The organism is Paraburkholderia caffeinitolerans (assembly GCF_902859945.1).
Classification (GTDB): Bacteria; Pseudomonadota; Gammaproteobacteria; order Burkholderiales; family Burkholderiaceae; genus Paraburkholderia; species Paraburkholderia caffeinitolerans.
In genome coordinates, this window is record NZ_CADIKL010000041.1 from 1 (window position 1) to 57,671 (window position 57,671).

Genomic DNA, 57,671 nt, shown 5'->3' on the forward strand with positions numbered 1-57,671 from the left:
CTGCATCGCCGGCAGAAGCAGCCTCATGTTATCCGCAACCTGTTTCAGGAGAAGCATGTTCGCTACGCAGCTTGATCCAATATACGCACTATTTATTGAACTGGTCAGTAATTACCGGGATACATCGGGCGAGCTGAAGGGCTTTGAGATCGACATCGCGCGCGAGATCGGGCGGCGCATGAACGCCAACGTGCAGTTCGTCTGCCTGGGGTTCGACGGCCTGATTCCCGCGCTGCTCTCCAATAAGATCGACATCATCACTTCGAGCCTGTCAATCACCGAGGCGCGCAAGAAGAGCATCGACTTTTCCATTCCCTATCGGATTTCGACCGCACGTTTCGTTGGTCGCAAGGGCGCGGGTCTGCATCCGATGAATGCGGACAACACGCCGAATGCGAGCTCGCTCAAGGGCAAGGTGGTGGGCGTGCAACGGGCCACCACGAACGACAATTATCTCGCCGGTGAGTTTCCCGGCGTCGAGATCGCCCGCTATGACACGTCGGAGAACATGCTGCTGGACCTCGTTGACGGCCGCATCGACCTCGCGCTCGTGAGCCCGATGAAGGTGCGGACGGACTTTCTCGACAAGCCGGAGGGGCGCGACTTCGAGTTCGTCAGTCCCGAGATCGAGGCGCCCAGGTACCTGGGCGACGGCGTAGCCGTGGGGCTGCCCAAGGGGGAAACGGCGCGGCGCGACGAGATCAATGCGGCGCTGCGGGGCATGTTCGCCGACGGGACCTTCAAGGCGATTAACCAGAAGTACTGGGCCTTCAGTGTGCTGCCCGCGGTCTGGCACTGACGCGAGTGCGCCCATGAATTCGCCAACCGATCGCAGATGACAACATGAACTTGTTCAACGGCTGGGGGCCGACCATCGCAAGCGGCGCGTGGACGGCCGTGGAGGTTGCAGGGCTGTCGACGGCATTCGGTATTGCGTTTGGCCTGCTCGGCGCGGCAGCGTGCCTGTCGCGCTTCAAGGCTGTGCGCTGGCTGGCCGATGCCTACATCACGACGATACGGGGCATCCCGGAGCTGCTCCTGATCCTGATGGTCTACTTTGGCAGCACGGTGGCCTTGAGCCGGCTGCTCTCGCTGATCAAGCCCGACGCCGGGGTGGTCGAGATTCCGCCCTTTCCGGCAGGCATCTTTGCGCTTGCGCTGATCTTCGGCGGCTACGCGTCGGAGGTGTTCCGCGGCGCGCTCACCGCCATTCCCCGCGGACAGGTTGAGGCGGGCATGGCCGCGGGCATGAGCACCTTGCAGATCTTTTTCGTGATCCAGTGTCCCCAGATGCTACGGCTGGCGCTGCCGGGGCTGGAGAACATCTGGGTTTCGACGCTCAAGGACACCTCATTAATTTCCATCGTGGGACTGAGCGAGTTGATGAAGGCCGCCGAGCTGGCCATCAGTGACACGCGCCGGGCCTTGTTCTTCTACCTGTGCGCGGGCGCCATCTACCTGGCGCTGACCGTGTTGAGTTCGCTCGCGCTCCATCATCTCGAACGGCGCGGCGCACGCCGTGAAAGGACGTCCTGACCATGGATTTCGAACTCATCCGCGAGAGCCTCCCGCTCCTCTGGGAGGGAACGCTGCTAACCCTGGCGTTCTTCGCGATCACGTTAGTGCTGTCGACGATGCTGGCGGTGCCGCTCGCAATCGTTCGGGTCCAGAAGGCCTGGTGGCTGCGCTGGCCCGTTGAGGTGTTCTCACAGGTTTTCCGGGGGACTCCGCTGCTGGTGCAGATCTTCATTGTGTACTACGGCATTGCCCAGATCGACGCGGTGCGCGAGAGCTGGGCATGGCCCTACCTGCGCCAGCCGTACTGGTGCGCTGTCATCAGCTTCGTGCTGAACGCGACGGCCTATACCGTGCACATCTTCCGCGGGGCGATCCAGGCCGTGCCGCGTGGAGAGATCGAGGCCGGCCACGCCTTCGGGTTGTCTTTCGGCGCGCTCTACCGCCACATCATCTGTCCGCAAGCGTTGCGGCTGGCGCTGCCTGCCTACGGCAACGAAACGATCAGGACGATCAAGCGCACGTCGCTGGCGAGCGCCATCACGATCTCGGATCTCACTGGCGTTGCCAACACCCTGGTGGCACGCACTTTCGCACCCTACGAGATCTTCATTGCGGCTGGGCTGATCTACCTGGCCCTCGCGTTTGCGGTCAACCACCTGGTACGGTGGCTGGAGCACCGCTTTGACGTCGAGGTCGGCTCACTGGTTTGATAATTCGGTTGAGAAGGGGGCGACGCAGTAATGCGTCGCTGATACCCGCCTGATCTACGCTCGCCGCATCCCGCTCCTCCTGCGGCAGCTTACATGCCGCCAAAAGGCTTCTGCATCGTCAACTTGTTGGTCACCGACGTCACGCCGGGAACACTCTTGGCAATATCCTCGACCTTGCCGATTTGCGCGTTTTCCGAGACCGTACCACTTAGCGTCACCGCGCCGTTTTTCGCGCGCACGCTAATGTTGCCGGCGCTGATCGACTTGTCCTTCCCGATAGCGGCATACACCTTGCGACGCAGCGCACGGTCCGCCTGCTTTCCCGTAGGTGCCCCAGCGCCCGAGGCCTGCACCACGGCTTGTACACCAGCGGACGCGCTGGATGCGTCCAGGGGTTGAGACCACGCGCTCATGGAACCTGCCGCGGCCAGCGCCGTGATCGCCAACACGAGTACCCTGGTTTTCTTCATGGAATGCTCCGTTCTTGTGATATTTTCGCCAACAGTCGACCGTCAGAACGTGTGACGCAGCCCGAGCATCGCGGCCGACGTGTTCTTGCCCGGAGCCGGGGGCGCACCGTATGCCAATTCCTGATTCATTGCACCGCGGTTCGAGACGTAGCCAACATCGACATGAAGCATCGTCGCTTTGGAGAGGTAGTACACGGCTCCGAGGACGTAGGCGGTGGACTGGTTCTTCGAGTGTTTCTCGTCGCGCACATAGTACACACCGGAACTCAGATCAAGGGCGGGGGAGACGCGGTAGCCAAGTCCAGCGGTCCACATGTCGAAATCTCCGGACGTTGCGCCAAATGCGGGGTTGCCATTCTCATACGCCGGTTGCCGCCCGTTGCTGAACGAACCCGAAACGGAAATCCTGTTCCACGTGTATTTCGCGCCGAGGTAGACGAAGCGGTTATTGTCGACGCCGGTTGCCGGAATGGCCGGCGACGCGGGATAAGTCGCCGGGAACGGATTGGCGTCGTGCCCGTCGTAGTAGAGCGCGGCGAAATTCAAACCGTAATTGGAATATTTGAGGACCGCGGATTTGTGCGATCCGGCCGAAAATTCGCCCGGAACACCACCAAGTGTGTACTCAAGCGTAACCGATGCGCCGTAGAAGGACGGGGAATTGTAGATCAGTGCGTTACTGTCATACAGAGCACCAATTGATCCGTTCGTACTCGTGCCGGGCCAGCCCGACGCGCTGTCCATAGTGAGCCAGGCGGTCAACACACTACCGAAGAATTGCCCGCCACGAACGTCCGTGTCCGAAAACGCGTAGCCGATTGGGGAAAACTGGCGGCCGGCGTTCAACGAGCCGAAGGGCCCTGCGATGCCTACGCTTGCCACCTGGTTAAACATCGCCGCAGCACCCGGTGTATCAGAGAGCTGAAGCTTGCCGGCTCCGCTGTCGAACGACCCTTGCAGCTTAAAGTTGACACTGTAACCACCGCCGATATCTTCCTTTCCAGTCATGCCAATAATGCTGGAATACATGCCGCCGTCCTTGTAACGGAATACCGAACCTTTATCCGGATTGACGGCTGGATTGGGTGCAAAAGTAGCGGCCGAAGTGCTTTGCCAGAGGAGGGACGAATCCACTGCTCCGTACAACGTGACCGACGACTGTGCCTGCGCAACATCAGCACAAGCGAGAAGTGCGAAAAGAATAACTCCTTTCCTGGTCATTTCGTCTCCAAATTGTATTAATTAGGAATTCGAATTAAATACTGTGTTAAAAGTCGACTGTATTTATCGCCCTTGCATCATCGAATACCAATCATTACGTTTGATGCAACCTCGTCGCCGCGCTTAGGCCCGAGGCGTTCGCGTTCAAACTCTTCTCACGGGCCAACCTGGCGATTGACACCACCGGTTCGCAAACTGCCATCGTCAGGGGACGACGGAATTCGGGACGATGGTTCGGACGACCTTTACGGCTGCCGGATCTCTGTTTTGGCTGTGAAAAAATGGTGTCCACCACTTGGGAAATGATGGACATTACTCTGATGCCGACGGCCTTGGACGTCGCGCTTCGTTTCCTGCACCTCGAGAGCGGTGACCAGACAGCACATCCTATGCGCTATCAGGATGACTGGCCCGACGATTCCGCTTACTAAACGCTCGAGGTTTGCCACTCTGGCGCTTCGCAACTTATTGTCCTGAACGAACTGAGGCACAATGCGCACCGGCCGCCCTTACGGTCTGAAAATTCTTGGTAACCGTGGAATGCGAACTCCTTGCGATGCTGCGGACGAGTCCTGGCCAATAGAAGTGCTCAGTACGGGCGGGTCCCAATGATCGTCGCGCGGTCCATCCGGCGATGGCACGGCGGGTAATCCATGACCGCGTAGTGCTGGCTCGATCGATTGTCCCAGATCGCCACACTGTTTTTTGTCCAGCGCCAGCGGACCTGATACTCAGGAATGTAGGCTTGACTAATCAGGTAGCGCAGCAGGTCAGAACCACCCATGTTGAAATCCTGTCCGAACCGCACGTTCGCTGGCGTATGAAAGTTCGTGAAGTGGGTGGTAGCGCCGTTAACGAAAAGCACCTTCTCCCCGGTTTCCGGATGGGTACGCACCACCGGATGTTCGGCATCGGGAAACTGGGCTTTCAGTGCAAGGCGCTTCTCGATCGGCATGACCGCGCCGAAACTGGCCTCGATGCTGTGGCGCGCCCGAAGCTCGGCGATTTGCTCCTTGATATGGGCAGGCAGATTTTCATACGCAAGCACCATATTGGCCCACATCGTATCGCCGCCGATAGGCGGACATTCACGGCAACGCAGAACGCTCGCCATGGGCGGCACCTCGCGCCAGGTCGCATCCGTGTGCCAGGAGTTTTCGTATCGCTCCGGGGGATTCTCAGGAGTCTTGTAGATTTGTATCAGACCAGGATTATCGGGATCACTACCCGTCACCGGATGATCTTCAAGTTCACCGAAGCGGCGCGCAAAGGCCACATGCTGGGCTGCCGTAATGTCCTGGTTGCGCAGGAAAAGCACACGGTGTTTGAGCAGTGCCTCGCAAATGCTCGCGAAGAGCCCGTTATCTTCGATCGCATCAACAAGGTCGACCCCAGTAAGTTCAGCGCCAATAGCGCAAGTTAGTTGCTCGATATGCATGGAGACTCCATCAGATTCTGGAATAGCTCATTGTGGTACGGCGGTTGCGCGGAGCGCACGGCAGGGCGGGACATGAAGACTTGCGCGAGTCGTCATCGCGATGACGACGGGGACGTCGCCACCTCACGCCGACGTACGCAGGCTTATGGCCCGCTGCCGACGACCTATCAGCGCGGGCCGGCGTCGCACCTCTCGCGCTGGCTTATGGCACCAGCACGGTTGCACCACTCGTCTTCCTGTTCTCCAGGGCGAGGTGTGCCTGTGCTGCATCTTCCAGCGCGAAGCTCTGCTTCGGCTCACTGGTCAGTTTGCCGGCCAATACCATATCGAATACTTCGTTGGCCATCGACAGCATGTGCGAGCGCGGCGTGGCATAGTGAACCATAGCTGGGCGAGTCACCCATAGCGAGCCTTTGACTGCCAGCGTTCTGCTGTCGATCTCCACCGGCCCGGAAGTCGTGCCGTTGCTGACGAGCGTGCCACGCACCTGAAGGCTCGAGAGCGATGCATCAAGCGTTGCCTTTCCGACTGAATCGAAAACTACTTCCACCTTCTTTCCGTCCGTGATCTCCATCACACGATCGACGATGTTCTCGCGCGAGGTCACGATGGTGTGCGTACACCCATTGGCCTTCGCGATCTCAGCCTTCTCGTCGGTGCTCACTGTTCCGATCATCGTCACGCCAAGCGCGCGTGCCCATTGACAGGCGAGCAGGCCAACACCCCCGGCAGCGGCGTGATACAGAATGGTTTCGCCACCCTTGAGCGGATAGACCTGACGGAAGAGGTATTGCGCCGTCATCCCCTTCATGATGAGCGTGGACGCGGTGCGGTCCGACACGCCATCCGGTAGCGGAATCAGCACCTCGGCTGGCATTACCCGCACATCGCAGTACGCGCCTTGGGGGCCGAGCAGATAACCCACGCGATCACCAACGCGGATGTCGGTCACGCCGGGGCCTACCGCTTCGACCACACCCACGGCATCCGAGCCCAGGCCGTTCGGCAGGGCCAGGGGATAGTGACCCGTGCGGAAGTAGATGTCGATAAAGTTGACCGCGATATAGGTGTGCCTTACGCGGGCCTGGCCGGGGCCGGGGTCGCCGACCTCCACCGACTCGAGCTTGAGGACGTCGACGCTTCCCGTTTCGTAGAAGCGGATTGCCTTTGCCATGCCATGTCTCCTGAAAATGCTTGATTAAAGATTTGCTGATTGTTTTCGGAAGCGTTGCCTCGAACGAGCACTTCGGCGTCCGGCCTGGGGGGCTCATGCGCCTACTGGCAAGATCCACATTAAGGCGCTCCGGAAGAGATCAGAACGCGACAGCATGTTTGCCCTTGAGTTGAAGCATGTTGCGCGTCTCATCCGGCGTCGCCACCTCCAGGTTCAGCGAATGCAAGATGCCAACGATGCGTCTGACCTGTTCCGCATTGCTCGTCGACAGCTGGCCTGGTCCGTCCCAGAGCGAATCCTCCAGGCCAACGCGAACGTTGCCACCCATGGCGGCAGCCATCGAGGCGATCGGCATCTGGCTGCGGCCGGCACCCAGCACAGACCAGTAGTAGTCCTTGCCAAATAGTCGCTCAGCGGTACGGCGCATATGCATGACGTCATCGGGATGCGTGCCGATGCCCCCGAGCAGGCCGAAAACGGACTGGATGAAGAACGGCGGCTTGAGTATTCCGCGGTCGATAAAGTGCGCTGCCGTGTAGAGGTGGCTGGTGTCGTAGCATTCGATCTCGAAGCGCGTGCCGTTGTCGGCGCAGGACTCGAGGATGTAGCGGATTTCCTTGAAGGTATTGCGGAAGACGCGGTCCTCCGAGCCTTCCAGGTACGGGCGCTCCCAGTCGTGCTTGAACTCCTTGTAGCGGCCGAGCATCGGATACAGGCCGAAGTTCATCGAGCCCATGTTCAGGGAGGCGACTTCGGGCTTGAGTTGCAGCGCCGGTTGCAGCCGTTCCTCGACGAGCATGTTGGGGGCGCCACCCGTCGTGAGGTTGATCACCACGTCGGAGCGAGCGGCAATCTCCGGAAGGAACTCCCGGAAGAGGGCGGGGTCCTGGGAGGGTTGGCCATTCACGGGCTTGCGCGCGTGCAGATGGACAATGGAAGCGCCGGCCTCGGCCGCAGCAACTGCCTCGCGCGAGATCTCTTCTGCGGTGATTGGCAGGTAGGGAGACATCGTCGGCGTATGGATGGCGCCAGTCACGGCGCAGGTGACGATTACCTTGTTCTGAGGTGCGGCCATGGTATGTGTGTTCCGTTCGTACTTGATCTGAGAGGGCGTTGGCGAATCGACGCGAACATGGTTCGACGACGAACAGTCTACGAATCGCAGACCTTCGTTTTTCTCACATTTGATGACATAGCGATCTCATTTCGTGACAGAATAAAAGGGACTCCGGGTTTCCACGCAGAGCGGAACCGGACCACCGCCACGTGGACGAGAAGCGATGGGTACATTGATTCGTACAGGCGTGATGACCAACTATCTCAAGGTTGCGCAGCAACTGAGCTTTGACCCGAAGCTATTGCTACGGAAACTGGGGTTGAGCAGTGCGATGCTTGCAGACCCGGAATGCCTGATTCCGGGAAGCGCCGCCGTTACTTTGTTGAAAGAATCAGCGCGCATCACCCAATGCCCGACATTCGGGCTGCGTGTGGCTGACCTTTGGCAATTGTCCGACCTCGGTGTCGTCAGCGTGTTGCTCACGCATCAGCGAACCCTGCGCGAAGCTGTCGCAACCCTGATTCAGTATCGGCACCTGCTGAACGAGTTCCTGGTCATACGCATGGAAGACGTCGGCAAGAAAGTGATCGTGCGAGAAGAGTTTGTCGCCGATGAAACCGGGACATCCGTACAGTCGACTGAACTGGTACTGGGCTCACTGTCACGCATGTGCAGTACGCTGCTGGGTGCCGCCTGGCACCCGCTTAGCGTCCATTTCACCCATGATGCTCCCCCGGATCTGCGGCTGCACCGACGCGTGTTCGTGGGAAAGCTGGAATTCGCCAGTTCCTTCAATGGCGTGATTTGCCGTGCAGCCGATATGGACTTTCCGAACCCCATCGCTGACCCTGTCATGGCGCGCCACGCGCAACGATTGCTTGAGGGTCTGCCTGGGGCCAGGGAGCCGTCAGTTGTGCTCGAGGTGCGCAAGGCAATCTATCTGCTGCTGCCGGTTGGGCGTGCGACGATCGAGCAGGTGGCTCAAGGCCTCGGCATGAACGTGCGTACGCTACAGCGCCAACTCGAAAGCGCGGGAATGGTCTTCTCGGACATGGTAAATGGCGTACGGCGCGACCTCGTCGTCCACTATATGGAAAACAAGAGCCACTCGCTGGGACACATTGCCGAGGCGCTCGGATACTCAGCCTATGGATCGTTCGTACGTTGGTTTGAGGCGCAGTTCGGGATGACGCCGTCGCAGTGGCGAAGCGCTAAGTCAGCGAAGGGAAGGTAGGCGGCGACCTGTGTTGATCGGCTCTGGTTCCAGTAGGTGTGCGTAGCAAACTGGCTCATGGCCGAATTTCAGTCGACGGCGGCGCGAATGGACTTTGCCAGGCCATTGCGCCGGAGCCGAATGAACCATGCGAAGAACATGGCATGCGGGAATCAACCCAGAGCCACCGACGTGTTTCTTCCGTCGACGGGTTCTTGCGTTGCGGCAACGATAATCTTCAGGTCGGCCTCATAGCTTCTGGCAGCCAGCAAGTAGCAGAGCGCGGCTCCAATGCCGAAGCACGGCATGACTTCAAGTGCCTTTTGCAATCCCCACATGTCCGACAGCACACCGGCGACAAACGGTCCCACTGCCAGCCCGAACAGGTTCTGGAAAAGGGACAGCATGGCGCCAGCCGTCGAGCGCAGAGCGGGGTGCATGATGTCAAGCACCACACCAATCGCCACACCAGCGGTACACGCCATCAGGAATCCGCCGATTGCGATAGGCAGAAAGCCGGAAAATCGTCCGGAGAACGCAGATACCAATACAACGCAGGTGAGCAGACACAGGAGCGCAGTAACCAGCAGTTTGTTGCGCGCGCGGCGAGCCCCGAAGGCATCCACGATGTATCCCCAAAACACCGTGCCAACACCACCCAGCAGTACCACGAGTGCTGCCTGTTTTGCTGCGGCCTCGCCGGTGTATCCCTGAAAGCGCATCAGGTAGCTCGGAAGCCAGGCCCACACAGTGGAAACGATGATGACCTGAAGGGATGTGCCAACGCAGGTCCACCAGACCGTGCGCGAGCTGGTCAGTCCGCGCACGATGCGGCGCGTACCCGCCATCACCGACGTGTTGACATCATTTGCGCCGCGTGTGATGGAGACCGTCTGATAGTCGCGTACCAGCAGGTACAGGCACGAGACGATCACACCTGGAATTCCGACTACGCCGAAGGCGGCCCGCCATCTCCAGTGTGCCGCGATGATGCCGCCGAGGAGTACGCCCAGCACGGCCCCAAACGAGCTCGCGGCAAAGAGCGCGCCGAGCAACGTCGAGCGCAGCCGCTTTGGGAACAGGGTGCCAATCAACGCCGCCCCTACAGAGCCGTATCCGGCCTCGCCGGCACCTACCACGGCGCGGGCAATGAACATTTGCGTATAGCTCGTGGCGAACATGCACGATATGGTCGCGAAGCTCCACACGGTACCCATCACGAATACGCTCTTGACACGGCTGAACCGGTCGGCAACCAGGGCTACCGGTAGACCACCAAGTGCGACGACAACGGAAATGATGGAGACAAGTCCGCCAAGTTGCTTGTCCGACAGATTCCAGGCTTCCTTTAAATGTGGAAACAGTGAAACGATGACCTGACGATCGACGTAGTCGAATAGCATCAATGCGAAGGTCATGGCGAACGCGAACCATGCCTGCGCTCGCCCGCTGACGTAGCCATCGGGACCACCGATTCGATCATCGGCGATATGGGTTTGCATGCCTGTCTCCTGTGACATGCGCGCAGGGCGCGCATGAGTCGTTCTCTTTTTTTTGGGGGGGCGTTGCCAGGTAGCCGGTGTTGCCGTCTGCACCGATCCGGCCTCTCGCTCAGCGTTGCTGAACTCGTTCCTCCGCCAGCGACCACGTTCCAGATCCGTCTGCCGGGAGATGCGCCTCCATGCCTGCATCGACGAGTCGGCTGCCTTGGGCCTTGCAAATTCGCGGATTCGCTCGAACCCGTAGAGCGGGTCGTCCCTGGCCATCCACAGATTTTCAATCTACATGGCGGTCTTTCCGCCATTAACTGCCAGGATTTGACCCGAGATGTACCTGGATTGATCCGAGGACAGGAAGAGAATGGCGTCTGCCACTTCCTCAGGAGTGCCAATGCGACCTGCCGGAATGGTTGCGGCTACTGCGGCGATTTTTTCCGCGCCGCCCGCAATGCGTCCCAGCATGCCTGTGTCGATGGGGCCAGGTGCCACGGCATTCACACGCACGTTGAATTTGCTGGCTTCGAGTGCCGCTGACTTGGTCAGCCCCTCAACTGCGTGTTTGCTCGCCACATACATCGGGTTCTGGGCGTTGCCTCGGCTTCCCATGGTGGAGGAAAGGTTGACAATCACGCCTTGCTTCTGTGCCAGCATGACGCGCAACTCGTGCTTCATGCTGAGAAAGGTTCCGAGGACGTTTGCATCAAAAGTCGCCGTATAGGATTCCACCGTCTGCTCGACAATCGGACCAGGAGTCCCTTCTGTTCCCGCACTATTCACAGCGACGTCGAGTCGACCAAAGCGCGAAACCGTGTATTCGACGAGTTGACGAACCTGATCCTCGTTGCTGACGTCGGCGCGCACGAACATCGCTTCACAGCCAAGTTCGCGCAACTGAACAACAAGCGCCTCTCCGGCGTCAGCGTTTCGGCCGGAGCAAACCAGTCGGGCTCCCTGGTGACCAAAGGCGAGAGCGGTTGCGTAGCCGATGCCGGCAGTGGCACCCGTTACAAGCACGACAGATTGAGTCATTGCATTCCCCATGAATAAGAGACCATTTCAAAAGGCCTCGCAGAGCCATTTAGCCTTCTCGGCAGGTGTTGGATTGGCCCGATGAGTCGGTGGGGACCCGTGGAACACCGGGCCCTGACGACGCCTGCGAGTGCCAGGCTAGTCAAACGTTGCTGATGTATGTCGAGTTGGGGGCGACCCTCGCTACCGACGCTTTGGGAGCAAGGGCAAGTGGTTGGCCCTTTTACCTTACGACGCGAAAGTGATCCGAGGATCGAGGCGCCTGATGAGCCAATCGCCACCGTCATTGCATGCGAGTTCGCATTCCACGTCCGCCAACATGGCCGCCACCGCACGGTCCGCGGGGAGCATGGGCGGTGCGCCCTTGTCAGAGCGATAAACGGTCAGGCCAAATTCAGCTTTAGCCACTGATCCGCTATGTTCCACGAGCAAAAAATTCGTGACACAGTGTCGCGTAAACAGCGTCGCGGACCGCTGGTTCAGGGACGCAAGGATCTGTTGTTGCCCGTGGAGTGCATTGCCGCCCCGTTCCCAAATGCCATCGGGCGTGAAGCACCTGGAAGCACGGGAATAGTCGCTGCGATCGAGGGCGTGATACATGCGTATCACCGTTTGCCCGGCGGCAATGACAAGGGACCAACGCTCTGGGCTGTTCATGGTTTCCATTACCTGAAATGTCTCCCCGCTAACGACCGCGAGTGGTGTACAAGAAACGTGCGTTTGTGGGGCAGCGCCCCCCAGGACTGAAGCCTGGTCAGGCGGCTTTCTGCAGGAAACCCTGTTGCGCGCCATTGCGATTGGGCGCGAAGCCATTGGCCTGCAGCGTTTCCTCAACCGTGTCATAGAACACGCCTATCCTGCACATTTCGCGCGCTTGCTTGGCCGTAGCGATTGGGCGGCTCATTTCCCGGGAGATACGCACCAGTTGCTCGATCTGTGCCACCGTACCCATTTTCTCCGTACGGGTCTGGTTCCAGAGCGTGTCTTCGGTGCCGCATCGAACATGCAGCCCCATCGCAATGCCAATCGTGTTCACGGGTAGCACGTTAAGTACGGAACTCTCCACCGTTAGCACTGCGCCATCGGGCACGGCGCGCACGAAGTTGGCCATGCTGTAGATACTCGGCGAGTCCATGCCCCCGCCAATGGCTACCCAATTCATGACCAATGGACCCTTGTAGATTCCGCGGCGAATCAGTCGCTCCACAGATTCGAAGCTGTTGATGTTGTAGCACTGAAACTCGCTCTGGATCCCGGCCGCGGTCAGGCGGCGGATGTGTTCTTCGACCCAGCCCGGCTGCGCCGGCACGGTCATCTCTTTGTAGGCATTGAAGACCGCAGGGTCTTCCATTGAACTGCCCACAATGTCGCGATGGTCAAACTGCTCAAGAATATTCATCTGCGACGTATTTACGGTTACCGTAACCTGGTCGGGCTTGGGGTCGAGTTCAGCCAGCATGTGGCGCGTATCGTCCGACAGCCACTTTGCAGCCGCGCCTTCCGATTCGGGCGCGAAACTGATTGATCCGCCAACCTGAATGATCATGTCCGGTACGCGGGCGCGGACGCCTGCGATGAGCTCATTGAACTTGGACAGGCGCTTGGAGCCTTTGCCATCGAGTTCGCGTACATGCAGGTGCAGCACGGTGGCACCTGCGTTGTAGCAATCCACTGCTTTCTGGATTTGCTCTTCCATGGTGACGGCGATGTCCTCGGGAAAGTCCGACGGAATCCACGATGGGGCATAAGGGGCAGCGGTGATAATCAGCGGTTGCTGGTTTTGGGGAAACAGGTGTCCGTCTAGAAAATTCATGGTAGGTATGGGAAAAGAATTGACGAAGGTTCCGGCACCTCCGACTCTCGGAAGGTCGATAAGACGATCTGAGATGTGGTTGGCGAATCGACGCGGACGTGGCCAGATGACGAATAGTCTACGAATCGCAGGCCTTCGTTTTTCTCACATTTGATGACATAGCGATCTCATTTCGTGACAGCATGAAAGGGACTCCGGGTTTCTACGCAGAACGGAACCGGAGCACGCGCCACATGGACGAGATGCTGGATCTCATGAAACTCGATTCAAGCGAGTACGCGCACCCGGCTTTTTGGGCGCCGTTTAGTCTGGCTTCCTCGGAGCCTTGCAAGAAGCTGCAGGCAGATAGAGCGAAATCGGTTACAGGAATCTTGGGACCGATGAAACAGAACCACAAAGGCCTGAGTTTCTACGTGAAACACCGGGCTTGATTTCGCCCGCAAGCACGGGCACTTCGTAGCAACAAATTGTCCGACCGGTCGGTTTTGGCGAGCGCCCACCTGCATTGCAACGAATTGAATTGCAGAACTGAAATTTCAATTCCACATTTGAGATTGTCTACGACTTTGCCCCGGATAAATCCGCTATGAATCCACGCTAAACGGACGATATTTGCTGTGGCTTGCTTTTTGCTTGAGTCGAGCGACGTTCTTGGCAACCTCCCTTCCGGCAAGAAGGCCCTGAATGAATGCACTGGCCACCTTGCCCGAAGGATGAGACGCTCCTTTTCAAATGTAAGGTAAGGCAATGACTGATTACAGCAAACGAAACGAAGCCTGGCGCGATGGCGAACATCGCGTCGCGCGCGAAAGAACCGTAGACGTCGATCAATCGGCAACGAGCGACGGCTCGAACGGCGTGCAGCGTCACGGCACGAATTGGGCGTGGGCGAGAAGCAACGTTCACTACGACTGGATGGATCACGCGTCGCCGTTCGATAACCGGAATTGACGCTGTCTCGGGTCAATAGCGTGTTGCCCCCGGTTGACGACCGCCAGGCGAGTCGCCCACTCACGTCATCGCTTAGTCGGCTGAGCACCGCTCGTCGTCGTAATGTCGATGGCGACTGTCCGGCGACATGGTAAGAATGCTGATAGCCGGAGGCGGCCCGATGCAATTGCAAACCACCGATGCGAGTGATCGTACGCTGTTCAGCGATTCGATCCGGGAGCGGATCGATCGCGTTGGCGGACTTTATTCAACCATTACCAATTCATAGCCGACGTGACTCCTATCCCCATCCAGTCCATTCTTGTCGCGAATCGATCGGAAATCTCGATTCGCGTGATGCGCGCCGCCGCGGAGTTGAACATCCGCACCGTGGCGATCTATTCGAAAGAAGACCGTCTGGCACTGCATCGCTTCAAGGCCGACGAGAGCTACCTGATTGGTGAAGGCAAGAAGCCGCTCGCCGCATATCTCGACATCGACGACATTTTGCGCGTCGCGCGGCAGGCGAAGGTCGACGCGATCCATCCCGGCTACGGATTCCTCTCTGAGAATCCCGATTTCGCGCAGGCCGTCATCGATGCCGGTATCCGCTGGATCGGTCCTGCGCCGGACGTGATGCGCACGCTCGGCAACAAGGTGGCCGCACGCAACGCCGCCATTGCCGCAGGCGTGCCCGTGATGCCCGCGACCGCGCCGCTGCCGGACGATCTCGATACGTGCCACCGGCTGGCGGCGGAGGTCGGCTATCCGCTGATGCTCAAGGCAAGCTGGGGCGGGGGCGGGCGCGGGATGCGCGTGCTCGAGAGCGAGCGTGATCTCGAGGCTTCGCTCGCTGCGGCGCGGCGCGAGGCGCTGGCCGCGTTCGGCAACGACGAGGTCTATGTCGAGAAACTCGTGCGCAACGCGCGGCATGTCGAGGTGCAGGTGCTCGGCGATTTGCACGGCACGGTCGTGCATCTGTACGAGCGCGACTGCACGGTGCAGCGTCGCAATCAGAAGGTGGTCGAACGTGCGCCTGCACCGTACCTTGATCACGAAGGCCGCCAGGCGCTGTGTGAATCGGCGCTGCGCTTGATGCGCGCGGTCGGTTACACGCATGCGGGCACCGTTGAATTCCTGATGGACGCCGACACCGGAAAGTTCTATTTCATCGAGGTGAACCCGCGCATCCAGGTCGAGCACACGGTGACCGAGATGATCACCGGCATCGACATTGTGAAGGCGCAGATCCGTATCACGGAAGGCGGCCAGATCGGCCTCGCTGACGACGTGAGCGACGCCAGCGGCGCGCTCGTGCAGCGTGCCGCCGGCGTGCCGTCCCAGCAGGCGATCCCGCTGAACGGTCACGCGCTGCAATGCCGGATCACGACGGAGGATCCGGAGAACGACTTCCTGCCCGATTACGGGCGGCTCAGCGCCTACCGCAGCGCGGCGGGCTTCGGGGTGCGGCTCGATGCGGGCACCGCCTATGGCGGTGCGGTCATCACGCCGTACTACGACTCCCTGCTCGTCAAGGTGACGACGTGGGCGCCAACGGCGGCCGAGTCGATCCACCGGATGGATCGCGCACTGCGCGAGTTCCGGATTCGCGGCGTGGCGTCGAACCTGCAGTTTCTCGGCAACGTGATCAACCATCCGGCATTTATCGCGGGCGAGGTCACGACCCGTTTCATCGACCGCACGCCTGAACTGCTCGCAATTGCAAAGCGCGGCGATCGCGCGACGAAGCTGCTGCGCTATCTCGGCGAGCTGAACGTGAACGGCAACGGCGAGATGAGCGGACGCACGCTGCCGGCGCTGCCCTTGCCGAAACCGGTGTTGCCGAAGATCGATACGTCGGAGGCCATTCCGGCCGGCACGCGCGATCGTCTGCGCGAGCTCGGGCCGCAGAAATTCGCGAGCTGGATGCTCGAGCAGAAGCAGGTGTTGCTGACCGATACGACGATGCGAGACGCGCACCAGTCGCTGTTCGCGACGCGCATGCGCACGGCGGACATGCTGCCGATCGCGCCGTTTTACGCCCGCGAGTTGTCGCAACTGTTCTCGCTCGAATGCTGGGGCGGCGCGACCTTCGACGTCGCGCTGCGCTTTCTGAAGGAAGATCCCTGGGAACGGCTCGCCTTGCTGCGCGAGCGCGTCCCGAACATCCTGTTCCAGATGCTGCTGCGCGGCTCGAATGCCGTGGGCTATACGAACTACGCGGACAATGTCGTGCGCTTTTTCGTGCAGCAGGCCGCGAGCGCAGGCGTCGATGTGTTCCGCGTATTCGATTCGCTGAACTGGGTTCGCAACATGCGGGTGGCGATCGACGCGGTCGGCGAAAGCGGCATGCTGTGCGAAGGCGCGATCTGCTACACCGGCGACCTGTTCGATGCATCGCGCCCGAAGTACGACCTCAAGTATTACGTCGGCATCGCGCGCGAACTGCAGCAGGCCGGCGTGCACGTGCTCGGCATCAAGGACATGGCCGGCATCTGCCGGCCTCAGGCGGTTGCAACGCTCGTGAAGGCGCTCAAGGAGGAAACGGGGCTGCCCGTGCATTTCCACACGCACGACACGAGTGGAATTGCCGCGGCGTCGGTGCTCGCCGCGATCGACGCCGGCTGCGACGCGGTCGACGGGGCGCTTGACGCGATGAGCGGCCTCACGTCCCAGCCGAACCTGTCGAGCGTCGCGGCGGCGCTAGCCGGCAGCGAGCGCTATCCGGGGCTCGACCCGGATCGCCTGCACGAAGCATCGATGTACTGGGAGGGCGTGCGCCGCTACTACGCACCGTTCGAATCGGAGATCCGCGCCGGCACGGCCGACGTCTACCGGCACGAGATGCCCGGCGGCCAGTACACGAACTTGCGCGAGCAGGCCCGCTCGCTCGGCATCGATCATCGCTGGACCGAAGTGTCGCGCGCGTATGCGGACGTGAACCGGCTGTTCGGCGATATCGTCAAGGTGACGCCAACCTCGAAGGTGGTCGGTGACATGGCGCTGATGATGGTCGCGAACGATCTCAGCGTGGACGACGTGCGCAACCCGGACAGGGACATCGCGTTTCCGGAGTCGGTCGTGTCGCTGTTCAAGGGCGAACTAGGTTTTCCGCCGGACGGCTTTCCTGCGGAACTGTCGCGCAAGGTGCTCAAGGGCGAGCCGCCGACGCCGTACCGTCCTGGTGACCAGCTGCCCGCTGTCGATCTCGATGCAGCGCGCACGCAGGCCGAGGCCGCGTGCGAGCAGCCGCTCGATGACCGGCAACTGGCGTCATACCTGATGTATCCGAAGCAGACCGTCGACTACTACGCGCACGTGCGCGCGTACAGTGACACCTCTGTCGTGCCGACGTCCGCATTCCTGTATGGCCTGCAGCCACAGGAAGAAGTGGCGATCGACATCTCGCCCGGCAAGACGCTGCTCGTGTCGCTCCAGGGACAGCATGCCGACGGGCAAGACGGCGTGGTGAAGGTGCAGTTCGAGCTGAACGGCCAGTCGCGCACGGCGCTCGTCGAACCGAAGACGACCGTGCACGCGGGCAAGGAGCGCCACGGCCTGCAGCGCGCCGATCCGGCCAATCCATTGCATGTCGCCGCGCCGATGCCGGGCTCGGTGGTGACGGTGGCGGTGCAGCCTGGTCAGCGTGTGGCGGCCGGCACGACGCTGATCGCGCTCGAGGCGATGAAGATGGAAACGCACATTGCGGCGGAGCGCGATTGCGAAATCGTTTCCGTGCATGTGAAGCCCGGTGAGCGGGTGGCGGCGAAGGACCTGCTGATCGAGCTGAGGGGGGATGTGTAAGGCAGACGGGTTCTGATGTATCACGAGGCGGTGGGCACGTGAACGAGGGGGTTAGCAGCCATTGCAGGGCTTTCGAACCTGTCCGCATTAATGAGCAACTGTCTTACCAGTCAAGCCGTGTGGATGGACTCATCCCACGGCTTTCCTGTTTTTGCGATGGCGTTGAGGATAGTAAGCAGCTTTCGCATGCAGGCGACCAGGACCACCTTGTTCGGCTTACCGGTCGCGGCTCGCTGTTCGAATCCGTGCGTATGCTCAAGCCGAGGTTGGTTGTCATGGAAGCCTGCAGCTCGGCTCACCACTGGGCCCGGCGTTTCCAGTCACTGGGAACAGAGGTACGGCTAATCAGCCCCCAATACGTCGCACCATTCGTCAAGACGAACAAGAACGATCGCAACGATGCGGAGGCGATCGTCGAGGCCGCGAGCCGGCCCACCATGCGCTTCGTACCGGTCAAATCGGTCGAGCAGCAGGACATCCAGGCGGCGCATCGCATGCGTGCCATCCTTCTGCGCCACCGTACCGCGCTGATCAACCAGATGCGCGGCCTTCTTGGCGAACGCGGTTTCGCGATCTCCCGGTCACCGGAAGAGTTCAAGCGCCTCGATGGCGCGCAGGTGAGCCGATTCGGTTTTGCACCCGACGTAACACTCGCGATCCGGGCCAACCTGGCGGTCCTGCAAACGCTTCAGCAGCAGAACGAGATCGTCGAAAAGCGACTCATGCAGCAGGTGAAGCTGGATCCGGATTACGCGCTGCTGAACACGGTGCCCGGCATTGTCCGGTGCTGGCGACCACCATCATGCTGGAAACCGGCACCATCTCACGCTTTGCCACCGTTGGCCACTTCAGCTCCTACTGTCGCTGCGTGGACAGCAGGCGCGAAAGCAACAGCAGAAAGAAAGGTGAAGGCAACACGAAGAACGGCAACCGCTACCTGGCGTGGGCATTTGTCGAAGCGGCCAACTTCGCAATCCGTACGTGTCCGCAGGCCCGGCGCTTTTACGAACGCAAGAAGCGCATGCGCAATGGCATCGTTGCGATCAAGGCACTGGCACACAAGCTGGCTCGCGCCTGCTATCACATGCTTCGGGAGCACAAACCATTTGAGACAGTTCGCTGTTTTGGCTAGCAGGTGATGCAAGGGGAACGAACCCGGTAACTTGACTGGTGCACAGCCATGGCTTTGATTGGGTCTTCCCTTTGCTTCACCTCACCGACTGTCTGCAAGCAATCGGGTCGCCCGGGCGAGGAGCCACGTTTGACTGGCGTTGCACACGCAGCAGCCACGGCTTTGCCCGACCCCTTGGACCTCGTCCGGCACCAACGTTTCCCCGGGGCGGCCATGGCCGCCAGGGCACACGTGACTTACCTCACGGCATGCTTGATCCAGATGGGTGTCTGGTGCGATCCGTTTCGCAACCAGCTTTGAGAAACCGGATGCGATATTGATCATGCAGACAGGAGACGCACCACAAGTGCCCTTGCGATTGCCATGTCGATGAAAGACATATCGACATGGCAATCGCAAGGGGAAGAGATTTGTACCTTGACTCCGGCCGACTAATGGGTGTCAAGTTGACGAGCGTAGGCTTTATAGCTAGCAGAAACATAGTTATCCTTATCAGATAACTTCCTCGACTGCGACATTGACGCTCCAACCATGCCAGGTGGCGAGGCGGTCCTTGAGTATGATGCGATGACATGCCGCGTTCATCTGATGTCTGGGCAACGCGAAGTGCTGACGGATCAGGCCGAAGCATGAGAGAAACGCCTGAGTGCGACGCGCGTCGCGAAAACCGCACATCTGGCGTTCGCGCCTGCGAGTCGGCTGGTGGCTATTCTCGGCACGGTTATTCACGCGCGCAGCCGCTTTGAAAAATACGTGTTTCACCTGGGCGAGTTCGGGAATCTCGGCTTTTGCCGCCGGGTAACTGCGCAACTGGTCCGTAACGATTCTACGCGGCCCCGGGTGAGAACGCAGCACCCGCCGGAAAAAACGCTTTGCCGCGGCCTTGTCGCGCCGCTTTTGCACCAGCACGTCCAGTTCGGCGCCGTGTTCGTCGACTGCACGCCACAACAGATATGGCACGCCGCGCAACGTCACGAACATCTCATCCAGATGCCAGGTGCTGCCCGGCTTGCGCCGCGCCGCTTTGGCGCACTGGGCGAATCTGGCGCCGAACTTGTCGCACCAGCAACGGATCGTTTCGTACGTGACCACGACACCACGCTCCAGTAACAACTCTTCGATGTCGCGCAGGCTTAGGCTGAACCGAAAATACCAGCGAACCGCGCAGCTGATGACGACAGCAGGGAAGCAGTGGCCGTGATAAAGCGATTTCGTCTTCTTCATTGCTTCATTCTACTGCCGCCGGTCCGCTAACCTGACAACGCCCTAAAATCTAGAGCCCTATCATCAGGTGTGGCTTCCCGACCACAATCCTGCCGTCGAAGCCGTGAATCTGCGAGAGCCACTTCGATTCGGGCAAAGTTGGCGGTGCCAGATGAGACAGAACCAATGTTTTGACTTCGGCGGCGCTAGCAATTTCGCCGAGCTTTGTCGCCTCCGTATGTCCCTGTTTTAGATGCCGGAGCTTCGCCGCATGTGCAAGGCTTAATGGTTGCGGGAAAAGACTCGTCGCCCAATCGAGGTCAATGGCTTCATGGACCAGAATGTCGGCGCCTTTTGCCAGCTCGACGAGGTTATCGCACTTCGTGGTATCGCCGGAAAATACGATGACTCCATCGGCAGACTCGAAGCGAAATGCAAATGCAGGAAACATCGGGCGATGATTGACCAGAATTGCCGATACCAGAACATTTTCATCCCGATAGATCGGAAAGGGACGCATTCCGGGTGCAGGGTTCGCGAACGATGCGTTCAGCCCCTCAGGTAATACGATGTCATGCACATCGATATAGCGATGGGGGTTCGGCATGCCACTGTCCGTGATGTTGTCGTTCAAATCGGACGCAAACCCCCGATAGAGCGCCTCAGTCATGTCTCGCGTCCCGGGTTGAGGGCGGTCGGGGCTGATGAGCTCCGACCTCTGTCGATCTGCATAAAATGCTGTCTGCGCTGCCGGTACGCTACCTGGCCCGTATATCTGGACCGGTGACTTGCGGCGCGGCACGCCATCCGTCGCCCCGAACAGCAGCAGCTCGGAATAGTCGACCACATGGTCAGCATGCAGATGTGTGATGAATGCCGTCCGAAGCGTATCGAGACCGCCAGGCAGTGTAGCGGCTCCCGGACTTCCGAGGCCACAGGCGAAATAGGCGTCGAGCCAGCCGCGTCCGAAGTCGACGAGATAGACATCGTCGCCAACAACCACAGCAGACGAAATTCCGCCACAGCCGCAGCCTCGCCATGACGTCCTGCCCCCGCCCACGCCGAGCAGCACGAGCCGCGTTCTGGCTCGTGTAGTGGATGGTGCCACCGACTCGGCGTTGGCCGTGCTGTGTCCACCAACGGCGACTCCGAGCGCCAGAGAACTGGCGCCAATCAACAAGTTTCTGCGTGCTTTGTCCATGGGATTCAAATAGGTTTGCATTGTCTGGTAAAGCCCTCGAACATGACGTCGGCATCTGTACTGCAGCTCAGTCATTGCTCGAGGGGCCACATAGGAGGGCGGCCAGGCGCCGTATGGGTACAGTCTCAAAACCGGTGTCGAACGCCGGCGATGACCGAGGTTTGCAGATTGCCGCTCGAAGACGGCTGCGTGTACAGGGTCGCGTAGCGTGCGTCGCCGGATGCATGTTGATAAAGCCCTATTGCGTACAGGTCAGTTCGCTTCGAAAGAAAATAGTCGACACCCAGATTCACCTGTTGGTATCGCGGATGCCCGCCCTGATCGTTGTGCCCATTGGTATAGATGTAAGCCGTTCCGAATCGCAATTGCGGACTTATCTGATAATTGCAATTGATCTCGTAATTGTCGGCCCGAGCCGAATTGATCGAGGCGTCGAATTCCGTATGACTGAACAGTAGACCGACTGTCGCGTGTCCAATGGAATAGGAGCCACCCGCGGCGAAAACCTGGTGTCTGCGGATGACACCGCTCCCCCCCAGCAGGGCGAGCCCGGCGGTACCACCATAGTCCGAGTTGGTGCCGCTTCCGGACCCGCCGATCGCGCCCGCCGTGCCTGCGGCATCAGGGTTGTCCAGGCGAAAATAGCCCGCGCCCATCGCAAGAGCACCGCGTACATAGCGTGTCCCCACACTCCAGGCTCGATTATTGGAGAATGCGCCCGGTTGATTGCTGAGGGCGTAGAGGCCGCCGAACGTCAGGCCGTAATAATTGTTACTGGTGTATTTGATTGAATTGTTGACACGAAAAGCTGGCGCGAGATCGTCAATATTCCCTACGTGGGCACCGACGATCGACGCCCACGCTGACGCCGAACTTAAAAAGCCGACAAAATCCAGTACCGATTCGTACTGTCGGCCAAACGTCAACGCGCCATATTCACTGTTTTTCAAACCGATATACGCCTGCCGCCCGAATTCACGATTTCCTTGCCCAAACTTCCCGCTATTGATGTCGAATCCATTTTCGAGCCGGAAAACTGCCTGCGTGCCGCCGCCTAGGTCCTCGGCACCCAGCAATCCCCATCGATCGCCACTCAGGTTGCTGGACTGCGCCTTCCATGCACGATTTCCCTGTTGGTTGCTGACATAGGCGAATCCGGTATCGAGGATGCCGTATATCCCGACGTGGCTTTGCGCGGAACACAACGTTGGGGAGCCAACCAGCACGGCGATTATTGAAAGTCGTTTCCTCACTATGCATGTCTCCATCGATTAGTTATTCGAAGTTATTTTTATAGATATTTTTTGCGGATCATTTTTAATTGTGTCCATGACCGGCTGATAATGGACTCAAACGTTGGCGATTTGGGTGCCGCTCTATTTACCCCTGTAGTTGTCTCATGCGTTTGCGAGACCCAGGTGTGTGTTTCAGATGCTCCCTGCGACTGCAGCAGGGTAAGCAGCGAAGGCAGCCAGCGCGGCACGGTTTGCCTGCAGGAAGTGTGGCACCGGACCAGCATGTTGTTGCTGGATGGGCCACCACCTCAACGTTACGACGTCCAGTTTGCATGGCGATTTGTCGGGATGATCCAATGTTGCATGGAAGCGTTCGGTCGGCGGCAAATCAGGTGTCCCGCAATAGCGGACTTGCTCCCGGCACCACGGGGCGCAGATCAGGAATGCAGGCGAGAGCAGAGAGCGTGGAAATTCCCGTCGAGTCCTGAACGCACTTGACGGCTGGCAGCGACGGCATTTGCGCGCAAGCGGATGCGAGAATCACGCCAACGCCGGTGGTATCCAGCGCTCCACTCCGACTTCAGGTCTCGGCACTCGCGAGCTGAGCGTCCAGCGGGGATGATTGCAGTGCGCGATATTTGCCGAGCGAGACGAGAAGTACGCAGGCGACGAGGAGCACCAACGGCGCGAGCCGCAGCGGCAGCTCGTAGTTGCCATTCAGGTCGAAATAGCGGCCGGCCAGAAGTGGACCGATCACTGCGCCGAAGGCATAGCCAGCGAATGCGATTCCATAGTTCAGGCCAAAACGGCGCAAGCCAAGGTAGGCGCGAATGAGATAGGAGAGCAGGTCACCTTCGGCGCCGATCGCGAGGCCAATACAGGCACATGCGAGCAGGGCGGAGTGGAGCGACGCGGCGTTCATGAGTAGCAGGTACCCCGCTGCGCCTGCGAGAAAGAACCCGGCGCCGACAAACGGAGCGTGAAGCCGGTCGATCAGGATGCCGGATAGCAGGCGCCCGACGAGAACGCCCACACCGATGAGCGAGGCACAATGCGCTGCCGCACCAGCGGACAGGCCACGATCCGTCAGCATAGCCGGCAGGTGCGGATTGAGCGAAAGCGTTGCGCTCGACGCCAGAAAGGCGACGGCGAAAATGGTGCAAAGCTTCACCGCTGAAAATGCAGGGTCCGCGCCGCCGTCGGGGATGTGATCGTTGCGCTGGTTGGATCGCGTTGCCGCTTTGCGCTCCCTGATCAGCGAGCATGCAAGCAGAGAGCCGACAAGCGAGACGCACGCGATGATCTGGTAAGTGGCGCGCCAGTGGAACGCCGCGATGAGATGCTGTGTCGCCGTTGGCGCGGCTGCGACCCCGATGCCGAGGCCAATCATGGCGCAGCCGGTTGCGAGACCAAGGCGGCGGTCAAACCATTGCGGAAGGATCGCGAGATAGCCAAGCACAGACGTCGCGGCACCCGCCACGCCGATGACCACGGAGAGTGCGATCCAGGCCGCTATGTCGCCGCTCTGCAGACTCATGCACGCCACGGCAAGACTGAAGACGACGGCCGAGGCGAGAATCACCCGGCGCGGGCCGAAGCGGTCCATCAGCATCCCAATGAAGGGGCTAACGGCAGCCAGCCCCCCCATCGATGCAGCGTACGATATGGCTGCCTGTTCCCGCGTCCAGTGGAACTCGCGCAGAATCGCAGGCGCGAAGACACCAGCGGTTGCGTTAAATGCCGGTGCATAGCCTATTGCCATGCCGATTGCCGTGCCGGCGACGATGGCGGCGAGCCGCGCCTTGCCGGGTTCGTCGCGACCTGCCGGTTTGACGGGCGCTTTGGGTGCTGCGCTCATGGATGTCTCCTCAAGTCTCTTTGCCGGCGCGACTCTCTGGCCGCCCTCGCCGGTCGGATGATGAACGTTGAATGTGTAGTTGCGGAGCAGGTCAGTCGAGACCGCGGCGGTCGCCGAGATACGCGCCGGCACCCCGAAGCCGCGGGTCGAGCCCGAGCAGCTTGAGCATCTGCCGGACCGTGCACGCGGCCGTCGAGGTGACCGGGATGCCGAGCGCCTGTTGCGCCCGCTGTAGCGCCGGCAGCGAGGGCATCTGGACACAGGCCGACAGCACGACCGTGTCTACGCCGCGCACGTTCAGGCGCTTGACGTCGTCGAGCAGCCTGAGCGGGTCGCGCGCGCCCACGTCGAGGTTGTCTTCTATCGAGAAGTTGATGGCGTCCTGAACCTCGATACCTTCCGCCTCGATGTAATCAACCACGCGACGCGTGAGCGCATCACTGTACGGCGCCATGAGCGAAATGCGTTTTGCGCCAAAGCTCTTGAGTTCATCGACGAGCGCACCCGCCGAGGTCATCACTTCCGGCTGCGTTCCTTGCTGGCCTATCGCGTCACGCAGCGCCTGCGCAGCTGTTCGATGGTAGCCGTGCCCCATGCACATGATGGCGACGAGGCACGCGGTGCTGAGCACGTCGACGCGCGCGTCGGCAAGCTCGACCGCGCATCGGCCCATGTCGCGGTTCATGTTTTCCAGCTCTTCGGCAACCACCTTGTGCATGCGCACGCGGCTGGAGTGAAACGTGAATGCGTGATCGGGATGGGCCTGCATGTAGGACGCGAACATCGCGGGAATTTCCTTTTCCATCGTGATGTTCGAACTGGGCACGATTTGCCCGATGCGGTAGTTCATTCTCTGTTTACCTCGTTGTGTCGGCGCGCGTATGTCGCGCCAGCGCCGCGCGAAGCGGCGCGGGGATTGCCGTGCTTTCCCGCACATGGGCGTGGATGCAGATGGGCGATAGGCGGGCATTGAAGACGGGTTCGCCGCCCGGACGCCTGCCTTCGCAGTGAAAGTCGAAACTGCGCGTGCGTATCTCGCCCACGTAGCATTCGAGATCGACCACGTCGTTGGGCCAGAGCGTGCCGGAGAAGTCGAACGTCATGCCGCGGCAGGGCAAGCCCACGCCGTATTGCTGACCGAGCGACTCGCCGGATCCGCCGGCAATGTGATCCTTGAATAGCGTGAGCGCGCCCAGTAGATACTCCGGAAAGCGCCCCGTGTAGACGACGCCAGCCGGATCGCAATCGCCCCAACGCACCGTGCGTCGCACGACGAATGGCGATTCGTTCAGCACGTATTCGTAACTGTGCGTCATTGCAGCGCCTCGCCAGCCGGCACCGCGCCGGCACTCGCCAGTTCCTGCATGAGCGCGGGGTACTGCTCGCGCAACCGCGCGGCGTCGACGCGGCCCGTGCGTGTCATGAACTGATAGACGAATTCATGCGGGGTGTACATGTCCATCCACCCCCGGATCTGCTCATACCATTCGTAGGAGGCTTCCGAGGCGCTGATCAGGCGGTCCTTGGAATCGCGACGGGCGTGAACATACGCATTGAGCGCAGCCGGCGCGTCGCCGGCGTGAGCGGCGATTGCCTGCGCAAGCGCGATCGAATCTTCCATGGCGATACGCGTACCCGAGCCAATCGAAAAATGCGCGCTCGCTAGAGCGTCTCCGATCAGCACGCGGTTTCCGCTAAACCAGTTCGCGTTACGAATTACAGGGAACTGGCGCCAGATCGAGTTATTCGACACCAGGCCGTGGCCGTCGAGTTCGGGCGCAAAGACGTGTTCGAATAACTCGCGTCGCTCGTCGGCGCTCGCGCTTTCAAGTCCAAGCTCGCGCCAGGTCTGGTCATCGCATTCGGCGACGAAGGTACTCATGTGCGCCGAATACGGGTAGTAATGCGCGACGAAGTAGCCGCCGTTGTAACGCCGGAATACGAGCGCCGGACACTCAAATGCCTTTTCCACGCCGAACCACGCGAAGTGATTGGTCAGATCGCGGCGCGTCGTGCCGAAGCCGCCTTCCGCGCTCGTGCGCACCAGCGAGTTGATGCCGTCCGCACCCACGACGATGTCGCCTTCGAGCGCGCCGATATCGAGCACGCGCGAGGACCACGTGACGCGAATGCCGAGGCGTGCCGCGTGCTCCTGCAGGATCGAGAGCAGCCGCAGCCGCGCGATCGCGCCGCCGCCCAGGCCGGGGCGCTGTACCGTGATGGTCGTTTCGTCGCTCACGATGGTCTGCTGTGTGCTGAACGTCATCGCCTTGACGAGGTCGGCGCACACGTCGGGTGCGGCGTCGCTGAGCCGGGCGAGACCCGTGTCGGCGAGCACGACGCCGAAGCCGAACGTGGCATCAGGCGCGTTTTGCTCGAACACTTCAACGGTTACGCCGGGCGCCTGCCGCGCCAGCAGGATGGCGAGGAAAAGACCCGAAGGGCCACCGCCTACGATATCGACTTTCATGGCTGCACCATCGGGCTGATGACGAGGCTCTCCGCATCGAACTGATCGATGCGACCGGCAAGTCCGCCCGTGAGCGCGCCATACCAGACTGCTGGTTTGAAGCCGAGCGCCTTGCGGCTGAACGAGAGTCCAGGGTTGCCGTCGATACGGATATAGCCGTCGCCAAGCACCGCCGTGCGATAAGCCTCCGATTGGCGTGCCGCGTCGACGAGCGGTCGGAATTCGGGCACGTCGAGCACGAACACAGAAGCCACGCCGGGATCGGTCGAGGCGTCGAGGTAGCTCGCCTTGCGTTGCCACACCGGATCGATCGAGCCGAATGGTTCGCCAGCCGCCGCGCGCCGTTCCATCTCGATGGCGGCGTCGATGGTACGGGTGGCATCCTCGCCGTCCATGGCGTCGAACGGGCGCGTCTGGTAGGTGATTTCGATCGGGTAGCCGTTCGGGTCGTTGAAGTAGATCGACTCAATCACTTCGTGACGCACCTGATAGCGCAACTCGATCCCTGCCTGCTCGACGCGCGCGCGCCAGGCTGCCAATTCGACGGCATCAGCGACCTGCCACGCCGTGTGCGTGGCGCGGACCTGATAGTGGTCACTGGGCGCGAGTCGTTCGGGGCGCTCGGTGCCGATGTAGTAGAAGAACGCAATCGTGCTGCCGTTGCCGCTGTCGAAGAAAAAGTGGAGGAAATCGGCGTGATCGGCCGGGCCCCAACCGCGGGCCGAGATTGCGTGCACGAGCGGCAAGCCGAGCAGATCGCGATAAAAATGCACGGTTTCCTCGAGCTTCCACGTCGGGCGGGCGGTGTGATGGACGCCGCGCAGAACGGGGCCAGCGAGAAGGGACGGGGCGACGACTTGATTCATGACTTGACCTCGGTAGCGGTATTGGCTGCGCCTTCGCTCTGGAGGCGCTCGATCAGTTGCTTGCGCAGCAGCACCTTGCTGAGCTTGCCGGACGCGGTAACGGGAAATTCTGCAATCAGTTCAAGCCGTTCGGGCCATTTGAATTTGGCCAGCCCTTCGGATTGCAGAAAAGCCGTGAGATCGGCGAGTGTGAGGGTGGACTCGACTGCGTCAGGGACGACGAACGCACAGACCCGCTCGCCATAGACCGGGTCGGGCATACCCACGACCGCCGAGGCGTGCACGTGCGGGCAGCAGTTGATCAAGTTCTCGAGTTCTTCGGCATTGATCTTTTCGCCGCCGCGATCGACGACGTCCTTCGTGCGGCCGCGGAAAAAGAAGTAGCGCTTGCCGTCGATGATCTGCGCCATCATCAGGTCGCCGGAACGGTAGAAACCGTCGGCGGTAAAGCGATGGACATCGTCCTTTTCGGACTTGTAGTAGCCGGCGATCGTGTACGGTCCGCGAAAGAGCGCTTCGCCGGTTTCACCGTCGGGCACTTCGTTTTCGCTGCCGATTTCGACAATCTTCACCTCGTCCCAGGCCGAAACCGGACGCCCCACGGATTCGTCGAGTGCATAGGCGGGGTCGCCCTCCTGCGCGAACATGATCACGCCTTCGGTCATGCCGAAGATGTGGTAGCAGGGGGAGCCGAGCATCTCGCGCAAGCGCGGCGCGTTCTTCGGGCCCATCAGTTTGCGGCGGGCCTTCGTCTCGGGTGTGGCGCGCTTCATCTGATCCGCCACGCGCGAGAGGATTGGGCCCGCCAGACCGAACCAGGTCGGCTGATAGCGCTCCACCACGGCCGAGAGCGTCTCCGACGAAATGTCGGGGCACACCGTGACGCGGCCGCCTGCGAGCAGCATGGGTCCGAAGAAGCACACCATGTTCATGTTGTGCATGAATGGCGTGGGCATGAAGAGCACGTCCTCGCTCGTGTAGCCGTTCCAGGCCGCCACCGCCTGCATGTTGTAGAGGTACTCGTTCTGAAAGCGCGGGATGATCTTGGGCACGCCCGTGGTGCCACCCGATAGCTGGAATACCGCGGCCTGAAACGGATCGTCCTCGATGCGCGCGAGCAGATCACGTGCTTCCTGCGTGCTCGTGCCTTCAATAAGCGACCACAGGCCGAACGCCTCGCCGCGTTGCGTGCCGCGTGCCTGAACCACGAACTTAAGCGTCGGCACATGGGCACGCATTTCCGCTGCGAAGGCGACGTCATCGAACTTTGCGTCGTCGCCCTGAACGACGTGAACGGTTGCTTCACACAGGTTGCCGAGATAGGTGATTTCGTGCTTGCGGAAGGCCTGGAGCGCGCACAACGGAATCAGCGAAGCCTTGATGCAGCCAATGAACGCAATCAGCAGTTCATTGCAGTTGCCGCATTGGAGGATGACGCGATCAAGCGGCGTAGCGCCGAGCTTGAGCAACGCTGCACCGAAGCGGTCCGTGAGTTCGTCGAACTGTGCATAAGCGAAATCGCCCTCTGGCCCGACTAGCGCTGGCTTTGCAGCGTGTCTCGCGAACGCCTCGCGCAGTGCCGCCACAAGCGACTGCGTGCCGAGTACGCCGGCTTCGAGGTATTCGCGCAGTCTTGCTTCGTCGGGGTAGCGCACGCCCGGCAGCGCGATTTTCGGCCGGATTGTCTGTTGTTCCAAGGTTGTCTCCATCATGATGCGCAGTGCTGAAATCAGTGATTGCCGTACCGTGCGTTCAGCCACTCGACGATATGCCGGGATACGATCTCGCGACCCGAAGGTTCGCCGCGCTCCAGCTCCATGCCGTGGTGATTGCCTCGCACGCGAATGCGTGTCTTGTCGGTGGTGCCGAGGTCGTTGAAGATTGATTCGATATCCTTAGGGAACGCACACTGGTCCCCCGTGTACTCCAGCAGCAGCGTTGGCGAAACGATCGACGCAGCACAGTTCGCGAACGAGGCGCGCGAAGCAAGACCCGACCATGTCGAAAGCCACGATTCCGGCGTGACGACGCGCCCGAACGCGACGCTGCCCCAGTTCGACACGAACGGGTCGCTGCCCCACAGCGAGCCCGGCTTGCGATCGGACGGATCGAGCGAAATGTCCCATGCGCGCAAGTCGGCGTCGGTACGCCAGACCTGAAAAATGGGTGCGTATGCCGCGAGCCGCCGATCGGCGGGCGAGGGCGCATCGCCTTTGAGGCGACGACGCGCGGCCCGCTTTCGTTCGATCAATTCCAGCGCCATTGCGTCGAGCCGTTGCGCGCGTCGTACCTGGCCGGCCCGATAGCGCTCGATGAATGCGCTCGTGTATCGCGCGGTGCGCGTTTGCGGGTCGAAGCCGTTCTCGGGTGAGAACGGATCAAGCGACGGATCCGTCGAAAACGGATCGCTTTCATCGACGACACTCGCGTCGAGGCTGTTGAGCAGGATCGCACCCTGGCCCGGATGGGGCGATACGAGAATGAATCCGTCTGCGGGCGGCAGTTCCGTTTCGGCGAGTCCCGTCGGCCGGCCCGCTGGCGTGCGGGCAAGGCGTTGCGCGGGCGCTAGCCGCGATTGCTGGTTATAGAAGGCGTAGAGCGCACCGCCGCCCGAGTTTCCGAGCAGCACTACGTCGCGATAGCCGAGCGTGCGCAAATGCTGCATGCCTGCGGCTACGTCCAGCAACGCAATCTCGTGTTCGAGGCGCAGATCGTTGCCGATCGAACGCGGCCCCTGCACCCAGCACGCGCAACCGGCATCGAGTACGGCGGGCACGAGGTAGTGCGTCACCGACATTTCGCGCGGATGCATGATCGACACGACCGTCTTCTCGTTTCCCGTGGCCGTGAAGAGAAAACCGAGCGTCTTCTGGCCGTCGGCGGTTTGCAGTGTGTAGGGCGTGGCCTGATAGGGCCGCCGCATCAGCACAGGGTCCCAGTTCGCGCCGCGCAGACCGGCGGTGACAATCGCCTTTTCCGTCAGTTCCACATCTCCTCCGTTGGAAATTTGAATTCGATGCAAATCAGGTTATGAATTAATTGAGATAGTGTCAATTAAATTTTAAAGGTAGACTGTCGGTACTTTCCCGACCGATGACTGTCATCGATGACTGCACCCACCACCAGGAAGCCGGAAACCGCCGTCGAAACGCCGCCACGCAGGCGCGGGCGGCCACCGAAAGCCGCTGCGCCTATCGGCGCAGAGTCCATGCTGTCGCGCAACGTGATCATCGAGCGCGCGAGCGAAATGGCGAAAACCATGCCACTTGACCAGGTGTCCATGGTGCAACTGGCCAAAGAGTTCGGCGTGGCGCCGGGCCTGATCCATTACTACCTGGGTAGCCGGGACGACCTGATCTCTGGCGTGCTCAACGCTTACTACCGGCGCCGTCTGGAGGCGCTGCCCGCCTTGACGGGCAACTGGCGCGCGGATGTCGAGACGATCGCGCGCAGTTCGTTCGCGCTGTCGCGCGAGACGCCGGGCGTGAACCACTACGTGGCGTCGCACAACCGCTTCCGGCTGTTCCAGTCCGTGGCGCCAGGCGAGATTGACTACGGGATGGCGCTGTTCAATCACATCACGTCCGCGTTCCTGCAGGGCGGCTTTTCCGCTGATCGTGCCGCGCTCGCGTACCACCTGTTGGCGCAGTACCTGCTGTCTTCGAGTATTTCGGCGGCCGGCCGGCAGTCGCCCTCCGAACATTCGAGCTATCTGCGTGGCAAATTCGGCGAAGTGTCCGACGACCGCTATCCCGCCGCGAAGATCGTCGGCGCGGCGTTCTCTGAACTGGGCGCGGAGCGTGCGTTCGACGAAGGTCTCAAACTGCTGCTCGACGGTTTCGGTGGCTGGCTGGAGAGCAACGCGCGCGTCGGTGCGAGGCAAGAACTACGCTCGCCCCGCAAGGCGCGCGGAGCGAGCGTCGGCTGAAGCATCAGAACTTGTGGCGAATGCCGAGGCGCACGCCGATCTGCTTGTCGGTGGCCGACGGGCTGAAACCGGCAATCGATGCTACGGCGGCCTGGCCTAGCGAATCGGTGCCCATCGCGCGTTGGAGTACGGTCAGCAGGTAAAGGTCAGTGCGCTTTGAGAGAAAGTAATCGGCACCGAGGTCCAGTTGAAGATATTTCGCGCCGTCATCGCCCTTTACGGAATTGCGGTGGGTGTAGTCAATGCCTGTGCCCACCTGGAAGAACGGCGTGACGTTGTAGCGCACATTGAAGTCGAGGCTCGTGAATATCGCGTCGCCACTATAGTGGAGCGGGTTGGGCCCGGAGGACGAGCCAAGATTATCGAAGCGAGTATTGGTCGCGGCCAGTGAGAAGACCGCGCCGCCGAGCGTATATGACGCGCCCCCACCAATGATCTGGAGCGTCTTCGCTGATGCATAGCCCGCATATACCGGGTACGACTGCGGGCTCGTAGCCGACCCGGCTGAGCCAATGTTGTTCGCAGTCGCCGTGCCCTTGTTTGGCGTGTTTCCGTAAAACGAGACGTTCGGGTCGCGTGCGTTCAAATAGCCTGCGCCGAATGCGAAAGCGCCGCCCGTGTAGCCGGCACCTAATGCCCAGATCTGGTTCTGTGTCGCATTGCCCGCGACGCCCCCGAAGCTGTAGAGCGCACCGGCGCTGAAACCACCGAACTTCGCAGTGCTGACCTTGACCGAGTTGTTGATGCGGTTGGTGTTCGTGAGATTGTCGAGGTCGTCGGGGTGAGCGCCCATGTAGCCGGCCCACGATCCAGAGGCCGCAAACGGCTGGACGAAGTCGATCAGCGGATCGTACTGCCGGCCCAGTGTGACCTTGCCGAGCGTATTGGATAGCCCGACATAGGCCTGCCGGCCGAATTCGGCGCCGCCCTGTGCGAGCGCACCGCTGTTGGCGAGGAAGCCATTCTCGAGCACGAAAATGGTACTGAGTCCGCCGCCCAGGTCTTCGGTGCCACACAGGCCCCAGCGGCTGCCGCTCAGTCCTGTCGCATGCGCGTCCGTCAGGGCGAACTGTGAGCCACCTGCGGGCTTGCCGCCCACTACGGCCGTCTGCGCGCTATTCGTGTAGGTGAGGCCGATATCGACGATTCCGTATAGCGTCACGGAACTCTGCGCGTGCGCAGGTGCGGCAAGAAGGACGGCAAGAGAACAAATTGCCAGGTGTCTCCGAAGCATGCTGCGTCTCCATATAGATAGTTATACGAATTGTTCTATGCATTGCCGCGGCGCTGCGCAGCTGTCTATGATTGATTTTTTGATAGTGTCTCAAATAGACGGGCAAAATCTAGCATATTTGAGATGGCTGTCAATAATTATGGCGATTTCCGGGTGATGGCGTTTACCCGGGCATGTGGAAGGATGACGATCGCGCGTGCTCGTAGCGCACAAAGAAGAGGATGGTGAGGCAGGCTGATTCTCGAGTCGGCGAGTTCGGGGTGCCTGGGGTGGCGGCAGAAGCGGCTGCGCTGATTTACCCGCGCGCTAAACCCGGTAAAGGCTTTGCGTAAGCCGGCCACGCTAGCATTCAGATGACGCGATAGCAGCTTAATGAAGCCAAGGACACGCCGGGCTACGCGAGCCGAGCCACGCGGGGCGGGAGTCGTAGGCAAGTCAACAGCGGGGTGCCACTTCGCACGTTGTCATCGGACACTTTGTACAGATCCGTGACGTGGACGGCGACGCATCGTCCCGACCGTACCCATCAACTGAGACGGTTATTTCTGGCTGGAAGGGATCGGACTCGCTGCGGCCAGCGCGATGCGTGCGGCGAGGATGCGCCGGATGTCCGCCAGGGACTGTTCGGCCACCGGGCTCGGGCTCTCCCGCAGTAGCATGTGAAATCGTGGGGCCCTGACGCCGAGCTGCCTGCAGACGGCAGACAGATGGGGCTTGCCAGACCCCTCGCATCGCTGGACGGCGGCAGCGATTGCGGTGTCGCAAATCCGCCGGCGCAGCCATTCCAGCGTTTGCCGGTCGTTCTCGTTATGCACTCTGACCAGATGCTCCATCGTCGCCTCCAGGCTGCCAGCACAGGCTGAATGGGAAGACGTTAGCGTGAAGTCAGGCCGGATTAGGGGCGGCAACGCACACTCCGGGCGATCAGGCAGCCAGCATCGTGCCCGATACTGGAGAATGATAATTTGGGTACGACCCTAAAATATTGATAATTTCTTATATGTCAACTTTGGATTGTAAGATGCATTATGGTATATCTCGCAACTAACCGTCAGCGCGCCAGTTTTCCGCAGACATTCACGTGATCCGTCTGGGACCGCACAGCGGTCAGAAACCTCGAATCCCATTGGTTGAGTGACAAGGCTCCTTATTGTGCAGGATCGCTAACAAAAAAATTGATTTGGTATCTCTGTCGGGTGTCCGGCTTTGGGGGGAATCTGAGCCTGTTCGATGGACTGGTGGCGAGCTATAAGGCTGTGGTGCAAATAGGCATGCGAATAGATAAGGTATCCTGCCTATATAAAACTTCGCGAGCCGCATGCCTATCTGCACCACAGCCGTTTACGGCTGCCGCATGACGAGGAAGCGACAGATGCGCTCGACGAACGAAGGGTGCACTGCACGCGAACGACTATAGCCTGGCTGACCGGTTGCTTGACGACAGCAGCCAGAACCTGTCAAGGTGGCTGCGTGTGGTTGACCGGGAACTTGACGTTCGCGGACTTGCGGATCTGGACGATTGCCGCCAGGCGAGCTTCATCGGCGTGGCGTTGAGTTGGGGCAATTGATCGCCGACGGGCGACGAGTTTCCGGGCGCGGCCAACACTAGCCGGAGGTCAATTCGCCGACCTCGCCGCTCGAACGTCATAACCAATGGGAGTAGAGCCATGGTCGCAGTCAAACACGACGATCTTTCTATGGCCTTCGACTTCGTTAGTTGCGCGTCGCCAATGGAGCATAACGCGTATGTCTGGGGGATGAACAAGGTAAGCGCAATTTTCTATCATAAGCCTTTTAGTTATGAAATACGCTCGGCTTATATTCCATCGCCATAACCGTCTGGCCGCTTAAATGCCAGGACACGGTCGCAATCCCAGTGCTGCCTCGTCAAGGGCCTGAACCAAGGCGGGTGTTGGCGTCCAGCGACTGCCTTGTACGGTAAAGCGGGCCGTCGCATCGACAACCTTCGCAGTGCCCTCCTTGTCGTTACGGCCCAGCTTGGAGGCCATGAAGACTTCAAACAGCGAGCTACCGCGCTGCATGATCTGATCGACATTGAGACGGCCCTGCGCATCAAAAGTGACAATCACAAAATCCCGATCGATCACGTGCACCGGCTTACGGTCCACCAGTTCAATGGTCAGGTTTGCGAGGTGCACACGTTGATCCGCCAACTCCGGCAGGCGATGACTGTCCGGAGCACCCAGCATGTTCCAGTAACGCGCCATTCCGATCTTCCGGATGCCGTCGTCCGGGGTGATCAGAAACGTTCGAATCGCGTATCCCATTGCAAAACCTTGGTCGTTGCTGAGGCACATTCGCGATCTCGTCCTTCACCAGGCCGCCTCATTTGGCCAATTTGCGATCGGCGCGCTCATACTTTAGACCTTACGCGCCTCGAATGCCTGATCGAACTGGCGAGCTCGCTGCACCTCGTCGCTGTGCAGATAGGTCGACGTCGTTGAAATCGACGAATGACGGAGGTTGTCTCGCACCATGATCAGCTCGGCGCCACGCGCGAGCGCGTGCGACGCGTGCGTGTGACGCATCCAATGCGGGCTTGCGCGCCGCAGCTTCTCAGCGGTCGCCGGCCGTTCGTTCTGGATCGTGTCGGCCACCAGCACGAAGAACCGGCGCAGCACGCGCCAGAGCCGCGTGCTTTCAATGTGGGCGCGATCCTCCTCGAGGCTCGCGACAAGCGGCGTCGCCGGGTTCCAACGCGTCGGCGTGACCGGCAGTCCGCGCTGCACGAGAGACTGATCGAGCGCGGTGCGGGCGAGCGACGGCAACGCCACCTTGCCGAGCTTGCCGCCCTTGCCGAGGACATGCAGCCAGTGATCGCCGTGCTCGTCGCGGCGGATATCGCCGAGTGTCGCGCCGACCAGTTCTGTCGCGCGCAGACCGGTCGCATAGCCGAAGTCCAGCAGAAATCGCAGGCGCTGGGCGGCTGCTTCGCTCCAGCCGTACGACCACTCGAGGCCGTCGGCCAGCGTGCGGATCAACAACCACTCGCCTTCGGAGAAGCCACGGGACACGTCCAGCCCCGCACGCTGGACGTGGCTCTTGATCTTGACGCCGGCAAACGGATTCGCGAGCACGTAGCGCTGCTCGACCAGCCAGCGAAACAGCGCCGACAGGACGTTCAGTGCGTATGCCGCCGAGCGTGCGGACAGCGGACCGGTGAAGGGCCGCCATTCGACGCTGTGCCGCGGCCGCGATGGCCCGACCCAGCGTTCGCGCGGTGTCGGCCGCCGCAGAAAACTCCGGTAGGCGATTGCATCGTCAGTGGTGAGCGACGACAGTGCGCAGCTGCGCTCGACGATCGCCCACAGGATCAGGCGCTCGGCCTCTTTCCGGTAAGCGCGCTGGGTGGCGGCCGATTCGTGCAGCGACAGCCAGGACTTAACCGCCTCATAGTCGTTCGAAGCCTTCAGCAGGCAGGCGCTTTGCGGCGCACGGAACTGCCCGCGCGAACCGTCGACCTCGTGTGGCACGCGCAGCTGTTCCCACGGCACGATGCTGCTCGACGGCGCTGCGACGATCAATGCTCGCGCCCGTTCGGTCAGCGCCGGATGCGCGGCGAAGAACGCCTCAATGCGACGCGCGCCTGCAACACCGAGTCCGGCGATGGCCAACCACCAGCGGCGACGCCGTGGAATCCGCACGGTCAGGTCGGCCAGCGTCCGGATGCCGTGGACATGTAGAGCCCCGGCAATGCGTGCGGGCAGCCACTGGTCGACCTGATCGGCGATCATCGGCACGGGCTCCGGCAGATTGCGCAGCATCTCGATGGCGCCGGCTGCCCGATCCGCCGATGCTTTCGTTGGGCGATCGACGAAGACGCCCGCCAGATCTTCGCGATGGCGCGCCTGCGCGAACGCGACGAGCCGCCAACGAATCCGGCCGAGCACGCCGCGCGAGGACGTTCCGGCTGCTCTTCGGTCGCCCAGATAGCGGGCGACAGCTGCCCTCGCGTCCAGGCCGGCGTACCAGCTGCGCACTGCGGCGAGTTCGGCTTCGTCGGGAAAGCCCAGTTCGACTTTGTCGGTGGGGAGGGTGTCGCGCGTTTTCATGACTGCCAGTTTAGAACATATTCGATGACGGACTGATAATGTGCGTTATCCGTCTAGCACTGTTCAAGTCACCTACGGTTTTCAGTCAAGCAAGCTGAAGTGCCCCTAGCGCAGCAGCAAGCGCTGGCAGCATGACCGCGATCCCCAGCTTGAGAAACCCGAGTGCACCCACATCGACACCTTCCCGTCGCAGCGCCGTCAACCAGAGTATGGTGGCGAGCGACCCGGTGATTGACAGATTGGGTCCCAGGTCGATGCCTATCAATACAGCGTTTGCCACCCGATCCGGCGCGTGGGCCGCAGCGACGGCAGAGCCCGCAATCAGGCCGGCCGGCAGATTATTGATGAGGTTGCCCGCGAGCGCGACCGTGATGCCGGACACCCAGCCCGCGTGCGACACCGAGTGCCGGGACAGATCGCCCAACAAGCGCGCGAGCCCGTCGATCACGCCCGTTCGCTGAAGGCCTTCAACGAGCACGAAAAGACCGGCAACCAGTGGCAGGACGGCCCACGAAACCTCAGTGAGATAGTCCCAGAGCACGCGCCGCTTTTGCAGGCAGACTGCAACGAAGACGGCAACACCTGCAGCGAAGGTCGGCCAGCCCAACGGAAATCCAAGGGCAGACGCGCCGAGCATGACAACGGCCATCGTCGCGATACCCCATCCGGTGGTCCTGCCTGCTGTGGACAGTTTTGGTGGTTCGGATTCCTTGTCAATAGTTTGGGACAGCGAGCCGCGCTGCAGTAACCGGAGGACCATATAAGTCACGACAATCGACAGCACTGACGGCAGCGCGAAGCGCGCAACCCAAGTCGCAAGCGTGGGCATGTGCTCGCGGAAGATCACCAGGTTCGCGGGGTTCGAAATGGGCAGCACGAAGCTCGCCGCATTCGCGACAAACGCGCAGACGTACAGGTACGGCAGCGGTCGATCGGCCCTGACCGCCCGTACGACAGCCAGCACGGCCGGCGTCAGGACCACGGCCGTTGCGTCGTTGGACATCAGGATGGTCACGACCGTGCCGACACAGTACAGCAGGAAGAACAGCCGCGTGGCCGAGCCATCCGCCTTTTGCGCGGCGAGCACCGCCATGTAGTCGAACAGCCCCTCCCTGCGGGCCAGTTCTGACGCCAGCATCATGCCGGTCAGGAACAGATAGACATCCATGCCCTTGCCGACGGCATGCAGGGCTTCCAGCCACGGCAGTCTGCCCGAGAAGCATAGCGTCAGGGCGCCGAGCACAGCCCAGATGGCTTCAGGGAGCCGGAACGGCCGCGTGATGACGCCCAGCGCGGTCACGGCCGCGATCGCCCAGACCGGAAACGGAGAGTTGAGGATGGTGTTCATTCCGTGATACCCGTGACGGAGCGCGATGCACGTCGCGCGCGGGGTGACTGTTCCTGCGGCCCGCCGGCTGGCTTCTCTTCCAGACTGGTCTCCGGCATGAAAAGGGCGAAGACGATGAACGCTGCTGCGGCGACCATCGAGAGGGCGAGAAATCCTGCGGCAAAACCGAAACGGTCGACGATAAGACCACTGATCACGTTGCTCAATCCGGCGCCGATGCCGACGGCCAGTGAGGTGGCACCCTGGGCGAGATTGAAGCGGCCGGTCCCACGCATGAGGTCTGACGCAATCACGGTCGCGATCACCCCGAAGATGCCGGCGGAAACGCCGTCCAGCAGCTGGATGCCGATGACCGCCCAGGGGTTGTCGGTGAGCGCGAAGAGCAGGCCGCGCACCGGCAGCACCGCGAGGGCCACCAGAAATATCTTCCTGCGGCCCACACCTGCCCGGACCGCGCGGCCCACACTTGCGGCGACGGCCACCATCACCAGCTGGGCCGCAATCATGCACGCCCCCAGCCCGACGATATCCTGGCCAGGCGCAGCCTTCGCGATCATCTGCCCCGCGAGCGGCAGCATCGCCGCGTTGCCAAAGTGGAAGAGCACGACCGTCGCGAGGAAAGTCATGAGGTCCCGTCGCTGCACGAGCGCCCTGAGCGGCACGGGCCGGCCGCTGCCTTCTGGTGTGCGCAGCACCTCGCCGCCGCGCGCGAGTTCATGGTCGATGTCGGACGGCCGCACGAGCATGACGGTCAGTGCGCTGGTTGCGGCGAACAGGCACACCAGCCAGAAGAGCCACACGGTGCCCGCATACTGGCCGAGCGTGCCGGCCAGCACGGCGGCCGTGACGTTGCCCGCGTGGTTGAAGCCCTCGTTGCGGCTCACGCGCACGGCCAGCAGGCGGTGCCCCACCACGCCGAGACTCAGCGCGGCCAGGCACGGGCCAATGACGGCGGAGACGAGCGCGAGCATGGTCTGCGTCACCAGGATGACCGGCAGCGTGGGAGCGCGCGCAATCACCAGACAGCCTGTCGCGACCACGCAGGCCGAGACGGCAATGACCGCGCGCTTTGCCCGAAGTGCATCCACCAGCATGCCGGCGGGAATCTGGCTGAGCGCGGCCGCGAGGCCACTTACGCCCATCACGAGGCCGATGTCGCCGGAAGACCAGTGCTGCGTACCCTTCAGGAATACGGCGAGGAATGGCCCGATGCCGTCCCGCACGTCCGCCATCAGGAAACTGACCGCGTCGAGTCCCCTGAGGCTTTGCGCCGACGGGGAACGGCTGCTTTCGGAACGGCAGGTGCTGGCGCGTGCGAAGGGGCTCATCATCTTCTCCGCCGGCTCATGCCCCGGTCCCGGCATCGGACCCGGCATCCGCAACGGTCTGCTCCGCAATCTCGCTCACCTCGAGCGTGCGGCCATACCCGTTCTCGACCATGTCGCCCCAGGCCTGGACGCGTGCACCGGGCGCCAGATACGCCTGCAGTGCTTCGGCGGCATGAGAAGGCATTCGCAGCGACGTGCCATCATCCAGCAGCGCGCCACGCAGGTCTCCCTTTGGCCCATGCAGCGACAGAAGGACGGTGCCCGTCACCTCCGTCGCGTGCGTTTCGACCTCGGGCCGCTCGTGCCCGTCGCCATCGCGTTGCGGTCCTTCGTCGACAATAATCTCGCCGTCCCCGAGGTGAATCGACACTGCCGCGATGACGCCTGCCGTGCGGGGCCGGACGCCTCGCACAGTAACGGTGTCGCCGACTGAGACATGTCTCATGACGTGCTCGCCGAGGTGCGGAGGAAAATGGACCTGCTGCTTCCCGTCAAGGAGGAAGCCGTCGGGTTCGCCGTGCGGGTTAAGCAGGAACTGCGTGACTGTGCCTTTCGTTTCGGGCAGGCATGCCGGATCAATCCAGTGCATGGTGTTTCTCCTTCAGTTGGGAAAGGTGGTGTAGAGCCGGGTGAGGTTGCCGGGTGTGCCAAAGGCGGTGGCCTGCAGGGCTTCGCCGTACCGGTTACGCGTGCCGTAGCCGGTCGCGGCGACGGTCGCACCGGGTCGCAGCAGGTTCGCGAACTGCTGGGCCACGATGGGCGTCAGTTTGACCACGGTGCCGTCGCGGAGCAGCACGCCATCCGGTTCGCCACGGGGTGCCGTCGTTACGCGCAGGACTTCGCCCTGCACGCTGAGCCGCACGAGCCCGGCGCCGCGCAGCGCAGGCGGTGGTCGCGGTACATCGGGTGGCGGTGGCTGGTCGACGAGCTGCTGGCCGGTACGCTGGTTGACGATCTGCTGCGCTTTCACGTCGCCGCTGCCGTCCCTGAAGCCCGCCACCTGAACGGCGTCGCCGGGTTGAACGGCAGCCACCAGTTGGGTGCCGAGATGCGGCGGGAAATGCACGAGCGAGCCGTCACCCAGGATGAAACCGTCGACGTCGCCTTCGGGGTTGATAACGAACCGGCTGACGGTCCCTTGTGCGACGGGAGACGTTTGGATTGCGGATGGCAGCCATGTGCGCGGTGGCGCAGGCGCTACAGGCAACGCTCCCGGGACGGGCAGCTCCGATGGACCCGCCGCCGCAGGTGGCAGGTCAGGCGCAGCGGGGCCGGGCGGCGTCTGGGCAACGCACGCGCTGGCCAGCGGCATGAGCGCGACGAGACCCATGCGGACTGCACCTGTCACGGCGCGTGTTGCGGGCCTTGGAATATGCCCAATCCTGGGCAGGGAGGTCGGGAACATGGTTCACTCCGGTCAGAGGACAGCGAGTGAACTGCAAAGGCTATACCATGCTCATGGGCACGCCCGGACAAGGGGTTGGCGGGACGCCAGAGGCTGCTGACGTCCGGTTACTGGACAGCGGGTGTCGGCTTCGTTGACAGGTTCAGCTGAGTCCGAGACTGGCCATCCTGGTGTAGAGCGACTGACGACTGATGCCGAGCCGCCGCGCGGCGTCGGCCCGGTTACCGTTCGCGAGCGCCAATGCGCGGGCAATCATCGCGCGTTCGACGCGCTCAACGGCTTCCGTGAGCGACAGGTCTGCGAAGTCGGCGGGCAGTGCCCATTCTGGGGATAGTGACGGCCCCTTGAGGAACGACAGGTCTTCGTCGGTAATCGCCGGACCGGGCGCGAGCGAACAGACCCTCTCGATGGCATTCTTCAGTTCGCGGACGTTCCCAGGCCACGGATAGCCGACAAGGCGCCGCTGCGCTTCGACGGAAAAATGCAGCGTACGGCCCGCTGACTTCGTTGCATTTGCAAGGAAGTGCTCGGCAAGCGGCAGGACGTCGGCAATTCGTTCCCGCAGCGGTGGCAGATGCAGCGGAATGACGTTCAGGCGGTACAGCAGGTCCTGGCGGAATTCGCCTGCGGCCACCATCGCATCGAGCTCGCGATGTGTGGCCGCGACGACGCGTATATCGACCGGAATGACTCTGTTCGTGCCGATCGGTGTGACGTTCCGTTCCTGAAGGACCCGCAGAAGCTTGGCCTGCATCGCGGGTGGCATGTCGCCGATTTCGTCCAGGAACAGCGTGCCGCTGTCAGCCTCCACGATGCGGCCGGCGCGTTCGGTGGCAGCGCCCGTGAAGGCACCTTTCCCATGGCCGAACAGTTCGCTTTCCAGCAGATCCTGCGGGATGGCCGCGCAGTTCACGGCGACGAACGGTCCGTCGCGACGACGGGACGCTTCGTGCAGGACGTGTGCGGCGACTTCCTTGCCCGTTCCCGTTTCGCCTGTGATGAGAACGGTCGCGTCGGTTGTGGCAGCCCGTCCCAGCTGCTTCTGGACCGTGCGCATCGCCTCGCTCACCCCCAGCAGCAGCGGCTTGTCCGAGACCGGCTCCCCGGCGAATGGCGCCTCATCGTGTTCAGTGACAGCCGGCGGCTGGCTGGCCGAGAAGATGCGTTCGAGCAGCGAGATGATGTCGTTGCGCCCGACTGGTTTCGTGAGGTGCTCGAAGGCGCCCAGGCGCATGGCGCCAATCGTGTTGTCGCTGGTTGCGTGAGCGGTGAGCATCACGACGGGCACCGCCTTCAGCGCAGCGTCGCCTCGCAGCCGTTCCAGCACGGCCAGACCGTCGAGGCCCGGGAGCCGGAAGTCGAGAAAGACGCAGTCGGCCCGGCCGTCATGCAACGCGTCAAGGGCAGCTTCGCCCGACGCGGCCTGCAGCACGCGATGGCCAAGGTCGGACAGCGTCTCCGCGAGGCCTTCACGGAAGGCGTCGTCGTCATCGACTATGAGGATGGTTGCCATGGAATCTCAATCACGAAACAGGCACCGGCTAACTTGCCGTCGAGCCAGGCACGGCCGCCATGCGCGGACGCTACTTCGCGAACGACCGCAAGGCCCAGGCCGGACCCGTCGGGGCGCCCCGTCACGAACGGTTCGAAAATGCGTTCGCGCTGGTCCGCTGGCACCCCCGGTCCATTGTCGGACACGGCGATTCTCAGATGCGGGCGCCCGGCTGACCAGTCACGCTGGGCGGTCACGGTGACCATGCCTGCCTCGCCCACGTGACGCAGCGCGTTCAGCAGCAGGTTGTCGAGCGCGCGCCGAAGCTGCTCCGGGTCGAACTCGGGCAGCGCTGGCGTCGGGGCTTCGGCCAATGCCTCGAGCTTCGTCACGAGCATCAGACGGATGCCGCGCTGGCGTGCCAGTTCGCGGTGCGACTCAACGACACTGGCCAACCATCCGGCCACGTTCACCTTTTGTGGCTTGACGGTGACGGGCTGTGTCAGGGCAAGAAGGCTCGCGACCTGCGTTTCTATCCGTCCAATCTGCTCAAGGATAAAGCGGAGTGCCCCCTGTTGTCGCTCGCTGTCACCTGCCAGCGCGTTCTCGGCTTTCAGCCGCATCGCGCCTGCCGGGTTGCGGATCTCGTGTGCGACCTGCGCGGCCAGCTTGCCCAGCACACTGAAGCGCTCGGCCCGGGCCAGTTTGTCGCTGAGGTCCGCAGTCTGTTGCCGCAACTGTTCAGCACGGTTGGCGTAGCGATTGAGCGCATCAACGATCCTGTCCAGTTCCGGCTCGTGAAGGCGAGGCAGTTGACCGGCCGGCTCGACGCTGCTTTCCAGTGACAGGCCGCTCTCAAGCAGGTTGAGATTGCGCTTCCAGCGGCGCAGGGTCACCGCAAGCGCGACAGCCACCACGAGGATGACGGCAAGAATGGCGGCCAGCCCGGTGACGAGCAACTCTCCGTGCGGCCCAAGCGGCGGACGGGCACGGGTCAGCATCCACGCGAACAGGGCTGGCTCATCCTTCACGGTGCAGGCCGCGGCGACGACCGCATCCGGTCCGCTACGGATGACATCGGCTGCAGCCGTATGCGTGGCCGCAGCCGTCCGGAGGGTGCGCAATATCAGCGGCGTTTCGGCTTCCGGGATGTCGCGCTTGATGCCGCTCCCCTGGTAGGTCGGAAAGGCATAGGCCAGAAAGCCGGTTGGCGGTGCGTTGACCGCTGCCTCGCTGTCGCGCGATTGCGTCGCCCCGTGAGGCACCGCCAACGCGACCGGCCCGGAGGTCCAGAATCCCCCTTCGACGTTTTGTTCCTGCGCGAGAACGATGTCAAGCACGGCGTGCATGAGGTCCGTGTTTCCTGTCGCAGCCGATAGCGGACGCGAAAGGCTGTAGCGGGAGGCAACGGCTTCACAGGCGGCCGTTACCTGCTGCCTGGCGCCCGCTATCTGTTGGCTCTCGGCGGAGATTGCCATGAACCCTACGATGGCGACGAGCACGGCGCATAGCGCTGCCACGAGTGCCCACAGGACGACGAGCTGCGTCGAGAACGAGGGTCGCTTCATCAGGAGAACGACGGCAAAAGGTATGGGAGAAGCAACAACGGGATCGGGCAACCGACTGCTGCCGCGATCGGCGTGCGGGCTGGCACCGTTCAACCCTCGCCAAACCCGTCGTCCGGGTGCAGCGCTTCGAGCGGCTCGAGCATCGTCCTCACCCGCGTGAGCTCCATGACAAATTCGTCAATCAGGTCGAGCGCGTCCCGCACCTGCTCGGGCAAGGTGCCTTCGCGTCGCGACGGCACCGACGGTGCGCCATTCAATACAGAGTGCGCCATGCTATGGATTGCCAGCAGATCGTCGCGTAGCCCCTCGGGATCATGAAGCTGGGTGCGGATGCGATCGACGATATCGACGGCGGCCAGCAGGCGGGTCGTATCGTAGCTCGATTCGAGCCGCTCGAGCGCGGCGGTGTCGACAGCGCCGAAACAGGTCGTCGTGATCGCTGGGCGTGCAGTCATGGGCGGGATGCGTAGGTACGGGCCGCATGGCCGAACAGCGGGTCCCTGATCCAGGCTTCCGGCCGACGATCCAGATGCAGTTTATAGTGGCCGAAGCGTCGGATGTTGTGAGTCGGGTACGGGCTTAGAAACTCGATGTCTTCGGCGCGCACTTTCTCGCCGTTTGCCGCCATCTCGCGCAGCGCCTGCATCATGTCCACCGTATTCTGCAAGATTACGGCCGACGCGACCAAGTCGTTGTAGCGTAGCCGCTTCTGCTGTTCCTCCGGTTCGTTCTCGGCGATCACGTCGCCACCGAACGACAGCCATTTGGAGAAGCCATTGTACGACTCGATCTTGTTCGTGTTCGCGGTGACCTCCTGCCGCAATTCGAGGCTGCCGATCCACTCGAGCAGGAACACCGTGCGAACGACGTTGCCGAGCTCTCGCGCGGCCAGGTACAGCCGGTTCTTGCGGCTTTCGGAGCCGAGCCGGCGCAGCAGCAGCGGCGACGAGATCGTGCCCGCCTGAATCGACAGCGCAACCTGCATCAGCTCCTGCCAGTGCTGCTCGATCAGCACCCATTCGATGGTCGCCGTGAACAGCCTGTCGATGTGCTCGTATTTGGCCTTGCTGTCCGGCCGGTACAGGACGAGGTCCTTCCAGTTGCGAATTCGTGGCATCAGGTTGATGCCGAGCAGGTACGTGAACGCGAACACGGCGGCCGACTGGCCCTGCGTGTCGGCATGGACGGTATCGGCCTTGACCGACAGGCGCGCTTTCAGCAGCCCCTCGATCACGTAGATCGCTTCCCAGACACCCGGCGGAATGAAGTGCTGGAACACGGCGATATAGTTGTCGGCGACGTGCCGGTACGCGACCGCGCCCATTTTCCGGTAGCGGAAGTGATAGCCGGCCAGCAGATTGTTGTCGTAGAAGTCGTACTGCGTGCCGTCGGCCGCCACCGTCTTGCCATCGCCCCAGTGTTTGGGCAGATCAAGCCGCAAGTAAAGTTCAATCAGCTCGCGTTGTGCGGTCTCGAGCTTGTCCAGGCTCATATGCCGGCGATTGACGAACGAGAGCATGTGCGCGGTGACATCCGGGTCAAGATGGCGGGCCGCCTGGGTCGGGCCGAGATTGCAGCCCATCGCGAAAATGGTCAGCAGGTAACGCTCGGCGGCCTTGCGAATCTGGGGATCGCTCCCGGACAGCGGCCCGAAGTGCCGCGTGAAATGCGTCCAGTGTTCGATGTTCGCGAGGATGTCCAGCATGTTCCGTGTCGGCAGACGGGCGTTGAGCCGCTCCTGCAGGGCGATCGCGCTCGCCGGGATCTCCTTCGCCACGGTTTTGCGCAGGATCGGTTCGCCGTGACGGTCGATCACGACGTGCTCGCGCTTGCGCGGCAATTCGTCGTCGAGCTTGCGGGCCGCGTCCGTCAGCCATTGACGGAGATGGTGAACGAAGTCATTGCCGGTCGTTGGCATGCCGAGCTTGTCGCAATAGTCGGGCAACTGCTGCTCGCACTGCCGCCACGGCAGCAGGTGGTCGCGATAGTCGGCGTAGGCGTCGGAGCCGGATACGCACAGATCGCCGACCCGTAACTCCTCGGCCATGTACGAGAAGACGCAGAGTTCGAGATATCGTCGATTGGTCGGCAATCCGTCGCCGTGGGAGCGACGTGCGAGCTTGCGCCACCGCGGCGCGGCAAAGCCTAGATCGACATCGGCATCGATCCACTCGCGATGCCGCGACTCGTTTTCCAGCACGACGTCGAGCGCATCGAGCAGCGAGCGGACCGGACTGGTCGAATCCCACTCGAGCGTGCGCGCGACACGCATCATGACCGAGCGATGGGCCTTGAAGTGCTTCCACAGCAGCGGCAGATAGTTGCGGCCGCTGAACGCGCGGATCGCCGCACAGCTCTCGCGCAACGGCTCCAGATCGCCCTTCGGCGCGAGCAGCTTTCTGACTGCCCTGGCGATGGCCGTCTCGTCGGATTCGTCGGCGAGGATGTCGGCCACGCCATCAAGCAGGACCACGAGATCCTCGACCTGATCACGCTGTTTGCGCTGGATCACGTCCAGCTCGTCGCTCGCGCGTTTGTGGATGGCAGCCATGCGCCGTACAAACATGTCGGCAAGATCGTCGCGGGCGCGCACGCGCATGCGGTTGAGCAGCGCGACGATCAATGTGTAGCGCTTCTCGGGCAGTGTGTCGTTCCTGAGGGCCGACGCATCGAGCGCCATCGCCTGATTCGCGAGCGAGCGCAGCTTCGAGGCCGGAATCCCGGCGACCGCCAGTGAAAAATCGCCGAGATCGTCGAGCCAGGCAAGCTGGTCGATCAGCAGGTCAAGATGCTGGCGCGATGGGCGTTTCGCATGACGCTTGATCCGGTTGTAGGCAGTCTGCCGGCTAGACAGGTCGCGTGCGAGCAGCCGGTCGAGCGCGACCTGCTGTTCTTCGGTCAGGCGTCGCGTGACGCGTTTGAAGAGCCGGGACTGCGCCCGCGCGTGAATCTGCTCGGTCAGCCGGTCGAGCGTTGAGAACGCTGGCAGCTCGATATCCCGCGCGATCAGTTCGTCGATCGTCGCGTTGATGATGTCGACAGGCTGATCCATCGTCAGCGACGCCGTGTGCGCCGCCCGCGTCGCGATCGCGTTCGCGTCGGTGCCGTAATACGGCTTCACGTTCAGCCAGGCGCGTACTGCGGTGTAATGCCGAAAGAGCGTTGGAGACGACGCGGTGTCGTAGCCGAATTGCACGATGTCGCCGATGTCGGCGGCCGCCCGAACGTGATCAACGATGGCGGCCGGGATGGTGTCAAGGGGCGGGAAATAGTGCAGTTGCTGAAAGACTTTCAGCAACACCAGGAGGCCCAGGCGAGGTCGCTCGCCGCGCGTTGACCGGCGCGCCCATTCGAGTTCGTCGGGCAGCGGCGTGTAACAGGCTTGCATGTCCCGGGGTGCCAGAACCTCGGGGAAGCGCGGGTACGCGGTGCGTTCGAGGGTAGCCATTGCGGATCGTCCGGATCGCCGAGGGCCGCTCAGATTAGCGCAAGAAAAGTCTGACGTTACTACTTCAATTCGTAATGAACCGCGCGATCTTCATAACCATAAGGCTTATGATAGGAATTTGCGCTTACCTTGTTTGTCCCCCTGTCTCGCTCGATACGGGAAAAGTCTATTGGACTTCTGATTCCGGCGACGCGTTGGACGAGGATATTCTTGACGACCTGGAAACTTCGGACCGCTACCTTGCGATACCGCATAAGAACGATCTCGATCTTGGACGAAGCCTCGCCTTGCGATTTGTCGCACAAGAGTTGCCTGCGTGTTACGACCAGGTGGAAGGATTTTTCCGGCGGCAAGGGGCTTACGCGCGCTTCAAGGATTTGCTGGAGCGCGAAGGCATTCTCGAACTCTGGTATGCGTTTGAAGCGGCCGCTGGCGAAAGTGCGCTGAGGCAATGGTGTGTTGAAAACGGGCTCGAGATACTTGAGACGCGACGGACCAGGTAGATGCGCCAAAATGTCTGGCATAGCATGTTACTCACTGGGAAATCACACTTTGCAGTGACAGGACTGGTGTTGAGTGGCCGGATGGCGTTTGATATACCGTAACCTATGAGTTACAATTTGTCTCATGACGAAGCTGATCATTACGCCCGAATTTGACGCCTGGCTCTCCCGCGTGCGAGACCGCCAGGCCGCGACGGCGATCGCCGGTCGGCTTGGCCGGGCACGGTTAGGCAACCTTGGGCACTGGCGTGCGGTAGGCGGCGGCGTTTCGGAGATGAAGATTGATATCGGCAGGGGCTATCGCGTCTATTTCACACAACATGGGGACGTGCTGGTGATCATCTTGTGCGGTGGCGACAAATCCACGCAGGCCGCAGACATCAAGCGCGCCAAGGCCATCGCGAAAGAGTTGGAGATTTGACATGAAAGTTAGCGAATTAATGGAGTTCGACGCGTCGAAGTACCTGAAAGATGAAACTGACTACCGTCTGTACCTCGCGCAAGCGTTCGAAGGCGGAGATCCAGTCGAGATTCAGGCGGCACTCGGCGACGTTGCCAAGGCACGTGGCATGACGGCACTTGCACGCGAGTCGGGCATCGCGCGTGAGGCGCTGTACCGCGCGCTCTCCAACAAGGGGCATGCCGAGTTCGCGACGATCATGAAGGTAATCGGGGCGATGGGCCTGCACCTCACGCTGGCAAAGCCCGAAGCAGCGCCGAAAGCGACCGCCAGGGCCAAGTCTGCGACGAAGGCAGTAGCGGAGAAGAAAGGCCGCACAGCGGCGAAGCGAGCGGGCAGCACGACCTCCAGGGGCCGCACCCGAACCAGCAGCGCCGCGCAAGCCTGACGCCCAATCCGTCGATCCAGCCCACGATTTGAAAGGATCTGGTGCAAATAGGTGGTCCGCTCAAGACACTTGCTATAAGTACGGATGCCTTATCAATTGAAAAGGACAGCATTCCAGGCGGCAGGCGAAGTGGTGTCCATGAACCCGAGAGCACTGAGGTCAAAGTGTCCCTTGCGAATGCGATGCGTCAACTCGATGCCTGAAATCGTGGTCGCGGCATTCCGGAACCGTTTGAAACCGAGCATCACCTTCGTTCTCGACTTGATGTTTCGATGGTCCTGCTCGATCAGGTTGTTCAGATACTTCGAGGACCGGACCTTCGTGTCTACCGGTAGCAGACCCTCGACCTTCATCTCTCTGACGGCCCGGTGCGAGGCGGCGTACCCATCGAGCGTGATCGTCTCTGGCGGCTGGCCCTGATGTCTGATCGCCTTGCTGAAAAAGGCTTTGGCTGCGGCCACATCGCGTTTCGCCCTGAGCATGAAGTCCACCGTCCGGCCGGCTCGATCTACCGCCCTATACAGATAAACCCATTTGCCACGGATCTTCACGTAGGTTTCGTCAACCCGCCACGACCGGCCGGCTGCGGTAGCAAAGCGATTCCAGCGCTTGACGAACGCCGGGGTGAACCGCTTGACCCAGCGCATGATCGTCGTGTGCGCCAGAGAAAGGCCGCGTTCGGACATCATCTCGACCAGATCGCGAAAGCTCAGCTTGTAACGCAGGTACCAACGAATGCACAGGACGATGACTTCGCGATCGAAATGTCGACCTTTGAGCAGCCTGTCCATTTTCCCCAACTTAGTCATCGGCTCGTCCTGCGCGCGTCCATGAACCCACGAGCCTAACCCAACGGCTTCATATTTGCACCAGATCCGAATATTGTTCAAACGCTGTGAGACGGACTGCTTGATTGACGGAATGACCGTGCCATGCGCCGTTTCACTATATACAGTATGTTGATACTGCCAATCCTTGAGCTTCGAGCCGCTCTGAGAGTTCGCGACGCGCATTGCGAGCGTCACGCGGTCGCGATACCAGGCCAATGCCGGCACTTGCTCAACGGACGCCTTGAGAAATTCGAAGGCGCTCGGGAAGACATAGAATTCGTATTGGCGTGCACCACCCTCGGAGGTGAACGTCATCGGGCGAACGAACCCGACCGCGCTTAAAAGCGAAAGTGATGTTTCGATGCTTTGATAGGCTCCGAAATTCCATCGGACCATCTTTACGAGGCGCAGCGATGGCTCATCGTTGTCAAATATCTGTCTCGCTGCCGATAAGAGGAATTCGTCGCCTTCAGCTTCGTAGTGGTCCAGAAGGGCATCTGCGAGGTAGTCTGGGTAGCGAATGAGGAAGTCAATTGCCATCACTCGCTTTTCGCTGCGAAACACATGTGTGGCGCCTGCAGCGCTGGCCGGCGGCGCATCGCTCGGCACGCCGCCGAGGGCTAGAATGAACATCAGCCGTAGGGCATCGCGATGCCGATAGCCATACTTGGCGGATGGTGCGGCCGTGTGACGTCCGCCCGTTGGGCTCACGTCGTGAGCCAGAGAGCCGTTATGCACTTTTTCCCCGAACGTGCTACGTTATGCTGCTATTTTCGAATCATGTCTTCTCAGTCGCGCGGCGCCCTGAACGGTGAGTCTTGCTGACCTGTCTCGCGCTAGCGAATGGCTGCGCGATGTTTTTCACGTTTATCTACAGAGTTCAGCGGCGCGAATTTCGGCGAAGAGACTAACGTGGGCGATACCGGACGTGACCGAGCCCTTCAAGTCTATCAGATGTGTTCGCGGGAGCCATCGTTCGTTTGCATGCGCGACGGATGAAATTTAACATGCGTTTTGCATATTTAATGCCGGCGGTTCACTGCTTCGCTCAATCACGGCTTGTTCGCCGAATAATAGCGACCCAGTGATTGCGGTGTTGATTGCCGGGCAGTTCACTGCCGTGCGCACTTGCATTGTGTCAGGCGAAACGTTCTGTCCTGAGAAATCGCCATAATAATGAGGGCGACGACGCAGCTACATACTGCGTCGTGCTTGGGGACGATGGGTGCAATACTCGTCGTATTTGGCTCGAGTTGCCGCGACGATTTAAGTACGGTCATCGCTGGTAGTGGATGTCCGGGTGGTTCCTCGCGTGAGCCTATTTATCAAGGACCTTCACGGTATGCGTCATCCTCTCGACAAAAATACCATCAACCAAGATATTTTCATGCTTTTGCACCTCGCTTACGGGGCAGAAGAGTACACGGATGTACACAATGACCGTGCGGACCATCCCGCTCTCAAGCTCGGGACGGAACTCTACTGGAACATGCTACGAAAGTTTGTTAATGAGCTTCTCGTTAGCATCGCGGTCCGTGCACGTATCATCTTTGATGTAAACGATGAGCAGAAAATCGCAGATAGAGTGGGGGGTACTGTAGTTGGTTACTACCTCGACGAGTCCCCGGGAAATCACGGATGAATTCCTTACACTCAGGGAAGCATGCAAAAAGGTTCTTCATGCGATATCCGTCGAGCTTGAATGGAACGACTCGGATGTATTTGAACATTGGAACGGAATTATCTTGCTCAAGGGCATGCATCGTAAAAAGCAGTGGGAGGTCGGTCTGATGGTCAACGCTTTTGCTTCGCAAATATCGACGGTTCTGACTCAGATTCTCGAAAGAGAGACGCCCAAAGAGTTGTCTACCGATTCATCCGTCCTGGAAAGCGAGGTTTAAGACGGCCGATGCGAGTCGAACGTCGTCGCTATAGCGACGTGAGTGACCGCTGTATGTCGCGGTCGCGCGCATTTGTGTCCGAACTCAACGCCGCACTGATTGCTCTCGGAACTCTTCACGCAATCGGTCTACCACCGTAATTCAGCGATTGAGGAGCACCGCGATGGCCGCATCCAACGCAGTGACCGATTCCACAACTGTACGAACGGTGGCGCGGTCGAACTCATGGTCACGCTGCGCGTCGTGTACACCACTGTTGAGGTAGCCCCACTCGATACTCCCCGAGGCGACTCCGAGCAATCGGGTTAGGGCTGCGACAGCTTCCGGTGCACCGGCGTACTGGGCAGCGATGCGCTCCACGGCCGACTTCAACTTGGCGCATTTGTTGTTGAGTTCCCAAGGTGCGCGAGGGCCACCGAGCTTGATGTCGATGCGGCCGTCGCCACGGCGGCCCTGCCAGGTCCAGAGGCGGTCGGTCAGACTCTCCAGCGCTGGTCGAGCCTGGCGGTGCGCCTCGCGCTTCTCGTCGTCTGCCATTGCCTGCTGGGCCAGCAGAACGTAGTTTTTCGCCGGCGGATCGCTGTCGACACGAAGCTCATGTTCGCCGTCGTGCGGCAGGAACTTGTAGCGCCTGATGTCTGCGGCGCGCCGTGCTCCTAGTTCCTGCTGGATGCGATGCAGAAACTCCTCGGCGTGGGAGGTCAGAATGACCTGCTTGCCGTCCAGGTTGTCATCTTCGAAGAAGGTGCACCAGATGCCGTCGCGGTGCTCATCATCGATTGCATTGACCACGTCATCGAAGATGACGACAGGGCAGCCCTGTGCGATGTTCTTCGCAAGCAGAATCGCCAAGCCCAAGCACTTGATGTGCCCTTCGGTGAAGACAATCAACGCGTCGTAGCGCACGTCTGGTTCGCCGGCAAACTCGACTTCGATTTTTCCGTTCTCTGCAACGGGTAACCACAGCCTATGCAGCAGGTCGCCGGGTGAATCACCGCGATTGAATGCGTTGTATAGAACGCGGGCTTCTTCGCCCAACCCTTGGAGCAATATCCCCGGTAGCGCGGCCAGATAGGCTTGTATCTCGGGAAGGAAGCCGTCATAGGCGGCTTTGACCCGCAGATTGTGCGCTACGACAGGTACTTCTGCCGCGACGGCCTCAATGAGTTCGCGATTCACCACGTCGAATTGCGCTACCGTTTGGCGCGCTGTGGCCAGTTCTTGGTCTGCCGTCGCACGCATCGTCCGTAGGCGTGCGACCTCCAGGTTATGCTGGTTCAATCTGTCACGCTCCTGCGCCAACGCGCCGCGATGCGCGAAAAAGGGGGAGGCTTTTGAGTCCGAGAGACTCCGCAATCGTTTTCCTGTGTTGGTGAGGTAAATGCAATCGTTTGCTCATCTTAATTCCGGGTATTTCAGCGCTCGCGGCGCTATCCGGTCGATCAGCGTCTGACGTATTTATTTCATTGAACGTGGCACTTGTGTGCCCAACTTGCGACGACAACTGACGCAATGTCCGCGCTATAGGCGATTGCGTCTTCGGTGGTGAGCGACGAGAGCGGCAGGCGACGCTCGATGACGGCCTATAGCAGTGGCCGTTCGGCTTCGCGGTGGTATGCGCCTGCGGTATGCAGCGAGCCGTCCAGGGCCGCGGGCAGCGATGCTAGGGAACACTGCGGGAGCTGCTGGCCCGGTGCGGTTGTGTGGGCAACCAGTACGGCGGCCCACCGGATCAGGTCCGGATGCGCCGAGAGGAAAACACCGACCGCATGTGCACCGGTGGCGCTCAGTCCTGGCACCCATTGCCATCAGCGCCGACGGCCTCATATGAACAGGACCAGTTCGGCGAGGGTGTCGACCCCGGCGCCAGCGAGCGCGCCGGCCGTGCGCGGGGTGAGCCAGTGGCCGACCGCGTCGGCGGGCCGCGGCGTTGGAACTTTCGTGACGTGCAGCACGTGGGGCGCGACCACAACCTGCGCTGCGCACCGCGTGCAGACTGCGGCAGAGGCGGTGAAGAGCGGGGTCAGGTCGCCAGCGCTGCCGCGCGGCAGCGCTGGCGACGAACTGCCGGCGGATGTAGGCGATCACGCAGAGCGCGGACTGGCCGTCGCCGCGGGCGTGGGGAAGGTAATGCGTGACGGCCTCGCGCGCGGTAAGCCCTTCATGCTAGGCGCGCAGTGCGGCGAGCTCCAGGAGGTTGGGCAGGGCAGTGGGCGTTCCAGCGGAAGGTCCGTTCCACGGTCCACGAGGTGGGACAGGGACGGTTTGCATGGAACCAGTTTAGGTCGCGGGAAAGGCATTTGCGATAAAGCTGACCATTATCGCAATGGACATCCGGAATTGACGTCGTAATGGAGCAGGTGGAGCGATGAGTTTGCCAATCGTATCGACCGTGCGGTGTGATACGGTGGATTTACACTTTGTTGAGCGGGAAACCAGACCGGGCTCTGCACACCAGGGTGAACGTTGTAGTTTCACTGCTCCGAAATATTACTTTTGGACTGCAAAGAGGCGACAATCGTGCGGAATCGCGGGAAGAAAGCGGCGAGCACAGCGCCGTTCGCAAACGGATGGCCCGCACCGCAGGAGCCCGGGCCACGAGTCTGGTGACGGACTGTCGCCTGACGGTGCAAACGACTTTTATTGTCCCGCTGCGTTTCTTACCGCGCACTGTGCCTCGACCCTTTCGCCGTCACTGAACTTGAAGGTGACCGGAATCGACGAGCCGACCGTAAGCGGCTTCCTCACCTTTTCGAACATCACGTGATAGCCGCCCGGCGCAAATGCGAGCGTGCCATTGGCGGGTACGGTTGCCTTGTCCACCATGACCATCTTCGAGGTGCTGCCACTGCTTTGTGTCTGGTGCAGCATGGACATGCCGAACGCGTCCGTGCCGACGCCTACGAGATCAATGGGCTGGTCGCTCATGTTCATGAGCTTGAAGTAGCCGCCCGAAGGCGTATCGCCGGGCATTGAGCGAATCCAGCAGTCGGACACCATCATCGAGCCGGAAGATACTGCGAAGGCGGGCAATGCGGCGACAGCAAGGGGCAATGCGAAGGCAATACGGCAGAGGGTGCGGTACATAAGAGAATCTCCTGTTTCGTTTTGAGGAAAATGTCGTCCGGCGTCCATTCGTTCGATTGGAGCCAGACCGTTTGCAATACCCGGTTCCGTACGGATGATCGAACTTCGCGTGCCGTTTCAGGCTGCGCCCAGCAGTTCGCGGAGATCGTGAACCCAGGGAGTTGTGCCTTGTCCGTCGCGCGCATAGAGCCGCAGCTTCCCGTTTGTGTCGAACACGAGGCTAGCGGCGGTATGGTTCATTGTGTAATTGCCGGGGGCCGATCCGGGTACCTTTTCGTAGACCAGATGGAAGCCCTTGGCCATTTGCGCAAGCTCATTCGCGTTGGCCGGGCGTAACGCACGGAACGACGGATTGAACGCGGCGGCGTACTCCGCTAGCACGGATGGTGTGTCGCGCGTCGGGTCCAGGGTGACGAACAGCACCTGCACACGTTGCGCGTCTTTCGGTCCGATCTGCTGCAAAGCCCTGGACAGCTCAGCAAGCGTGGTCGGGCAGACATCCGGGCAATGCGTGTAGCCGAAGACCAGCACCACGATCTTGCCGCGATAGTCCGCAAGGGTGCGTATCTTTCCATTCGTGTCCGGGAGCTCGAAGTGATCGGCGAATTGCCGGTTGCCGGTGATGTCGAGGTTCTGGAACGACAGCACAGGCTTTTGATTGCAGCCGGAGAGCAATGTCGTGCCAAGGAGGGCGCCGGCGACGAAGGCCGGGAGAAGCAATGCCGCACGAGATATCCCGCGCGAAAAGCGAGGCCAGTTGAACATGATATTTCGAGTCAGGCGCGCGCGCGGCGGCACGCCACCAGCAAAAAGAGGTTCGAATTGCGAATGTGGAGACGTGAGCACGCAAACGCGTGAGCCGCCTGTAGAGGCAAAGCTCAGGCTCGTTGGCGCGCGGCGCCTTGTCAATGTGGCCGCGTTCCCGTTCGCGGAAGATGTCGGCGAGTCAGGCGTGAAGCGGTGGGTCGCGCGGATGGCCGGTCCGGCAGGCGAAGATCGGAACGAGAGCGTCGAACGCCGCAGCGGCGAGCACTTGCTGGGCAGGCGGCAGCCAGGATGGCGCTGTCGCCGTGACGGACGAGAGCAGGGGATGCGTGCCGAGGAGGTTGCAATAGCCGCATTTGGCTATTGTCGTTGCGTGATGGCCCGCCTGCTCTAGCTGCCCGGCAGATGCCGTCGAGCCCGAGCAGAGCTCGGCAACCGGTTCCCGCGCCTGACGCGATGCCAGGACCTGGCTCACTGGCGGCAGACAGACGACCAGCCACATGGCGAGCAAGGCGAACCATGCGGTCAGGCGTTGGCGTGCGGCGGCGGACGAGTGCATCCGAGCATGGTAACGCAGTCCAGTGCCGGTGTGCTGGATGGCGGCGCAGCCGGAGCGCATGCATTGGCATCGGACGGACAATGTGGACCAGTTTGCAGCGAAGCGTCACAAATTGGCACACGTAACCCCATGGGCGGTTCTGTCCGCCTGCCATGCTCGCCAGTCATGTACGGGAAGAGTCACGAAGCCAGGCTTCGCGAGGCCGCCGCTCTGCGCGGCCGACATCACCTGCGCGACTTTTTCATAGGTGATCTTGCGGTCTGCGTTTAGATGCAGTTTGGGTTGGGCGAGACGCGCGACGCGGCGGCAATCCAGGCGTCATTTGCGGCTTGGGGATGCGGGCCGGCAGGATACCTGGTCGCTGTGCGGCTGAGGGTAACACTGTGGGCGCAGGATTAACGCTGGTACGGGTGAGATCGCAAGCACCACGCTGGCAACCGACATGGCCTGAATATTCGGCTCTTAAAAAGGGCATATACTCCGTACACGTTTGCGTGCAGCATATGGGCTGCGACCGGGGAATAGCTGAGGAGGCTGCCTTGGACCAATATGGCATGGGTATTACTGTCGGCACGGTCGTGCTCGCTATCGCGGCAATTGCTGTAGCCATTCATTACCGCCGCGAACGACGCCGGGCCAGCCTTCTGCGTAATCTGGATCATCACGAGTGGTATCGATGAAATTGGTCGGACCTCAAGCATTGCTGCGATAGCCCGAATGCGAAGCACGGGCGAGCAGGCCATTTCAGGCAATGCCCGGTACTTCGGGCACAGATGTACCCGGGAAATGACTTATTCCTGAACCAGGCGGAGGGGGCACATTGACCTACGATTTTGCCGAAACGGATCTCGCGCACATTCGCCACATCGTCGACCATCTGGAGCATTCAACACGTGGCGGATGTGTTCCTGACGTGGACAAGGCCTTCGGAGTGAATTACTGGCGCGCAAGGGTGCAGGAAATTCTGGTCATGCCGCGGGTACCTTTTCATATCGAGAAGGAGGCCAGGGATCTGCTCGACCGTCTGGATCGCCTGAAACCATCACGCCATAATGCGAAAGTCCGGTAGGGAATATCAGTCCGCTTTTCGCAAATGTTTGCGGTTGCCTGCTTCAAATATCCGTTACACGTCCGTCAAACCATTTCGGACTGCAAAAGCAGCCGCTTCCGTTCGATTTGCGGAATTAGTCTTGGTCAATATCGCCCGGATGTGGTTGGCGATGGTGTTGGGACTGACGAAGAGCTGCTCGGCAATTTCGCGATTGCCGAGTCCGCTTGAGACGAGGCGCAGCACCTCGGTTTCGCGCGTGCTCAAACCTGCCGGCCAGGCGCGTGACGATGCCGGTTCGATCGATCGCTGAGCCGAGTCGATCTCCCGGGTAAGCGCACCCATCCCCATGCGCTCTGCGGCAGCGTGAGCGTCTTCCAGCAGGACGCGCGCAGCGTCGATGTCACCGTCTGCATTGCGGGCGAGCCGCATCGACGCATAGCGCAGACGCGTGCGTGCGAGCGC

51 protein-coding genes and 5 pseudogenes (1 of these 56 running past the window's edge) are annotated in these 57,671 nt (G+C 61.2%); 16 read left to right on the forward strand and 40 right to left on the reverse strand.

Annotation, left to right across the window (positions count from 1 at the left end; translation table 11 throughout):
• Positions 1-55 precede the first annotated feature (55 nt).
• From HV773_RS29085 to HV773_RS29095, 3 genes are read left to right on the forward strand one after another with little or no spacing between them, the layout of a single operon-like run.
• A complete protein-coding gene (locus HV773_RS29085; RefSeq protein ID WP_175197627.1) occupies positions 56-799 on the forward strand; it encodes a transporter substrate-binding domain-containing protein in 744 nt (247 codons plus the stop codon).
• Positions 800-843: 44 nt separating this feature from the next.
• Complete coding sequence (locus HV773_RS29090) at positions 844-1,536, forward strand: ABC transporter permease (protein ID WP_175197628.1); 693 nt, start codon at positions 844-846, stop codon at positions 1,534-1,536.
• Positions 1,537-1,538: 2 nt separating this feature from the next.
• Entirely contained in the window at positions 1,539-2,228 is a 690-nt protein-coding gene (locus HV773_RS29095; RefSeq protein ID WP_175197629.1) for an ABC transporter permease, read from the forward strand.
• A gap of 89 nt (positions 2,229-2,317) precedes the next feature.
• On the opposite strand, the gene HV773_RS29100 is transcribed toward HV773_RS29095, so the two are convergent.
• From HV773_RS29100 to kce, 5 genes are all read right to left on the reverse strand, one after another.
• Complete coding sequence (locus tag HV773_RS29100; RefSeq protein ID WP_175197630.1) at positions 2,318-2,698, reverse strand: BON domain-containing protein; 381 nt, start codon at positions 2,696-2,698, stop codon at positions 2,318-2,320.
• Between the two features lie 42 nt (positions 2,699-2,740).
• Positions 2,741-3,919: a porin gene (locus tag HV773_RS29105; protein WP_175197631.1), complete on the reverse strand. Its 1,179-nt coding sequence runs from the start codon at positions 3,917-3,919 to the stop codon at positions 2,741-2,743.
• A 589-nt stretch (positions 3,920-4,508) separates the two neighbouring features.
• Complete coding sequence (locus HV773_RS29110; RefSeq protein ID WP_175197632.1) at positions 4,509-5,357, reverse strand: TauD/TfdA dioxygenase family protein; 849 nt, start codon at positions 5,355-5,357, stop codon at positions 4,509-4,511.
• Positions 5,358-5,559: 202 nt separating this feature from the next.
• Positions 5,560-6,531: a quinone oxidoreductase family protein gene (locus tag HV773_RS29115; RefSeq protein WP_175197633.1), complete on the reverse strand. Its 972-nt coding sequence runs from the start codon at positions 6,529-6,531 to the stop codon at positions 5,560-5,562.
• 139 nt (positions 6,532-6,670) lie between these two features.
• On the reverse strand, positions 6,671-7,606 hold the full coding sequence (kce, locus tag HV773_RS29120; RefSeq protein ID WP_175197634.1) for a 3,5-dioxohexanoate:acetyl-CoA acetone transferase: 936 nt from the start codon (positions 7,604-7,606) through the stop codon (positions 6,671-6,673).
• A 205-nt stretch (positions 7,607-7,811) separates the two neighbouring features.
• Between kce and HV773_RS29125 the strand changes: the two genes are divergently transcribed.
• Complete coding sequence (locus HV773_RS29125) at positions 7,812-8,822, forward strand: AraC family transcriptional regulator (protein WP_175197635.1); 1,011 nt, start codon at positions 7,812-7,814, stop codon at positions 8,820-8,822.
• Between the two features lie 152 nt (positions 8,823-8,974).
• On the opposite strand, the gene HV773_RS29130 is transcribed toward HV773_RS29125, so the two are convergent.
• The 4 genes from HV773_RS29130 to HV773_RS29145 form a co-directional block, all read right to left on the reverse strand.
• Entirely contained in the window at positions 8,975-10,303 is a 1,329-nt protein-coding gene (locus tag HV773_RS29130) for an MFS transporter (RefSeq protein ID WP_175197636.1), read from the reverse strand.
• A gap of 279 nt (positions 10,304-10,582) precedes the next feature.
• Positions 10,583-11,329, reverse strand: coding sequence for an SDR family NAD(P)-dependent oxidoreductase (locus HV773_RS29135; protein WP_175197637.1), 747 nt, complete (start codon positions 11,327-11,329; stop codon positions 10,583-10,585).
• Between the two features lie 228 nt (positions 11,330-11,557).
• Entirely contained in the window at positions 11,558-11,995 is a 438-nt protein-coding gene (locus HV773_RS29140) for a nuclear transport factor 2 family protein (protein WP_175197638.1), read from the reverse strand.
• An 88-nt stretch (positions 11,996-12,083) separates the two neighbouring features.
• Positions 12,084-13,142: a beta-keto acid cleavage family enzyme gene (locus HV773_RS29145; RefSeq protein ID WP_175197639.1), complete on the reverse strand. Its 1,059-nt coding sequence runs from the start codon at positions 13,140-13,142 to the stop codon at positions 12,084-12,086.
• Between the two features lie 233 nt (positions 13,143-13,375).
• Between HV773_RS29145 and HV773_RS29150 the strand changes: the two genes are divergently transcribed.
• The 3 genes from HV773_RS29150 (at position 13,376) to HV773_RS29160 (ending at position 17,876) form a co-directional block, all read left to right on the forward strand.
• Positions 13,376-13,573 (forward strand): hypothetical protein, encoded by a 198-nt coding sequence (locus HV773_RS29150; protein ID WP_175197640.1) that lies wholly within the window; start codon positions 13,376-13,378, stop codon positions 13,571-13,573.
• Between the two features lie 316 nt (positions 13,574-13,889).
• A complete protein-coding gene (locus HV773_RS29155) occupies positions 13,890-14,093 on the forward strand; it encodes a hypothetical protein (RefSeq protein ID WP_175197641.1) in 204 nt (67 codons plus the stop codon).
• A 273-nt stretch (positions 14,094-14,366) separates the two neighbouring features.
• Positions 14,367-17,876: a pyruvate carboxylase gene (locus HV773_RS29160; protein ID WP_175197642.1), complete on the forward strand. Its 3,510-nt coding sequence runs from the start codon at positions 14,367-14,369 to the stop codon at positions 17,874-17,876.
• A 110-nt stretch (positions 17,877-17,986) separates the two neighbouring features.
• Here the strand turns inward: HV773_RS29160 and HV773_RS37045 are convergent.
• Positions 17,987-18,106 (reverse strand): annotated as a pseudogene (locus HV773_RS37045) (IS110 family transposase); the annotation flags it as partial.
• Between the two features lie 45 nt (positions 18,107-18,151).
• Here HV773_RS37045 and HV773_RS37050 point away from each other — a divergent pair.
• Together HV773_RS37050 and HV773_RS37055 are read left to right on the forward strand one after the other, a co-directional pair.
• Positions 18,152-18,595: pseudogene (locus HV773_RS37050) on the forward strand (IS110 family transposase); the annotation flags it as partial.
• Between the two features lie 83 nt (positions 18,596-18,678).
• Positions 18,679-19,008 (forward strand): transposase, encoded by a 330-nt coding sequence (locus HV773_RS37055; RefSeq protein WP_230417798.1) that lies wholly within the window; start codon positions 18,679-18,681, stop codon positions 19,006-19,008.
• Between the two features lie 492 nt (positions 19,009-19,500).
• On the opposite strand, the gene HV773_RS29170 is transcribed toward HV773_RS37055, so the two are convergent.
• The 10 genes from HV773_RS29170 to HV773_RS29215 all read right to left on the reverse strand — a co-directional run bounded on the left by HV773_RS29170 (position 19,501) and on the right by HV773_RS29215 (position 30,764).
• Entirely contained in the window at positions 19,501-20,232 is a 732-nt protein-coding gene (locus HV773_RS29170; protein WP_175197643.1) for an IS6 family transposase, read from the reverse strand.
• Positions 20,233-20,281: 49 nt separating this feature from the next.
• Entirely contained in the window at positions 20,282-21,433 is a 1,152-nt protein-coding gene (locus HV773_RS29175; protein ID WP_217481957.1) for an MBL fold metallo-hydrolase, read from the reverse strand.
• A 104-nt stretch (positions 21,434-21,537) separates the two neighbouring features.
• Positions 21,538-22,665: a porin gene (locus HV773_RS29180; protein WP_246282477.1), complete on the reverse strand. Its 1,128-nt coding sequence runs from the start codon at positions 22,663-22,665 to the stop codon at positions 21,538-21,540.
• A 562-nt stretch (positions 22,666-23,227) separates the two neighbouring features.
• Positions 23,228-24,505 (reverse strand): MFS transporter, encoded by a 1,278-nt coding sequence (locus tag HV773_RS29185; RefSeq protein ID WP_175197646.1) that lies wholly within the window; start codon positions 24,503-24,505, stop codon positions 23,228-23,230.
• 91 nt (positions 24,506-24,596) lie between these two features.
• Positions 24,597-25,355 carry a maleate cis-trans isomerase family protein gene (locus HV773_RS29190; protein WP_175197647.1) on the reverse strand — a complete coding sequence of 253 codons (759 nt, stop codon included), beginning with the start codon at positions 25,353-25,355 and terminating at the stop codon, positions 24,597-24,599.
• 7 nt (positions 25,356-25,362) lie between these two features.
• Positions 25,363-25,821 (reverse strand): acyl-CoA thioesterase, encoded by a 459-nt coding sequence (locus HV773_RS29195; protein WP_175197648.1) that lies wholly within the window; start codon positions 25,819-25,821, stop codon positions 25,363-25,365.
• Complete coding sequence (locus tag HV773_RS29200) at positions 25,818-26,975, reverse strand: FAD-dependent monooxygenase (protein WP_175197649.1); 1,158 nt, start codon at positions 26,973-26,975, stop codon at positions 25,818-25,820. The genes HV773_RS29195 and HV773_RS29200 overlap by 4 nt, the downstream gene beginning before the upstream one ends.
• On the reverse strand, positions 26,972-27,841 hold the full coding sequence (locus HV773_RS29205; RefSeq protein WP_175197650.1) for a VOC family protein: 870 nt from the start codon (positions 27,839-27,841) through the stop codon (positions 26,972-26,974). The genes HV773_RS29200 and HV773_RS29205 overlap by 4 nt, the downstream gene beginning before the upstream one ends.
• Positions 27,838-29,538 carry an AMP-binding protein gene (locus HV773_RS29210; RefSeq protein ID WP_246282479.1) on the reverse strand — a complete coding sequence of 567 codons (1,701 nt, stop codon included), beginning with the start codon at positions 29,536-29,538 and terminating at the stop codon, positions 27,838-27,840. The genes HV773_RS29205 and HV773_RS29210 overlap by 4 nt, the downstream gene beginning before the upstream one ends.
• A gap of 32 nt (positions 29,539-29,570) precedes the next feature.
• Positions 29,571-30,764, reverse strand: a complete 1,194-nt coding sequence (locus HV773_RS29215) for an alpha/beta fold hydrolase (RefSeq protein WP_175197686.1) — start codon at positions 30,762-30,764, stop codon at positions 29,571-29,573.
• A 285-nt stretch (positions 30,765-31,049) separates the two neighbouring features.
• Between HV773_RS29215 and HV773_RS29220 the strand changes: the two genes are divergently transcribed.
• Complete coding sequence (locus HV773_RS29220) at positions 31,050-31,769, forward strand: TetR/AcrR family transcriptional regulator (RefSeq protein WP_175197651.1); 720 nt, start codon at positions 31,050-31,052, stop codon at positions 31,767-31,769.
• A gap of 4 nt (positions 31,770-31,773) precedes the next feature.
• On the opposite strand, the gene HV773_RS29225 is transcribed toward HV773_RS29220, so the two are convergent.
• The 12 genes from HV773_RS29225 to HV773_RS29280 all read right to left on the reverse strand — a co-directional run bounded on the left by HV773_RS29225 (position 31,774) and on the right by HV773_RS29280 (position 47,665).
• The gene (locus tag HV773_RS29225) at positions 31,774-33,003 is read right to left on the reverse strand and encodes a porin (RefSeq protein WP_175197652.1); all 1,230 of its coding nucleotides are present in this window, start codon (positions 33,001-33,003) and stop codon (positions 31,774-31,776) included.
• A 539-nt stretch (positions 33,004-33,542) separates the two neighbouring features.
• Complete coding sequence (locus tag HV773_RS29230; RefSeq protein ID WP_175197653.1) at positions 33,543-33,836, reverse strand: CppA family protein; 294 nt, start codon at positions 33,834-33,836, stop codon at positions 33,543-33,545.
• A gap of 1,014 nt (positions 33,837-34,850) precedes the next feature.
• Positions 34,851-35,321: a hypothetical protein gene (locus HV773_RS37060; RefSeq protein WP_246282480.1), complete on the reverse strand. Its 471-nt coding sequence runs from the start codon at positions 35,319-35,321 to the stop codon at positions 34,851-34,853.
• Positions 35,322-35,384: 63 nt separating this feature from the next.
• Positions 35,385-37,076, reverse strand: coding sequence for a phage integrase family protein (locus HV773_RS29240; RefSeq protein ID WP_175197654.1), 1,692 nt, complete (start codon positions 37,074-37,076; stop codon positions 35,385-35,387).
• Between the two features lie 85 nt (positions 37,077-37,161).
• Positions 37,162-38,424 (reverse strand): arsenic transporter, encoded by a 1,263-nt coding sequence (locus HV773_RS29245; protein ID WP_175197655.1) that lies wholly within the window; start codon positions 38,422-38,424, stop codon positions 37,162-37,164.
• Positions 38,421-39,755, reverse strand: coding sequence for an MFS transporter (locus HV773_RS29250; protein WP_246282482.1), 1,335 nt, complete (start codon positions 39,753-39,755; stop codon positions 38,421-38,423). Before HV773_RS29250 ends, HV773_RS29245 begins: the two co-directional genes overlap by 4 nt.
• Positions 39,756-39,768: 13 nt before the next feature.
• Positions 39,769-40,341, reverse strand: a complete 573-nt coding sequence (locus HV773_RS29255) for a hypothetical protein (protein WP_175197657.1) — start codon at positions 40,339-40,341, stop codon at positions 39,769-39,771.
• A gap of 12 nt (positions 40,342-40,353) precedes the next feature.
• Positions 40,354-41,082 (reverse strand): hypothetical protein, encoded by a 729-nt coding sequence (locus HV773_RS29260; RefSeq protein ID WP_246282484.1) that lies wholly within the window; start codon positions 41,080-41,082, stop codon positions 40,354-40,356.
• A gap of 217 nt (positions 41,083-41,299) precedes the next feature.
• The gene (locus tag HV773_RS29265) at positions 41,300-42,670 is read right to left on the reverse strand and encodes a sigma-54-dependent transcriptional regulator (RefSeq protein ID WP_175197658.1); all 1,371 of its coding nucleotides are present in this window, start codon (positions 42,668-42,670) and stop codon (positions 41,300-41,302) included.
• Entirely contained in the window at positions 42,652-44,217 is a 1,566-nt protein-coding gene (locus HV773_RS29270) for a sensor histidine kinase (protein WP_175197689.1), read from the reverse strand. Before HV773_RS29270 ends, HV773_RS29265 begins: the two co-directional genes overlap by 19 nt.
• 89 nt (positions 44,218-44,306) lie before the next feature.
• Positions 44,307-44,672, reverse strand: coding sequence for a Tn3 family transposase post-transcriptional regulator TnpC (gene tnpC, locus HV773_RS29275; RefSeq protein ID WP_175197659.1), 366 nt, complete (start codon positions 44,670-44,672; stop codon positions 44,307-44,309).
• Positions 44,669-47,665, reverse strand: a complete 2,997-nt coding sequence (locus tag HV773_RS29280; protein ID WP_175197660.1) for a Tn3 family transposase — start codon at positions 47,663-47,665, stop codon at positions 44,669-44,671. The genes tnpC and HV773_RS29280 overlap by 4 nt, the downstream gene beginning before the upstream one ends.
• Positions 47,666-47,739: 74 nt before the next feature.
• Here HV773_RS29280 and HV773_RS29285 point away from each other — a divergent pair, with 74 nt between their 5' ends.
• The 3 genes and pseudogenes from HV773_RS29285 to HV773_RS29295 form a co-directional block, all read left to right on the forward strand.
• A complete protein-coding gene (locus HV773_RS29285; RefSeq protein ID WP_246282486.1) occupies positions 47,740-48,168 on the forward strand; it encodes a hypothetical protein in 429 nt (142 codons plus the stop codon).
• 124 nt (positions 48,169-48,292) lie between these two features.
• A complete protein-coding gene (locus HV773_RS29290) occupies positions 48,293-48,589 on the forward strand; it encodes a type II toxin-antitoxin system RelE/ParE family toxin (RefSeq protein WP_175197661.1) in 297 nt (98 codons plus the stop codon).
• Position 48,590: 1 nt separating this feature from the next.
• Positions 48,591-48,929, forward strand: a pseudogene (locus HV773_RS29295) (addiction module antidote protein); the annotation flags it as partial.
• A gap of 179 nt (positions 48,930-49,108) precedes the next feature.
• Here the strand turns inward: HV773_RS29295 and HV773_RS29300 are convergent.
• Positions 49,109-49,825 (reverse strand): IS6 family transposase, encoded by a 717-nt coding sequence (locus HV773_RS29300; protein WP_175197678.1) that lies wholly within the window; start codon positions 49,823-49,825, stop codon positions 49,109-49,111.
• Between the two features lie 1,363 nt (positions 49,826-51,188).
• Between HV773_RS29300 and HV773_RS29305 the strand changes: the two genes are divergently transcribed.
• A complete protein-coding gene (locus HV773_RS29305; protein WP_175197663.1) occupies positions 51,189-51,488 on the forward strand; it encodes a hypothetical protein in 300 nt (99 codons plus the stop codon).
• Between the two features lie 400 nt (positions 51,489-51,888).
• Here HV773_RS29305 and HV773_RS29310 read toward each other — a convergent pair.
• From HV773_RS29310 to HV773_RS37070, 6 genes and pseudogenes are all read right to left on the reverse strand, one after another.
• A pseudogene (locus HV773_RS29310) lies at positions 51,889-53,064 on the reverse strand (ATPase); the annotation flags it as partial.
• A 506-nt stretch (positions 53,065-53,570) separates the two neighbouring features.
• Positions 53,571-53,717, reverse strand: a complete 147-nt coding sequence (locus HV773_RS37065; protein WP_343052400.1) for a phage integrase family protein — start codon at positions 53,715-53,717, stop codon at positions 53,571-53,573.
• A gap of 670 nt (positions 53,718-54,387) precedes the next feature.
• Positions 54,388-54,834, reverse strand: coding sequence for a copper chaperone PCu(A)C (locus HV773_RS29320; protein WP_246282491.1), 447 nt, complete (start codon positions 54,832-54,834; stop codon positions 54,388-54,390).
• Positions 54,835-54,951: 117 nt separating this feature from the next.
• Positions 54,952-55,599: an SCO family protein gene (locus tag HV773_RS29325; RefSeq protein ID WP_175197664.1), complete on the reverse strand. Its 648-nt coding sequence runs from the start codon at positions 55,597-55,599 to the stop codon at positions 54,952-54,954.
• A 181-nt stretch (positions 55,600-55,780) separates the two neighbouring features.
• Positions 55,781-56,158 carry a DUF2946 domain-containing protein gene (locus HV773_RS29330; RefSeq protein WP_175197665.1) on the reverse strand — a complete coding sequence of 126 codons (378 nt, stop codon included), beginning with the start codon at positions 56,156-56,158 and terminating at the stop codon, positions 55,781-55,783.
• A 105-nt stretch (positions 56,159-56,263) separates the two neighbouring features.
• Positions 56,264-56,443 (reverse strand): annotated as a pseudogene (locus HV773_RS37070) (ExbD/TolR family protein); the annotation flags it as partial.
• 254 nt (positions 56,444-56,697) lie between these two features.
• On the opposite strand from HV773_RS37070, the gene HV773_RS29335 reads away from it, so the two are divergent.
• Together HV773_RS29335 and HV773_RS29340 are read left to right on the forward strand one after the other, a co-directional pair.
• Positions 56,698-56,838 carry a hypothetical protein gene (locus HV773_RS29335; RefSeq protein WP_175197666.1) on the forward strand — a complete coding sequence of 47 codons (141 nt, stop codon included), beginning with the start codon at positions 56,698-56,700 and terminating at the stop codon, positions 56,836-56,838.
• A gap of 140 nt (positions 56,839-56,978) precedes the next feature.
• On the forward strand, positions 56,979-57,227 hold the full coding sequence (locus tag HV773_RS29340; RefSeq protein ID WP_175197667.1) for a hypothetical protein: 249 nt from the start codon (positions 56,979-56,981) through the stop codon (positions 57,225-57,227).
• Between the two features lie 54 nt (positions 57,228-57,281).
• Here the strand turns inward: HV773_RS29340 and HV773_RS29345 are convergent, their stop codons facing one another.
• Positions 57,282-57,671, reverse strand: partial view of a helix-turn-helix transcriptional regulator gene (locus HV773_RS29345; protein ID WP_175197668.1) — the end only. Its footprint extends 2,601 nt past the window's final position; the window shows 390 of its 2,991 coding nt (coding positions 2,602-2,991); its start codon lies beyond the right edge, outside the window; the stop codon is at positions 57,282-57,284.

Coding starts and splice junctions, on each gene's coding strand:
- HV773_RS29255 (WP_175197657.1), bottom strand. CDS start 40,341: ATGCACTGGATTGATCCGGCATGCCTGCCCGAAACGAAAGGCACAGTC.
- HV773_RS29265 (WP_175197658.1), bottom strand. CDS start 42,670: ATGGCAACCATCCTCATAGTCGATGACGACGACGCCTTCCGTGAAGGC.
- HV773_RS29170 (WP_175197643.1), bottom strand. CDS start 20,232: ATGAAGAAGACGAAATCGCTTTATCACGGCCACTGCTTCCCTGCTGTC.
- HV773_RS29100 (WP_175197630.1), bottom strand. CDS start 2,698: ATGAAGAAAACCAGGGTACTCGTGTTGGCGATCACGGCGCTGGCCGCG.
- HV773_RS29090 (WP_175197628.1), top strand. CDS start 844: ATGAACTTGTTCAACGGCTGGGGGCCGACCATCGCAAGCGGCGCGTGG.
- HV773_RS29115 (WP_175197633.1), bottom strand. CDS start 6,531: ATGGCAAAGGCAATCCGCTTCTACGAAACGGGAAGCGTCGACGTCCTC.
- HV773_RS29305 (WP_175197663.1), top strand. CDS start 51,189: ATGCGTCATCCTCTCGACAAAAATACCATCAACCAAGATATTTTCATG.
- HV773_RS29300 (WP_175197678.1), bottom strand. CDS start 49,825: ATGACTAAGTTGGGGAAAATGGACAGGCTGCTCAAAGGTCGACATTTC.
- HV773_RS29270 (WP_175197689.1), bottom strand. CDS start 44,217: ATGAAGCGACCCTCGTTCTCGACGCAGCTCGTCGTCCTGTGGGCACTC.
- HV773_RS29105 (WP_175197631.1), bottom strand. CDS start 3,919: ATGACCAGGAAAGGAGTTATTCTTTTCGCACTTCTCGCTTGTGCTGAT.
- HV773_RS29175 (WP_217481957.1), bottom strand. CDS start 21,433: ATGCAAACCTATTTGAATCCCATGGACAAAGCACGCAGAAACTTGTTG.
- HV773_RS29330 (WP_175197665.1), bottom strand. CDS start 56,158: ATGCACTCGTCCGCCGCCGCACGCCAACGCCTGACCGCATGGTTCGCC.
- HV773_RS29290 (WP_175197661.1), top strand. CDS start 48,293: ATGACGAAGCTGATCATTACGCCCGAATTTGACGCCTGGCTCTCCCGC.
- HV773_RS29135 (WP_175197637.1), bottom strand. CDS start 11,329: ATGACTCAATCTGTCGTGCTTGTAACGGGTGCCACTGCCGGCATCGGC.
- HV773_RS29245 (WP_175197655.1), bottom strand. CDS start 38,424: ATGAACACCATCCTCAACTCTCCGTTTCCGGTCTGGGCGATCGCGGCC.
- HV773_RS29125 (WP_175197635.1), top strand. CDS start 7,812: ATGGGTACATTGATTCGTACAGGCGTGATGACCAACTATCTCAAGGTT.
- HV773_RS29195 (WP_175197648.1), bottom strand. CDS start 25,821: ATGACGCACAGTTACGAATACGTGCTGAACGAATCGCCATTCGTCGTG.
- HV773_RS37060 (WP_246282480.1), bottom strand. CDS start 35,321: ATGTGCCTCAGCAACGACCAAGGTTTTGCAATGGGATACGCGATTCGA.
- HV773_RS29085 (WP_175197627.1), top strand. CDS start 56: ATGTTCGCTACGCAGCTTGATCCAATATACGCACTATTTATTGAACTG.
- HV773_RS37055 (WP_230417798.1), top strand. CDS start 18,679: ATGCTGGAAACCGGCACCATCTCACGCTTTGCCACCGTTGGCCACTTC.
- HV773_RS29145 (WP_175197639.1), bottom strand. CDS start 13,142: ATGAATTTTCTAGACGGACACCTGTTTCCCCAAAACCAGCAACCGCTG.
- HV773_RS29240 (WP_175197654.1), bottom strand. CDS start 37,076: ATGAAAACGCGCGACACCCTCCCCACCGACAAAGTCGAACTGGGCTTT.
- HV773_RS29140 (WP_175197638.1), bottom strand. CDS start 11,995: ATGGAAACCATGAACAGCCCAGAGCGTTGGTCCCTTGTCATTGCCGCC.
- HV773_RS29110 (WP_175197632.1), bottom strand. CDS start 5,357: ATGCATATCGAGCAACTAACTTGCGCTATTGGCGCTGAACTTACTGGG.
- kce (WP_175197634.1), bottom strand. CDS start 7,606: ATGGCCGCACCTCAGAACAAGGTAATCGTCACCTGCGCCGTGACTGGC.
- HV773_RS29215 (WP_175197686.1), bottom strand. CDS start 30,764: ATGCGGCGGCCCTATCAGGCCACGCCCTACACACTGCAAACCGCCGAC.
- HV773_RS29285 (WP_246282486.1), top strand. CDS start 47,740: ATGAACCGCGCGATCTTCATAACCATAAGGCTTATGATAGGAATTTGC.
- HV773_RS29260 (WP_246282484.1), bottom strand. CDS start 41,082: ATGGGTCTCGTCGCGCTCATGCCGCTGGCCAGCGCGTGCGTTGCCCAG.
- HV773_RS29320 (WP_246282491.1), bottom strand. CDS start 54,834: ATGTACCGCACCCTCTGCCGTATTGCCTTCGCATTGCCCCTTGCTGTC.
- HV773_RS29230 (WP_175197653.1), bottom strand. CDS start 33,836: ATGGAGCATCTGGTCAGAGTGCATAACGAGAACGACCGGCAAACGCTG.
- HV773_RS29130 (WP_175197636.1), bottom strand. CDS start 10,303: ATGCAAACCCATATCGCCGATGATCGAATCGGTGGTCCCGATGGCTAC.
- HV773_RS29280 (WP_175197660.1), bottom strand. CDS start 47,665: ATGGCTACCCTCGAACGCACCGCGTACCCGCGCTTCCCCGAGGTTCTG.
- HV773_RS29200 (WP_175197649.1), bottom strand. CDS start 26,975: ATGAAAGTCGATATCGTAGGCGGTGGCCCTTCGGGTCTTTTCCTCGCC.
- HV773_RS29095 (WP_175197629.1), top strand. CDS start 1,539: ATGGATTTCGAACTCATCCGCGAGAGCCTCCCGCTCCTCTGGGAGGGA.
- HV773_RS29250 (WP_246282482.1), bottom strand. CDS start 39,755: ATGATGAGCCCCTTCGCACGCGCCAGCACCTGCCGTTCCGAAAGCAGC.
- HV773_RS29205 (WP_175197650.1), bottom strand. CDS start 27,841: ATGAATCAAGTCGTCGCCCCGTCCCTTCTCGCTGGCCCCGTTCTGCGC.
- tnpC (WP_175197659.1), bottom strand. CDS start 44,672: ATGACTGCACGCCCAGCGATCACGACGACCTGTTTCGGCGCTGTCGAC.
- HV773_RS29185 (WP_175197646.1), bottom strand. CDS start 24,505: ATGAGCGCAGCACCCAAAGCGCCCGTCAAACCGGCAGGTCGCGACGAA.
- HV773_RS29325 (WP_175197664.1), bottom strand. CDS start 55,599: ATGTTCAACTGGCCTCGCTTTTCGCGCGGGATATCTCGTGCGGCATTG.
- HV773_RS29225 (WP_175197652.1), bottom strand. CDS start 33,003: ATGCTTCGGAGACACCTGGCAATTTGTTCTCTTGCCGTCCTTCTTGCC.
- HV773_RS29155 (WP_175197641.1), top strand. CDS start 13,890: ATGACTGATTACAGCAAACGAAACGAAGCCTGGCGCGATGGCGAACAT.
- HV773_RS29150 (WP_175197640.1), top strand. CDS start 13,376: ATGGACGAGATGCTGGATCTCATGAAACTCGATTCAAGCGAGTACGCG.
- HV773_RS29220 (WP_175197651.1), top strand. CDS start 31,050: ATGCTGTCGCGCAACGTGATCATCGAGCGCGCGAGCGAAATGGCGAAA.
- HV773_RS29190 (WP_175197647.1), bottom strand. CDS start 25,355: ATGAACTACCGCATCGGGCAAATCGTGCCCAGTTCGAACATCACGATG.